Raw genomic sequence first — 55,732 nt, forward strand, 5'->3', positions numbered from 1 at the left:
TACCGCTTCCAGAAGGCCGGCAGCAGCATGACGTAGAAGGTGAGCAATTCCAGGCGGCCGAGGATCATGGCGGCCATGACGATCCATTTGGTGGCCGCGGGAACCGCCTCGAAATTGGTGCCGGGACCGACGAGGGGGCCGAGACCCGGGCCGGCGTTGGCCATGGCCTGGGCGATGGAGGAGGTGGCGGAGAGGAAGTCGAGGCCGGTCGCCATCAGCACCATGGAGAGCGCGAACAGGGTGATCATATAAAGGAAGAAGAAGTTGCGCACGTTGGTCGTGACTTCCTCGTCCAGGCTTTTGCCTTCGTAATGGACCGCGATCACCGCGTTCGGATAGAGCATCTGCGCAAGGCTGCGGCGGATGGAGAGGAACAGCACCTGCCAGCGGAAGATCTTGATCGCGCCCGCCGTCGAGCCGGCACAGCCGCCGATCAGGTAAAGCATGAAGAACAGGCCGACGGCAAAGCCGCCCCAGGCGGAAAAGTCCGCCGTGGCGAAGCCGGTGTCGGTGAGGATCGAGGTCACGTTGAAGGCGGACAGGCGCAGGGCTTCGCGCGGCAGCATGCCCTGGGAAATATTCCAGGCGGTGCACATGGCGATCGCCGCGGCCAGAACGACCAGGAAGCCCTTCACCTGCTGGTCGATCAGCACCTTGCGACCCCGGTTGACCAGGAAGACCGCGTAGGAGGCAAGCGGCAGCGCGCCAGCGATCATGAAGACCTCGGTCACGATCTCGATCGGCAGGGACTGGTAATAGGCGATGGAGGCGTCCTTCGTCGACAGGCCGCCGGTGGCGATGGTGGTCATCGCGTGGTTCAGGGCGTCGAAAGTGGGCATGCCGGCGAAGACCAGGCCAATGGCGCAGGCAAGCGTCAGGTTGACGTAGACCACCAGGATCGCCAGCAGCAGATGCCGCATCTTGGGGAAGGGCTTGCCGTAGATATCGGAGGATTCCATCTGGAACAGCTGCATGCCGCCGACGCGCAGGGCCGGCAGGAAGATCATCGCCATGACGATGATGCCGATGCCGCCGAACCACTGCAGCAGTGAGCGCCACAGGAGCAGGCCGCGCGGCATGACGTCGAGGCCGGACAGCACCGTCGCGCCCGTGGTGGTGAGCGCTGAGACGGATTCGAACAGGGAATCGGTGATGCCGATATGCTTGCTGCCGCCTAATAGCGGGAGCGCGCCGAACAAGCCGATGAAGACCCAGGCGCTGACCGTGATCATGAAGCCCGCACGCCGGTCCGAGGCGTCGAAATTGTCCCGCCGGAAGGCGATATAAAGCAGCAGCCCTGTGGTTCCGGTGACGGCGGCGGAGATCAGGAAATTGATCGTATCGGCGGTGTTGCCATCGGCGAGGTCGACCATGGCCGGAATGAGCATCAGGGCGGCCAGGGGGCAGAGGAAGATGCCGTTCAGGAACAGAACGAAGCGCAGGCGGTCGAATGTCATGATTGAATATCGGACTGCGGGCAGCGCCCCTTGCGCCGCCGGACAGGATGTCGTCAGACCTGAATAGAGGAAAAAAGAAGGTCCGGCAATCGGGCAAAACCATCCGGCTGCCGGTCGGCGGACGGTTCACGCCGTATCGGGTGACGTCCATCCGCCGATCAGACCGGGGACGGAAATGCTCATTTGGTGCCTTTTCATTGATTGATTGATCAATTAACCGAGAGCATGTTATTGATACCGTCAAGCAGGGAAGTTGAGCGTCCTCCGTTCAATCAGGTCGAGACAGATCCGTCACAAATACAAGAAACGGTTGATCTGAAGCGTTTGGAACCCCATTGGCGCTCCGCAATTTCTTCCCGGATTCGGATCACCCCCCCGGCGTCTGTTCCAGAGGGCGGCGGAACCAGAAACGGAGGATAAAAATGCGCGATTTTCGTCAACCAATCACTCAACTCGGGATTTCCCGGCGCCGCGTTCTGCAGGGCGCGACGGCTCTTGGCGCGGCTGCGCTGGTCGGGCCCCTGGGGGCCGGAAACGCCCTGGCCGCGCCGAAGAAGGGCGGGACCCTTAAAATCGGCATGGCGCACGGCAATACCAACGACACCTATAATCCCGGAACCTGGGACAACGGCTATGCCCAGGTGTTCGCGACGGCGCGCAACGGCTATCTGGTCGAGGTTGCCGCCGACGGTTCGCTGGTCGGCGAAGTGGCGGAAAGCTGGGATGCGACGCCCGATGCCAAGGTCTGGACATTCAAGATCCGCGACGGGGTCGAGTATCACGACGGCGGTACGGTTACGCCGGAAGACGTGATTGCCTCGATCGATTTCCATCGCGGCGAAAAGAGCACATCGGCCGCCAAGCCCTTCGTCAAGCAGATCACGGACATGAAGGCCGACGGCAAGAACGTCGTCATCACGCTGGAAGCCGGCAATGCGGACTTCCCGTTCGTTGCGAGCGACTACCATCTCGCGATCCTGCCGTCCAAGGACGGCAAGATCGATCCCACCAGTGCGATCGGCTGCGGGCCTTACAAGGTCACCAACTACAAGCCGGGCGTCATCGCGGAAATGGTCCGGCACCCCAACTACTGGAAGAGCGACCGGGCGCATTTCGACGCCGTCCAGATGCTGACCATTCTCGATCCGGCGGCGCGCCAGTCGGCCCTGATGACGGGCAATGTGGACGTCATCGACCAGGTGGATCTGAAGACCGCCGGCCTGATGGCCCGCGCGCCGAACGTCACCATTCTGCAGACGACGGGCACCCAGCACTACACCTTCGCGATGGATACCCGCGCGGCACCCTTCAACGACAACAATGTCCGACGGGCCCTGAAATACGGGGTCAACCGGCAGGAACTGGTCGACAAGATCCTGTTCGGTTACGGCGAGGTCGGCAACGATCATCCGATCGGCCGGTCGAACCGCTACTATGCGGCCGATCTGGAGCAGACCAGCTACGATCCGGACAAGGCGAAATACTATCTGAAGCAGGCCGGACTGGACTCGCTCGACGTGTCCCTGTCTGCCGCTGATGCGGCCTTCGCCGGTGCGGTCGATGCGGCCGTCCTTTATTCCAACAGCGCCAAGGACGCCGGCATCAACATCAAGCCCGTGCGCGAGCCGAATGACGGCTACTGGTCGGACGTGTGGATGAAGAAGCCGTTCTGCGCGGTCTACTGGGGCGGCCGGCCGACGGAGGACTGGATGTTCACCGTCGCCTATGCCAAGGGCGCGGCCTGGAACGACACCTTCTGGGACAACGACCGTTTCAACGAACTTCTCGTCGAAGCGCGTTCGGAACTGGACGATGACAAGCGCCGGGCCATGTATCGCGAGATGCAGGACCTGGTGCGCACCGATGGCGGCACGGTCATCCCGATGTTCGCAAGCTACGTGATGGCGCACACCAACAAGATCGCGCACCCGGAAACCGTCGGTGCGAACTGGACCCTGGACGGGTTCCGGGCGATCGAACGCTGGTGGTTCGCCTGATCGCCTGACCGCGATTGACGGGTAATTGCCGGCACAGACAGGCTGCGGGATCCGCCGATCCCGCGGCCTTCACGGTTTATGTCAGCGCGGTCCGGTTTTACCGGTCGTGCAGGCCCTTGCCGGCAAGGATGCGCGGCGCGTGCTTGTCGATCCGGGCGTGCCGGGTGGCGGATTGTTTGGCGCCGGAGATGTGAAGCGCGTAGCCGCGCCTGCGGCCTGGGGTGAGGGCCTCGAAGGCGGTCTGCAAGGCCGGATCGCTTTCCAGTCGTTCCAGAAGTTCTTCAGGATAGGAAAGATCGTCTTTCGGCAGGTCCACCTTCAGGCCGGCCTTCTCCGCCTCGACAGCCTCTTGGATATAGTCCTTCAGGATAGCTTCCTTTAACGTGATCTCGGCGAGACTGGTGAACCTGATCATCCGTACCGAGCGGGAGTTCTCTCCCGGGGCAGTGAGGATACCTTGCGGATCCTTCAGCAAGACGCCTTTGAAGAAGGAGAGGGCGCAGGCGTCCTTAAGACCCCAGATGGTGGCGACGTTCCTGCCCTCAAACGTGTAGCAGGGCGAGCGCCACTTGAAGTCTTCGGTCACCGGGCAGTCCCGCAGGATGTCCCTGAGCGCCTTCAGTTCGGCCTGCCACCTATTCGCTTCGGCAAAGAAGGCCTCCGCCTTCGCATTCACGTCGCTCATTCTTTACTCCCTCGATCTTGTTCGGAGCGAGTCTTGCGCAACTTCCGGTATCGGTCCACGGGTGGGGGCATCCGGGCGAAGCCGCCTTGCCTGAAATGCAGCGAAAGTGTTGATCCCCGCCTCAGCGGACGCCGAATGCGCCGCCTCTTGCACGTCTGCGCGCCCTTGCGGCGTCTTCTTCCTCCGGCTTCATGCGCTTGTTCGGGGATTTAGACTCAGGATTTTCGGAAAAGGGCCAGTTCAGGCTGACGCCGGCATGCTCGCCGGAGCGCCAGACGATGGTCCCGACAAGCGGCATGTCCAGTTTCGGGATCGAGATTTCGATTTCGTCGGGCAGCTTGTCGAACTGGTCGCTCTCCAGCCGGCAGCCGGATTTGCTGGCATCGACGATGTGGCACCGCAAGGTTTCCCGTCCGAGGCGGCTGCATACCACGGCGGTGATGAGGACCCGGCGCCGGGCTTCCCTGCGCTTTCGACCGGTTCGCCCTTTTCGCCCGTTTCGGAGGAGAACAACACCTGCGCCCGGTTTCCCGAATGGGATACGACCCTTCCACGCAGCATCGTCTTGACGTCCTTCAGACGAAGACCGATTTCCTCCTTGAGCAGGTGGGTCTCATCGCAAACGACCGTGCAGCCTTTTTCGGTCAGCCCGTAGACCTTTGCCTCGATGCACGACAGCCTGTCCAGATCGACGACCAGCGCCGGGGCGGCGTCCGTCCGCGACCCCGCATCCATCAATTCCTGCAACGCCTTACCCTCCACGACATCCCTGTAAAATATTACAGGAACAACCATGAAGTGCGGGTTAATTGCCGGCAACTCGCCTCGGGTCTCCAGGTCGTAAAGTCATGAACGAGACCGAAATCGCATGAGGTTACGACCTAACCGGCCTTCCGCGCATCCTGCCGCTTTTTCGCCCGCTCCAGCCTGGCAATCCGCCGCTTCAGTTTCCGGATCAGGAAAAGGTCGCGCAGCGCGGACACGACGAGTGCGAGACCGGAGCTGAATACAAGGCAGAAAACGATCAATCCGACCGGCAGGGCCTGGTCGTAGACCAGCGTGTCCACATGGCTGTCGATCGCTCCGTGGCCGACATAAAGCCGGTTGCGGAAGATATCGCTCAGGCTGCTGATGTGCGTATCGCCGTATTTCAGGAAGCGAAAGAGAATGAGCAGGGTGAAGATGATGCCGAAGGCCACGATCGTAACCGCGAAGGTTCGGACCGCAAAGCGGATTGCGCTTTCGCCGTGACGGCGCACCCGCCTCAGGACGCCCCTGCTTCGCGGGGTCAGCCCCAGGTACAGGACAAGGCGGCAGGTCCAGAGCGGGACCGAAAGGACAAGCAGCAGAACCCCGATGAATGAAAACGTCATGGCGACCTCATGGCGTTGCGGCGGGCCGGGTTCCAATCGATGCCAGCCCTGAAACGTTATAGCTTGGCTGGGCGGGAAAGAAAAATGCGAGCGTTTCGGCAGGGTGGACGGGTTTCGGTCCATCGTAAAGCGGGGCGGACAAAAGAAAATGTTTTGCCCGGCGATACCTCCGGTTTTGTCCGTTTCGCCTTCAGCCGTTTTCCCGAAGCGTGATGGAGCCGATCAGCCCGTCAAGCCGTCCCGTTTCCCATTCCGGAAAATTGTCCGGAGATATCCGGGACCCGTCTTTCAGGAAGTAGAAACACACCGTGATGCGGTCCTTATCGCCAAAATCCTCTTTGTATCTGGGGCGCATCGCGACCGTGTTTATTGTTTCGGCACCCGACAGGAAGCCGTTGCAATCGGCGAAGAGGGTCGGGCGTCCATCAACGTCGCCGGCGCCCGTGATGGTTCCGGTCAGAACATTCCCGCCGGCCTCGGCTTCAAAGTCCCAGGGCTCACCGATCAACGCTTCGAACCTTTTCCCGACTACCTGATACGTCTTCGCCATCCATCGCCTCCTGGCGCAGCCGTTATCTCTGCAGCATTTGTCATGTTCAGTCCGGTCTTTCGCCACGTCCCGGATTCACCGGAAAGGTGCCTCAAACCTTGATTTGAAGCAATGCGTTAGGGCAGGCTGGCGGATATCGCAGGGGATGGGGAAACATGGCGAAGTTGACGGTGTCCGGCAAGACGGAGATCGGGAGACGGCCATGATCGAGGGGCTTCGTCATGAAAACCGCCAATGCCAGAGGGCGTAACGGCAGCGTGCGCCGGTCTGTTCTGGAAGTTATCGGTATCTGGGTTGCCGGCTGGCTGGGCGGCGGTCTGGCCGGAAGTGTCCTATTCGCCGAAATCCTCCACCGCGGTGCGCTGATGCGCGGGCTCCATCTTCCGGGGATCGCGTTCAGCCCGTCGGCAGGTTCTTCGCCTGCTGCCTTCATCTACGGTGTCGACCCGTCGGGGGTGCTGTTCTGGGGCGAATGCGGGCTGGCGGGCGGTGTGCTTGTTGCGCTGGTCCACCTTGTCGTCCTGCAGCGGCGGCCGGTCGCCGGGTGGGCGGGCAGTCTTCTGTCCACGCTCGTCTGGGGGTGCGGTATCGGGCTGGTGATCAATCTGGGTGGGCCGGGCCTGCTGCCGCTTTTCGGCGGGCTCAGCGGTGCCGTCTACGGCTGGTTCGCGGGCAGGGTGTCCGGGTGCCGGCTGCGGGCCATGGCCGTGAGCGCGCTGCTCTGGTTCGCGGTCTCCCTGACGTCCCTGTTGCCGCTCTGGCTGTTTATTTCCGCGTGATCGGGATCTTTCCCAGTTTGCTATGCAAAGTGCCCCCGTCTCCATCGCAGATGGTGCGGCGGGAGACGGGGGCACGAACGCGGTTTCCGGATGTCCTAGCGGATGATCGGTTCCTTCAGGTCTTCCGGCTTCTTGTCCTTGATGATTTCCCAGTTGAGGGTGGCATCGTGGATGATTTCGTCCGTTTCCGCCTCGAAGCGCTTCTGCACGGCCTTGCTGTTGTTCAGGTAAAGCTTGCCGTCGACGATCTTCCAGGCTTCGGGAATGACCGGTATCTTGAAACCCTTGCTGGCGCCGAAGGCACAGAAACCGCCGTATTGGGGGGCGTATTTCGCCGGATCTGCGGCGAAGAGATCCCGGTTGTGCGCGGAGGCGAATTTCCAGGTGACGCCGTCATAGGTGGCGGTGAATTCGTCGGAGCCCTTGACCGGCTTGCCTTCGGTGAAATAGGCGACCGGATCGGTGCCGCCGATGGCAGCGCCATGATCGACATAGGTGGTGATTTCGTCTGCGCTGACTGCGGTGGCGAGCACCGTAAGCGACAGGGCCAAGGCGCCCAGGCCTGCCTTCAATGAATGGAACATGTTGCTGTCTCTCCCTGAACTGCCGGCGGAAACGGTGCCGCCGTCGGTTACACCCCAAGTGGTTGATTTGGGCCTGACTGGCAGGGCTAGGCCACATCCTCAGATGTCATCCCGGGCGAACGTCAGTGAGACCCGGGATCCAGTACTCCGAGAGGCCGGGTGCTTGAGCCGGGAGGACACAGATTACTGGATCCCTGCCTTCGCAGGGATGACAACGGTGGATGGGGCTGGCCCCGTCCTTCCATCGTCATCGCTCCCAACCAAACGGCCCGTAATCAACCGCGATTGCTTGTCCAGAGATGCAATCCGTGGAGGCAAATTGCCAATCAAGAGTGTTCACGGAACCGGCACAGGCGCGCGAGGCGGGGTGAGGCCGAGAACGAGCTGGATGGCGGTTTCGATGTCGGTGTCCGTTACCCTTTGCCCGCGGATGTGGAGCTTGAAATAGATCAGCCCGAGGAGGAGATCGATCCGGGTTTCCATATGGGCCTCGAAGGGGGTGGCGATGAAGATCTGGCGCAGGATCAGCCGCCGTGCGTCTTCCGCTTCTGTCAACACCGCGTCCAGTTCCGGATGCTTGCGCAGAGGCACGAGCGCGCGGATGGCGTCGCCGAGCGGCGTGTCCTGCAGGGCGGAGACGGTGTTGCCCAGGCAGACGCGCAGGTCCTGTGCGACGCTACCGCGCTGGGGCGGGGCGGGATTGGCCTCGGCGAGCGCGTGGCGGATGGCATCTGCGATCAGCGCCGGCTTGTCGGCCCAGCGCCGGTAGACCGCCTGCTTGCTGGTCTTCGCCCTGGCCGCCAAACGGGCAATCGTCGTGGCCTCGTAACCGCTTACGCTCAGTTCCTGCAAGGCTGATTCAAGCAGGGCGCGGGTGACCCGAACCTCCTGCGGCCGGCCCGCTTCGGTTGCGGTTTCAGGCGATGGATTCTTCATAGTCGACGAAGCCGTTTTCGATGCCGAGCGAGACGTCGGTGATCCGGGCGAAGGGCTTGCTGAAGATGACAGTGTCCCTCAGTTCCTCCCAAAGATGGTGATAGGTGCGCATGTCGGTGAAGCGGCAGACGGCGAAGTCGGAGTGTTTTCCGGACAGCGCATCGGCGTCGAACCACTCGAAGGAAACGTCAGCGTGCCTGTCGACAATGGCGCCGATTTCCGCGGCGTATTCGCGCCGTTCCGGGCGGGTGAGGGCGAGCCAGGCAGGTTCGATGGCGAGATAGACGATGGCCATCATGGGAAGCGGGTTTGACATCGGAAACCTCAATTACGGTTACTATTGGTACCGTAATATCGGATATTTTGCGCTGAAAGCAAGTCCAGCCCTTGCCGGTCGAGGATTTTTCGGGAAAACAGGGCTCAACTCCGGCGCGCCGCCGGAACTGGATTTCAGATATCCCAACAGGAACGGAGACGACATGTCCGTCGATACCCAAACGGTGAAAAAGGTCGCGCGGCTCGCCCGGATCAAGGTGAGCGATGCGGATGCGGAGCGCATGACCGGTGAACTGAACGCCATCCTCGGCTTCGTGGAGCAGCTCGACGAGGTGAACATCGACGGCGTGGAGCCGATGACCTCCGTGGTCGAGCAGACCATGAAGAAGCGCCAGGACGGGGTGACCGACGGCGGTTATGCAGCCGACATCACCGCCAACGCGCCGGCCTCGGAAGACAATTTCTTCATGGTGCCAAAAGTCGTCGAGTAAGGACGACCGCGCGCTCACTTCCGTTTTCTGTTCAAGGCCGCTTCAGGCCCAATCAAAGATATTCGCATGACCGACCTGACCAAACTGACCATCGCCGAGGCCCGTGAGGGGCTGAAGAACAAGGACTACACCTCGAGCGAACTGACCGAGGCGTTCCTCACCAACATCGAGGCGGCGAACCCGTCGCTCAACGCCTATGTGGCGGTGACTGCCGACAAGGCGCGCGAGATGGCGAAAGCCTCTGACGAGAAACTCGCCAAGGGCGAGGGTGGGGCGCTGGAAGGCATTCCGCTCGGCATCAAGGACCTGTTCGCCACCAAGGGCGTGCACACCCAGGCCTGCAGCCACATTCTTGACGGCTTCAAGCCGGTCTACGAATCCACCGTGACCTCGAACCTTTGGGCCGACGGCGCGGTGATGCTGGGCAAGCTCAACATGGACGAGTTCGCCATGGGCTCGTCCAACGAGACCTCCTATTACGGCAACGTGGTCAACCCCTGGCGCAAGGAAGGCTCCAACGCGGCCCTGGTGCCGGGCGGCTCTTCCGGCGGTTCGGCGGCGGCCGTTGCCGCACGCCTGTGCATGGGCGCAACGGCCACCGACACCGGCGGCTCGATCCGCCAGCCGGCCGCCTTGACCGGTACCGTCGGCATCAAGCCGACCTACGGCCGCTGCTCGCGCTGGGGCATCGTCGCCTTTGCATCGTCCCTCGACCAGGCCGGACCGATTGCCCACACCGTGCGCGACAGCGCCATCCTCCTGAAGTCCATGGCCTCGGTGGATGCCAAGGACACCACGTCGGTCGAAATCGACGTGCCGGACTATGAAGCTTCCATCGGCAAGTCGGTAAAGGCCCTGAAGATCGGCATTCCGAAGGAATACCGGGTCGACGGCATGCCGGCGGAGATCGAGGAGCTGTGGCAGAAAGGCATCCAGTGGCTGAAGGATGCGGGCGCGGAGATCGTCGACATCTCCCTGCCGCACACCAAATACGCCCTGCCGGCCTATTATATCGTCGCGCCTGCCGAAGCGTCCTCCAACCTCGCCCGCTACGACGGCGTGCGCTACGGCCTGCGCGTGCCGGGCAAGGACATTGTGGAGATGTATGAAAACACCCGCGCGGAAGGCTTCGGCGCAGAGGTGCAGCGGCGCATCCTGATCGGCACCTACGTGCTGTCGGCCGGCTATTACGACGCCTATTACCTGAAGGCGCAGAAGGTGCGCACCCTGATCAAGCGCGACTTCGACCTCGCCTGGGAAAACGGCGTCGACGCCATCCTGACGCCGACCACGCCGGACGCGGCTTTCGCGCCGGGCGAGATCACCGATCCGGTGACCATGTACCTGAACGACATCTTCACCGTGACGGTCAACATGGCCGGTCTGCCGGGCATCTCAATCCCCGCCGGCCTCAACAAGTCCGGCCTGCCGCTCGGCCTCCAGCTCATCGGCAAGCCCTTCGACGAGGCGACCCTGTTCCAGGTGGGCTCGGTCATCGAGGAGGCTGCCGGGTCGTTCGAAGCGGAGACCTGGTGGAAGTAGGGGGCTGTATCCGCGCAGTGTCATTTCCGTTTCAGACGGAATGCATGCGCCAGGAATATGGCACGATCTCAACAACCTCTCCCATCGGGAGAGGTCGGACCGAAGGTCCGGGTGAGGGGTTGCAAACTCTCCTTACCCTTCAAGCTTTGTAACCCCTCACCCTAGCCCTCTCCCAATGGGAGAGGGAACCTTGGAGTAGGTCGTACAGACTGTCAGAAAGGCATGGTAATGACCGACGTTGAAACCATCGTCATCGGGGCCGGCGCCGTCGGGCTGGCGATTGCGCGGGCGCTGGCGGTTTCGGGGCGTGAGGTCATGGTGCTGGAGCGGCACGGGCTGATCGGGTCGGAGACCAGTTCGCGCAATTCCGAGGTCATCCATGCAGGCATATATTACGCCAAGGACAGCCTGAAGGCGCGCTGCTGTGTGCACGGCAAGCACCTGCTTTATGCCTTTTGTTCCAGCCACGGCGTGGCGCACAAGCGCACAGGCAAGCTGATCGTCGCCACGGATGTGGAGCAGGCGGACAAGCTGGAAGAGATCCGCCAGCGGGCGGAGGCGAACGGGGTCGATGATCTCGTGCGGCTGACGGCGGACGAGGCGCGGGAGCTGGAGCCTGAACTTGCCTGCGAGGGCGCGCTGCTGTCGCCGTCGACCGGCATCATCGACAGTCACGGTTACATGCTGGCGCTGCAGGGCGAGCTGGAAGCCCACGGCGGCCAGGTGGTTCTGAACACGGCGGTCGGGTCTATCGGCCGAACGGCTGACGGCGCATTCTCCGTGACCATAGTGGGTAAAGGGGATGGCGAAGGCGAGGACGGCTACACCATCACCTCCAAGGAGCTGATCGTCTCCGCGGGCCGTGGCTCACCAGAGCTGATGACCGCCTTTCCGCAAGCCGATCCTCCGAAGGGGTATCTGGCCAAGGGCAGCTATTTCAAGCTCAACGGCAAGGCACCGTTCTCGCGTCTGATCTATCCGGTGCCGATGACGAAAACCGGCGCACTCGGGGTGCATGTGACCCTCGATCTGCAGGGCCGGGTGCGCTTCGGTCCGGACATGGAATGGGTCGAAGAGATCGATTACCGGGTCGATCCGGCGCGCGCGGATGTCTTCTACGACGCCATCCGCCAGTATTGGCCGGGCCTTGAGGACGGCGCGCTGGAGGCCGACTATTCCGGGATCCGGCCGAAGATCCACGGGCCCGGCGAACCCGCGCCGGATTTCCGCATCGACGGTCCGGAGGCGCATGGCATGGCCGGTCTCGTGGCGCTCTACGGCATCGAGTCGCCGGGGCTGACCTCGTCTCTGGCCATCGGCGAGCTTGTGGCGAAGCGGTTGGGCTGAGGCCAACAATTACCTCTCCCATTGGGAGAGGTCGGAGCGAAGCTCCGGGTGAGGGGGTTAATCTCTCCGTATCCCACCGGCTTTGTAACCCCTCACCCTAACCCTCTCCCAATGGGAGAGGGAACTATGGCGACCCAGTCCTTTCCCGCTCCCCGCCACAATTCCGCCGCGATGAGCGAGGCTCACTGAGGGGGCAGACAATAAAAACCGGCGGTTTCCGCGGCCTCCTCTGTCGCGGGATTGGCCAAGTGTTTTCTTAATGTTGCCGCATAGCTTGCTTTTTATTGCGGAAGTAGTATTGCACTGCACCGTCTCTGCAAGCGTGGGGTCTCTAAGTGATTGACAGGCGGACGTTTCTTCTCAATGCGTCTCTCGGATTGGGCTGCGCATGCGGCCTTCCTGTAGCCCTCGTTTCCGGCGCGAATGCCGCCGGTGAGGCAGAGGATTTTTCTTTCGACAGCCTGAAGGCGAAGATGCGGGAGAAGGCGAAGACGCCTTATGAGGAGCCCGCAGGCGACCTGCCGGAAAAACTCGCCAACCTGACCTACGATCAGCACCGGGCGATTCGCTTCCGGCCTGACCATGCCCTTTGGAAGGATGGCGGGTCGAATTTCGAGTTGCAGGCCTTTCACCCCGGCTGGCTGTTCAAGCATCCGGTGGACCTGCACGAGGTGATCGGCGACCGCTCCTGGCCGCTGCATTTTACCGGCGCCGATTTCGAATACCGCCCGCCGCTGAAGGCCGAAGAATTCACCGGGCTGGAGCTGCCGGGCATCGCCGGCTTCCGCCTGCATTATCCGCTGAACCGGCCGGACTACCGGGATGAACTGATCACCTTCCTGGGCGCCAGCTACTTCCGCGCGCTGGGCAAGGACAATCTCTACGGCCTGTCCGCCCGGGGGCTTGCGGTCGATACCGCGGCGGGGCGCGAGGAGGAGTTTCCGAATTTCACCCGCTTCTATCTGGAGCGCCCGATACCGGGGCAGAACCGGATGCGGATCTGGGCGGAGCTGGAAAGCCCGCGGGTGACCGGCGCCTATGCCTTCACCATCACGCCCGGCATCAATACGGAAGTGGATGTGGACGCCAACATCTACCTGCGCGGCGACGTGGAACGCCTCGGCGTCGCGCCGCTGACCTCCATGTATCTTTACGGCGAAAACGACCGCACGGGCTTCGACGACTACCGGCCCGAAGTGCACGACAGCGACGGCTTGCTCACCCTGCGCAAGGACGGCGAGCGCCTGTGGCGGCCTTTGCGCAATCCGGAGAACCTGGCGCTCTCCTTCTTCAGCGAGGACAGCCCCAAGGGCTTCGGCCTGATCCAGCGGGACAGGCATTTCGACAGCTACCAGGACACGGAAGCCCATTACGAGAAGCGGCCGTCGTTGTGGATCGAACCCATCGGAGACTGGGGCAAGGGCGCGATCATGCTGGCGGAGATCCCGTCCGACAAGGAAATCCACGACAACATCGTGGCCTTCTGGGTGCCTGAGAAAAAGGCCGAAGCCGGTTCCGAACACCGATTCCGCTACCGGATGCACTGGGGCAGCCAGCCGGAACCGGGCACCGGGCTCGCCCAGGTGCGCACCACGCGCACCGGCCAGGGCGGGACGGCGGCCTCGGAACCCGATCCGCGCAAGCGCAAGTTCGCCGTGGAGTTTGCCGGCGGGCCGCTCGTCAAGCTGGGCAGCGAGGCGAAGCTGGAGGCGGATCTCAGGGTGAACAATGCCACATTGATGGCACATCAGCTTGCAACTCTGGATAACGGCGTGTGGCGGCAGATCTTCGACGTCAAGCAGGACGACAGCGGCAATCCGGTGGAACTGGCGCTGACGTTGAAGCACGACGGCAAGGCTGTAACGGAAACCTGGCTGTACCAGTGGACCAAGACGGCTTGAGGCCGGCCTGAACGCCGCCGCGGATGCGCGCCGCCCCGGAACTTTCCGATCCGGCAGGCGTTCAAGCAGGGGAGCAATGGATATGACCGACGCCAGACTGCATCTTAATGACATTCGAAACCGGCTGGACCGGCCGGACCTGGACGACGCAGACCTGATCGCCTGCCTGGAGGCAGCGGCGGCGCAACTTGGCCTCGACACCAGTGTCGAAGGCCTGCTTGCCCGGCCGGGCGACGACGCGGATCTGCGTCTTGCCGTTTCCTGTCTGGCGCTGCCCCAGCCGCGCCACCCGATAGCCATGCCTGAACACGAGCTCGTCCCGGAAAAAGCCGGCCGCGCCGCGTTTGCCTTCTGGAAGAAGCGTCCGGCCCTGCTTCCGCTTCCCTTGAGAAAACGCTGACATGGCCCGGACATCGGTCCTGAATTTGCCGGAAAACAATCGGAATCGGTTCGGAGTTTCGGTCAGGCGGATCGGGGCGTTTCTGCTGGCGGCCGGTCTTACTGTCGGAGCGGCCTCCATGTTCGGCACCGTCGCCCAGGCGGACGGGTTCGACTGGGTCGACGTGGTCCGGATTTTCCTGATCGCCGTTTCCGGCTTCTGGCTCGCCTGGGGTGCCTGTACCGCCCTCCTGGGCGTGTTGTTCGACCCGCCGCCCATGCCCCGAAACGATGACGGGCCATGGTCGAAGACGGCGGTTCTGATCCCCGTCTATAACGAAAACACATCAGCCGTTTTCGCGCGTATCGAGGCCATGTTCCGCTCGCTGGAGCGCACCGGATACCTGTCCTTGTTCGATTTTCACGTGCTGTCGGACACGACCAATGCGGCAATCGCCGAGGCCGAACGGCTAGCCTGGCAGCGCAGTCTCCTCCGCCTGCAGGCGGGCGGGCGGCTCTACTATCGCCACCGGGAAAAGAACACGGGCCGCAAGGCGGGCAATATCGCCGATTTCATCCGCACCTCGGGCGGCGCCTACGACTTCATGCTGGTGCTCGACGCCGACAGCCTGATGGATGGCGAAACGATCGTGGAAATGGTCCGCCGGATGGAGGCCGCCCCGGGTCTGGGGCTGCTGCAGACCCTGCCGCAGATGATCGGTCTGACGAGCCTGTTCGGCCGCATGCTGCAGTTCTCCGCCGGCTTCTTTTCGCCCGTCTTTACCCGCGGCGTGGCCGCGCTCCAGGGGGCCGAAGGCCCGTTCTGGGGCCACAATGCGCTGATCCGCATGCGCGCCTTTGCCCAGTCCTGCGGTATGGCCGCGCTTGAGGGCAAACCGCCTTTCGGCGGGCATATCCTCAGCCACGACACCATCGAGGCGGCGCTTCTCGCCCGCGACGGCTGGCAGGTGCGGGTCGATCCGGACCTGCAGGGTTCGTTCGAGGAGGGACCGGCGAACCTGATCGACTATGCCAAGCGCGACCGGCGCTGGTGCCAGGGCAACCTGCAGCACACGCGGGTGCTCGGCGCGCCGCGGCTCAAGGCCTGGAGCCGGATCGCCATCGTCCAGGGGGTTTTTGCCTATCTGTCCTCGCCGGTGTGGCTCCTGTTCCTGGTGGCAAGTCTTGCGGCTCCCCTGTTTGCGCCCAAGCCGGTCTATTTCGACGGCCGGTCGCTGTTTCCCGTCTTTCCCCATCCCGAAACCACGGTGGCGCTGGCGCTTCTCTTCGGTGTCGGCGCACTGCTGATCCTGCCCAAGGCGATGCTGCTTGTCCGCGCGCTTCTCAAAGGCGAGGCCCGCCGCTACGGCGGCGCATTCCGCCTCGTTGCCAGCGTCGTGCTGGAGCTTTTGATGACCTCGGTGCTGGCGCCGGTGCACATGATGTTCCAGAGCCGGTCCGTGTTCCAGGTCCTGACCGGCGGCGACTCCGGCTGGCCCGCAGCCGACCGCGACGACGGCTCGCTGCCCTTCATCGCCTGCCTCAGGGCCACGTGGTGGATGGCGCTCGCCGGCGCCGCCGCCCTCATCTTCGCCTGGGAAATGACGCCGGACCTGTTCTGGTGGCTCGCCCCGGTCTCCGTGCCCCTCGTTCTGGCACCGGGTCTGCTTTACGTCACCGCGCTGCCGGCGATCGGCCGGCTGAGCCGCAAGGCCGGACTGCTGCTGACACCTTACGAGGTGGAGCGGGTGCGGCTGATCCGGGACATGCGGCTGGCGATGGAGAGCGGGGCCTAGAGCGGAAGCGGACGAGCGCTTTCTCCTGTTCGGAGTTCTCGCTTATATTAGCTTAATGAGTGAAGCGGTCAGTCTGACTTACTACCGGGCTCGATGGCCTGAAGAAGAAGTTCCGGAGGGACAACCGGAATGGTTCTTTTACGAGGTCGATAAAGCCGGAGACGCGGTGACCAGAATGGTAGAAGTGTTTCCAGGCGGGAAGATTACGCGCAACAGTGTCGAGATCGATCAGCCCCAAGATGGCCGTCATTTTGACTCGCTTTTAGACAGCTCGCTCGACGATGATTTCTACGGCGAGCATCTTCAGGCAATTAGCCGGGAAGAATTCGAGGCGCTGTACGCCAAAGGTGTCGACACACCGTTCTGGTTTCCGAGGTGAATATCGCCTTCGCCTTCCCCACAGAGCGTCATTCCAGACAAGCGCAGCAAAGCTGCGTGCTGATCTGGAAACCAGATATCAGCCGCGCCGCAGGCGCGTCCTGCTCCCGATTGAAAGCGGTGCTCGCTCACGCTCGCTCTGTCAGCTGGATTCCGGATCTCGAGATGGCGCTGGCGCGCCACACGGTCCGGAATGACGTTGGAAATGGCTGCGGCCCTCTTCGGGCCCATCCCGCCGCCGGGTCTCCCCAGCGGCGGTCGTTTTCCCGATCACCGGTTGTCGGGCTGCGCGCGGACGCGTTGGAGCCCTAAGCGGGTGATCAGGTAGGGGCCTCCGGCCCTGGAGGCGATGTAGCGGCGGCGTTTAAGTTTCTTGAACAGCACCAGCGGGCAGCCGGGCCAGGACCAGCCGTCGCGGGTGATGGTCCGGGTGTCGGTGATGCGGCCATGGTCGTCCTTTTCCACGACGATGCGGCCGCCTTGAGCGAGCAGGTGCAGGACCCGCTGCTCGGGCTTTGAAATAATCCATTGATTTTGGGTCTTCGTGTCATGCGCCAGTCGGCGCACCTCAGCGATCACGCGCCGCAGCCAGTCGCGTGCGGCGGTGTTGTTCACTGATGCCCGGTCGGGGAGACCGGGCCTTAACGGGCCTCTCGGCGTCCGTACATGAAGTCTCCATCAAAACGTTCGCCGCTGATCTAGGAAGCCGGTGAGGGCGGTGCAACCCCTGCGCCGCCGCAGTGCTGGTTTTGGGGGGCGTTGTTCTCTATAAAAATCAGGCGGATGACGTTTGGAAGGATGCAACCGGGTCCCGGACGCGGGTATGAGGGACCTGGTAAACCGGCAAGTGGGCGCGCGCGCTGCGGCTCGTCAATGCCCGCCTCCAATCCCGCTAACTCATGACCTTCGGGGAAAACGCCCATGTCCTATCGCGACCAACTGATCATCAAGCCGGGAAGCAAGGTAAAGCTCGCCGATATCGACCCGGACTATCACGACAAGGACCTGAACAAGGCGCGATCCAATCCGGAACTGCAGCTGATCCTCGACGATCTCTCGCGGATGCAGGAGGAGCTCTACGCGGAAAAAAAGCACGCGCTTCTTATCGTGCTGCAGGGGATCGATTCCGCCGGCAAGGACGGCATCTGCTGGCACGTGATCACCGGCATGAACCCGCAAGGGTGCACGGTCTCCAGCTTCAAGCAGCCGTCTGCGGAGGAGCTTGCCCACGATTTCCTGTGGCGGGTGCACGCCAAAGCGCCGGGGCGGGGGCATGTGGCCGTTTTCAACCGCTCCCACTATGAAGACGTGCTGATCGTCCGGGTTCACGACCTGGTGCCGAAGAAGGTATGGTCGCGCCGCTACGAGGCGATCAACATGTTCGAGGAGCTTTTGGCCAACAACGGCGTCCATATCATCAAGTTCTTCCTCTATATCTCCAAGGAGGAACAGCTGGAACGCTTCGCCAAGCGGCTGGAGGACAAGGACCGGCAGTGGAAGATCAGCATGTCGGACTATGCGGAGCGCGAGCACTGGGACGCCTATACCGAGGCCTACGAGGACATGCTCTCCAAATGCTCCACCAGCCACGCGCCCTGGTACGTGATCCCGTCCAACCGCAAATGGTTCCGCAACCTGGCGGCGGCCTCCATCATCCGCGACACCCTGCGCGACATGCACATCAAGGCCCCGCCGCCCACCGTCGACATCGAAACCATCCGAAAGCGGTATCACGCGGCGGTGGCGGAGCAGAAGGGGTAGGTCGGGGGAGGAGGTGCAGGGCCTTACCCCCTGCACAGCCGTCACCCCGGCCTTGAGCCGGGGCCTACTCGTTTCCAGAGCCATTCCGCAGCAATGTCGGGCCCGTGACAGCGACGGAATTTTTTCAAATATGCATTGCCGCGAGGAGAAGAGAGTAGGTCCCGGATCTTCGCTTCGCTGCGTCCGGGATGACAGCCAGGGGAATGTACGGCCACAATAAATGCCGAAAGTCAGAAGGAGCCTTTGCCAGTCCCTGTTTCCCGGAGGAGGGCTATCGAACGGGACGTCACAAATGTCTTCTTATCCATTCCAGGATCAGCAATGCGATCGGTATCCACATGAGGGCGAACGCAAACCAAAATCCGATCATCGATAGCGGATAGAGAAGTTCACCGAAGTCCGCACCTCCAAAATAACACGGGTGCGAATCTGCTGCGTTTATCTCGCATCCGTTCGCAGCTGCGAGCAATATTATGCAGTAGCCGATGCCACAAAGGTACAAGGGCAGGAATACAAACAAGGTACGCAGCAATTTCGAAGCATCGCGTTTGTTTTGCTGCATGGAGTTCCCTCGGTCACGGACTTAACGAATAACGGCACCGTGGTGCTCCGGTCGGCGTGTGGAAAGTCTGTTTGTGGTCCTAGCTGCGCTCCGCCGGCCAGTAGCCGGTCTTTGGGTCCCGTGAAACGGCAACGGCCTCGACGTCGGTGGAGCGGCAGCGGTTGCAGGTGAGTTTTTTGGCTATGTCGCCCAAGGTTTCCGTGTCGGCGAAGCGGCTGTCGTTGAGGTAGCGGAAGCGGTGGCAGTGGCCGCAGACGAGGCCGAGGCGCATGCCTTCGGCTCTCAGTTTCTCGATGGTCAGCGTTTCGTCGCCACTGGAAGAAATCACCCGCGCAGCCGCTTCTCTCAAATTCATAAAAAACAGGCGTCGGCATCCTAGGGGGAATTCAGCCGGGGAGAAAGCAGGCTGCGGTTGCATGGCGGGTGCGGCATTTTTCAAACGGGGCTCGCATTTCGCGTCGCTTGCGGCTAAAGACATGCCCATGTTGACGCTTTCCGACACATGGATGGATCTGTTCGGGCTTTCCGGACTTCTTAACCCGACGGCCCTCATCATCGGCGGGGCGCTGGGCTGGTATGCGGACGGGGCAAAGAAACTCTGGATTGCCGCCTTTGCCGCAGCCGCCCTTTCCCTGATGGTAGAGGCGACGCTCGGCCTGACCGGCATGCCGGTCTGGTCCCAGCACAGCGCGGGACCGCTTGCCCTGTTCCCCTTTCGCTTCGTTGGCGGAGGGATCGCATCGGCGGTCGTTTATCTGATTGCCAAGCGGGCAAAGAAGGCCTGAACGTCGTTCGTTCAGGTGTAAAAGACTGGCCTTTCCAAAAGACGCTCCCGAAAAAGAAAGGCCCCGCACGAATGCAGGGCCTCTCCAGGTGTTAGCGCCTTTGTTATTTCCGGCCTAGGATTCGGCCTCCTGAGGCGTGTTGTCGAGCCATTTGGTGAACAGTTCGGCGTTCGGGCACATTTCCGGCGGGCGGACGATGCCCTTGCCGGATTGCTCCTCCAGCCATTGTTCGCAGCTTTCCGCCTTCTCGCAGCAGATGCAGCGGTCGACCGCAACACGGATATCCTGACCGACGCACATGCCTTCCGGCATCTGGTCCATGGCCCCGATCGTTTCCAGCATGCGGCGCATCAGGCCCGCACGCCCGTTCATTTCTTCCACCCAACGCATTCGATCTCTCCTTGCACGTAACCGTGCCCCTCTGGAACGTACTATGGGCAAGACACGAAGTTTTCACCTTGATCAGTGTCAATAGCACAGGCAGATGCCATCAAGTGCTTTTCTGGTTAAGTTTCAAAAGGCCGGCCTGAGCTCATGCGGAGACGTTTTGAATGGTGAGCGCGATCACGGCGCTACAGGCGTCGCTCTCTTCGGGGACTTCTTCGAACTCGGTTCGCCTCGAACCGGGGACGGAGGCGCGTGCGAAGGTGGAGGCGAGCCTGCCGGGCAACGTGCTGCGGCTTTCCGTCGGTAAATCCACCATCGAGGTGCGCGCCAACGCGGCGCTGCCTGCGGGTACGGAGCTGACGCTCAAGGTCAGCGGCGATCCGGGCAAGCCGCAGATCCAGCTGGTCCCCGATGGAAAGGGGGGCTCCCAAGCGGCTGCGGGGCAAGGTCCTTCTACCGATCCTGCAACGGCGCAGAAGCTTGTGCAGGTCGCGGCGAAACCGAGCCTTCCGTCTACGCCGCCGACATCGACCACGCCGCCGACATCGTCCGCCCCGTCCGCGACCTCCGCCCTGGCCGATGCGGTGACCGCAGCCGCCACAGGCAAGGCCCAAACGGTCCAGGCCCAGACGAGCCAGCCGCAGGCGCAGGCACCCCAGACGCAGGCACCCCAGACACAGGCATCCCAGACACAGGCACCCCAGACACAGGCGGGGCAGACACAGGCGCAGGGATCGACGCAAACGACTGCACCTCAGGCGGGCACAGGGCAGGCAGGCGGTGCGCCGGCCTCCTCCGTTTCCACGGCGCAGACGGCAAGCGGGACGGCGGCGCAGACGGTGAGACAAACCGTCAGCCAGACGATTAGCCAGACGGTTAGCCAGACCGGGACCCAGGCCGGAACCCAGACGGCCCAGTCTCCCCAGCAGGCCCAGGCGGCGAGCCAGGCACCGGCACAGATCTTAAGCCCGGCTTCGGCGCAGACAGCGGGCGCTCCGGCGGGGCAGGCGGCGAACGCGGCGGCGCTGCCATCGGCCGGCTCCGGGGCGCAGACCGCAGTTCAGGTTTCAGTGCCGGGGGGCAGTCCGCCCGGCCCCCCACTCAGCGCACAGACGCCAACTCTTCCGGGCAACCTGCAGCTTCAGACCCTTTCAGAGCCGCAGGCGCGACCGGCGGCTCAGCCTCAGGTTCCGGCCACCGGTTTAGGGCAGGCGGCGACAAGTCAGGCTGCCGGGCAGGTGTCCCAGCAACAGGCATCGCAACCGGCCCTGCAACCGGCAAGTCCGTCGGGACAGGCGCCCGCAACGGCGCCGTCCGGCGTGCAAGGGGCAACGGCCAACGTGTCTTCGGGCGCGGCGCAGGCGGTGCCGCCGCAGGCCCCGGCAGGCGGGCAGGGTCCGCTTGCACAGGGGAGCGTCCAGCCGGGGACGGCAAACCCTGCGGCCGCCAACACAGCGGCTGCAAGTGCAACGCCGGCCAATCCGGCACCGGCAGGAACACCGCAGACTTCCGGGCCGCCTGCCGGTGGTCCGGCACCCGCAGTGGCCTCCGCGCCCCCCACGCCTGTTTCCGCCCCCGGCGCGAGCGCGCATTTCGTCACCACCCTGTCTGAAAACACGGGCAGCGCCCATGCGACGTTGCCCGGCAATGCCTATGCCGGGTCCGGACGGCCGGCAGCGGCCCAGGGCGCCCAGCCGGGTCAGCACCAGGGCCGGCCGGTCACGCCGGAACTGAAACAGGCGTCTGAAGCCGTCCTGCCGAAACTTGCCGAGCAGCAGGCGAGCCTATCGGGCCTCTACGCCCAGATCAGCGCGGTCGCGGAAGGCCAGACGGCGGCGAATGTGCCTCAGCCGGTGAAGCAGGTGATGGAACAGATCCTGGGTCTCCGGCTGCAGCCGGAGGCGGCTGGCTTTTCCGGCAAGTCTGTCGAGGCGGCGGTGAAGAATTCCGGACTGTTCCGGGAGGCGGCGCTTGGCGGAGGGGCAGGCCAGGCTGGTGCGCAAGGTGCCGGCCAGGGAGCAGTTCAGGGTGCGCAATTGGGCGGCGATCTGAAATCGCTTTTGATCAACCTGCGCTCGCTGCTGCAGGGGCTGGGCGCGCAGGCGGTACCGGCAAGGCCCTTTACCCAGCCGGCAGCGCCGTCGCTGCGCCGCTCGCCCCAGGGTGACAAGCCGTCGGGCATTTCCTCATCCGTTTCCGACGGGGACGAGAAATCCGTGCTCAACCGGCTGATGCGGGATACGGATTCCGCGCTGTCGCGGATCCGGATGTCCCAGATGGTCAGCCGGGGGCTCGGGGGCGACGAACATGCCCATCACGGACGGGCGATGGACATGACCGTGGATCTGCCCATTGCGGTCAATGGTCAGACGGCCATCGTGCAGATGCAGGTGGGCCGGGATCCGGAAGAGGCGCAGGGGGAAGACGGCGAGGGGCCGGGCTGGCGCCTGCGCTTCGCCCTCGATCTCACCGAGACGGGGCCCATGGAAGCGGCCGTCAGTCTGCGTGGCGGCAGCACCTATGTCAGTCTGTGGGTCGACCGGGGCGAGACGCTGGAGAGGCTGAGAGCGGACCAGGATGCGCTGGAGGCGAGCTTCGCTCACGCAGGGATCGACCTGAAGGAACTGCGCTTCCTGCGCGGCCTGCCACAACGGACGGAAGCACGGTTCGGAGCCGTGGTGGATCGGCAATCATGAAGAATGGGCATGAGGAACGGGCATGAGGAACGGGCGGGCATGAGAAGGCCGATATGAAGAAACCCAAGCCGCAAAGGCCGGTCCGGCCGGGCGAGAAGGTTGCCGTCGCGCTCACCTACGAGGACGGTTCCGCACCGGTCGTCGCCGCCAAGGGCACCGGCAACGTTGCCGAACGGATCGAGGAAATCGCCCGGGAAAGCGGTGTGCCCATCGAGCACAATCCGATGATGGCCGAGGCCCTGTCCCAGATCGAACTCGACAAGGAAATCCCCACCGAACTCTACCAGGCGGTCGCCGTTCTCATCGGCTACATCATCCGCACGGGCAAGGCGGAGCATCCGCCGGAATAGGGAACACGCGGCACTTGCAGTTGCCATCCCGTGTTGAATGGGGCGCCGAACCGCTTGGCGGCAGCACGGAGCCGGTGTATGGCGATTGGACCTGAGCAGCGCGATGCACGCCTGCCGGCGGCGGAAGGCACTTGCCGTTTCCGCTTTTTCCTTCCCGGGGAATTCCATGCCGACGACGATAAGCTTTCTCCTGCCGCCAATAATGCTGGTCGCTTCCAACATTTTCATGACTTTCGCCTGGTATGGGCATCTCAAGCACAAGGGCACGGCAATCGCCTTGGCCGTCACGCTGAGCTGGGGCATCGCCTTCTTCGAATATTGTCTTGCGGTGCCCGCCAACCGGCTGGGCAGCGCGGTCTACTCCACCGCGCAGTTGAAGACCATTCAGGAAGTGATCACGCTCCTGGTGTTTGCGGGCTTTTCCGTCTTCTGGCTGAAGGAAAGCCTGACGTTGAACCACGCGATCGGGTTTTTGCTGATTGCGCTCGGTGCGGCTTTCGTATTTCGCGGTTAGGGATGGCAATACTGTTCCCGTTTTCAAACGTCGCACGCCTTCATTTTCCTGCCGGGAATTGCCGCATGTGGGCAGGAAGGTCTTGCGGGCAGGGCAATTCGCGATTAGGCATCGGTTCCGACGATTGCAGCGCGACCGCCGGCGCATCGCCCGGCCGAGTTCCGCGCAGGATAAACACAGGAATTGACACGCAATGACGATTGTCGAGGCACGCACACCCGATCCCAAGAAATTCCTCAAGGGCGCCACCGGCGACTGGGAGATCGTGATCGGGATGGAAGTCCATGCCCAGGTGACCTCCGAGGCGAAGCTGTTTTCCGGCGCTTCCACCGAATTCGGCAAGGACCCGAACGACAATGTGAGCCTCGTGGATGCGGCCATGCCGGGCATGCTGCCGGTGATCAACGAGGAATGCGTGCGCCAGGCGATCCGCACCGGGCTCGGCCTCAAGGCGGCGATCAATCTCAAGTCCGTGTTCGACCGCAAGAACTATTTCTACCCGGACCTGCCGCAGGGCTACCAGATTTCCCAGTTCAAGCAGCCGATCGTGGGCGAGGGCAAGATCCTGCTCGACATGCCCGACGAGCAGGTGGAAATCGGGGTGGAGCGTCTGCACCTGGAACAGGACGCGGGCAAGTCGCTGCACGACCAGCATCCGACCATGTCGTTCGTGGACCTGAACCGCTCCGGCGTGGCGCTGATGGAAATCGTGTCCAAGCCGGACCTGCGGTCGTCGGACGAGGCCAAGGCCTATCTGACCAAGCTGCGCACCATCCTGCGCTATCTCGGCACCTGCGACGGCAACATGGACCAGGGCTCCATGCGCGCCGACGTCAACGTCTCCGTGCGCCGTCCGGGCGAAGGCTTCGGCACGCGTTGCGAGATCAAGAACGTCAACTCCATCCGCTTCGTCGGCCAGGCCATCGAATATGAGGCCCGCCGGCAGATGGCGATCCTGGAGGACGGCGGTTCCATCGATCAGGAGACCCGTCTGTTCGACGCGGTCAAGGGCGAGACCCGCTCCATGCGCTCCAAGGAAGAAGCGCACGACTACCGTTATTTCCCGGATCCGGACCTGCTGCCGCTTGAGTTCACGCAAGCCTACGTGGACGATCTCGCCAAGGACCTGCCGGAGCTGCCGGACGAGAAGAAGGACCGGTTCGTCAACGACTACGGCCTGTCCGCCTATGACGCCGACATCCTCGTCGTCGAAAAGGCGTCGGCCGATTTCTTCGAGGAAGTCGCAAAGGGCCGCGATGCCAAGCTTGCTGCCAACTGGGTGATCAACGAGCTGTTCGGCCGCCTCAACAAGGAAGGCCACGATCTCGATGACAGCCCGGTTTCGGCTGCCCAGCTCGGCGCGATCATCGACCTGATCAAGGCCGGTACGATTTCCGGCAAGATCGCCAAGGACCTGTTCGAGATCGTCTGGAGCGAGGGCGGAAACCCGGCGGAGATCGTCGAGGCACGCGGCATGAAGCAGGTCACGGATCTCGGCGCGATCGAAGCCATCGTCGACGAAATCATCGCCGCCAATCCGGACAAGGTGGAACAGGCGAAAGAAAAGCCGGGCCTGCTCGGCTGGTTCGTCGGCCAGGTCATGAAAGCCTCCAAGGGCAAGGCCAATCCGCAGGCGGTCAACGATCTGCTGAAATCGAAGATCGGACTGGAATAGCGGCCGCCTCCAGGCGCCGACACCGTCTGCTGTGATCATACCGGCTGCTGCGATCATCCTGGACCGAGCGTAAGCGAAGATCCGGGAGCCGCTCGCCTGCCCTTTCTGGACAGCAGGTAGCTGCGTTTATGTCGTGCGCCTTCGCATGCCGGCAGAACATCTCTGGAAACGAGCAGGCCCCGGATCAGGTCCGGGGTGACGACCTGTAAGCTTGGTGCAATCTGCCTTTGCACGGCCCCCCTTGTGCCCGCCGGATCTGGTAATCGCGGTCGTTTTCGCGCTTCCGGCGCCGATGATGCGCGATGCGCGTATGGGCTAGAAATTCTGTTTTCAAAAGAAGAGATAAGCTTCACTTAAGGAATAAAATCCGGTTTTTCGTATAAAATGATATTTGGAATCTATTATCGTCTCCAATTCTGCAAAATCGTCTTCTAATTTTCTACAGGCGTACTTTTGATTTTTCGGATCTTATGTCTTTAATTCGTTCTGTCAGGAAAATTTCAAGAAAAATATTTATCCATTTATTTCAGTGTTTTATCGCAATTCATGCGGGTGTTTTCACGGTTCGCGCTCCTCCGGCTGTTGAAATCGAGACTCAGGCTGCTAGGCTCCCGCCGTTCCTGGCATGAGGGCGCATCAGACGCGTTCGTCTCTTTCGGGGGCTTCCTGCGATGTCGTCCGACGCATGGTTCGGGCCGCGAAGTCCCGGAGATTGCGCCCGCCGCCAACAGGTCCGGCAGTCCGGGCCGGTGTCCTGCCGGTCCAGCCTTACACCCTGCAGCGCATCGCGCGATTTTGCCGGACCGATGACAGAAGACAGTTCACTTCGCGCTGCCGCACCGCCTGGCAGCACGAAGGCGCGCGCCGCTGTCCACGCGGGCGCCCCGACAGTTCAAGAGGAGAGATTTCATGCGCGCAGCCCGTGTACCGCAAAACACAGAGTTCGAACTCGACGAACAGGCCTACGGGCAGGATCCCACCGCGGATCGGGAAACCGATCTCTACCGGGGCGAATACATCATGACCTTCGTGGAAAAATGGGATGAACTGATCGACTGGGACGCCCGGGCCGACAGCGAGGGGCAGTTCTTCATGGACGTGTTGCGTGCCCGCGGCAAGGAAACCGTGCTCGACGTGGCGACCGGTACCGGCTTCCATTCCGTGCGCCTGACCCAATCCGGTTTCAACGTCACCTCGGCGGACGGCTCCGCGGCCATGCTCGCCAAGGCGTTCGAGAACGGCCAGAAGCGGGGTATGATTCTCAAGACCGTCCAGGCTGACTGGCGCTGGCTCAACCGGGATATCCAGGGCAAGTACGACGCCATCATCTGCCTCGGAAACTCCTTCACCCACCTGCACGAGGAGAAGGACCGCCGCCGGGCGCTTGCCGAATTCTATGCCGCACTCAAGCATGACGGCATCCTGATCATCGACCAGCGCAACTACGACGCCATGCTCGATCATGGCTTCTCATCCAAGCACAAGTACTACTATGCCGGCGACAAGGTGAAGGCGGAGCCGGAACATATCGACGAGGGGCTGGCGCGGTTCAAATACAGCTTTCCGGACGGGGCGGAATACACATTGAACCTGTGCCCGATCCGCAAGAACTACATGCGCCGGCTCTTGTCCGAAGCCGGGTTCGAACGGGTGCGCACCTACGGCGACTTCCAGGAAACCTACGCCGAGGAGGACCCGGACTTCTTCATCCACATTGCCGAGAAATCGAGCCTGCACCTGGTGCGCTGGGGCGGCGCGACCCTGGAAGAAGGCCAGACCGACATCCGCGAAGTTGCCGAAAGCTACTACGACAGCGACGACGCGGACACGTTCTACAGCACGGTCTGGGGCGGACAGGACCTGCATATCGGGCTCTACGATACGACGAAGGACATTCGTGCCGCATCGGACCTCACCATCGAGGAGATGCTGAAAACCCTGCCGAAACTTGAGGACGGCGCAGCCTTCCTGGACATCGGTTCGGGTTATGGCGGCGCAATGCGCAAGGTCTTGAGCCGGCGGGGCGAAGACAAGGGCGATACCGCGGTCTGCCTGAACATCTCCGAAGTTCAGAACGACACCAACCGGCACCGCAACCGCCAGAAGGGCTTCGCCGACCGAATCCGGGTCGTGCACGGGGTGTTCGAGGATATCCCGGAAAAGCCCGCCAGCTTCGACGTGGTCTGGAGCCAGGATGCGATTCTTCATTCCGACCAGCGTCAGCAGGTGCTGTCCGAAGTCTATCGTGTGCTGAAGCCCGGGGGCTATTTCATCTTCACCGACCCGATGCAGGCGGACGACGCCGATCCTGCCGCGCTGCAGCCGGTCTACGACCGTCTTCAGCTCAACAGTCTCGGCTCCATGCGCTTCTATCGGGAAGCGGCGGAAGCGCTCGGCTTCGAAGTGCTCGAACAGCGGGACATGACCCGGCAATTGCGTACCCATTACTCCCGCGTCCGCGAAGAGCTGCTCGACAACTACAAGCGGCTGCGTGAAGACGGGGCATCGGCCGAGTATCTCGACAAGATGGCCGAGGGTCTCCAGAACTGGGTGAATGCCGCGGATGCGGGGCAGCTCTCCTGGGGCATCCAGCTGTTCCGCAAGCCCGTGTAACCGGGTTTCCGATTTTCCGGCCAATCGAAAGGACGGCGGCCGGGGCCGCCGTCCTCCAGCCAATCAACAAACGATAGGGAGAACGCTTCATGGCGCAGAAGTCCTGGCTTTTTACCAGTGAATCCGTTTCCGAAGGCCACCCCGACAAGGTGTGTGACCGTATATCCGATACCATCCTCGACGCCTTTCTGGCGCAGGACCCGGAGGCGCGGGTCGCCTGCGAGACCCTGACCACCACCAACCATGTTTCCATCGCCGGCGAGGTGCGCGGTCCCGACAGTGTCCTCAAGGACGTGGAGGGGCTGGTGCGCGATGCGGTGCGTGACATCGGCTACGAACAGGACGGGTTTCACTGGAAGACGCTGGAAGTGATCAACCGGCTCCACAAGCAGTCCTCCGACATCGCCATGGGCGTGGACGAGGGCGAAAAGGGCGAGGAGGGCGCCGGCGACCAGGGCATCATGTTCGGATACGCCTGCGACGAAACCGAGGAACTGATGCCGGCGCCGATCCAGATTTCGCACAAGATCCTGCGGCTGATGGCCGAGGCGCGGAAATCCGGCGCGGAACCGCGCCTGGGGCCGGATTCCAAGAGCCAGGTGACCCTGAAATACGAAAACGGCCGCCCGGTCGGCGTCGATGCGGTGGTGGTCTCCACCCAGCACGGTGAGGACGTGGACCAGGAGACGGTGCGCGAGATCGTGTTGCCCTATGTCCAGAACGCGTTTCCCGAAGGCTGGCGTGCGGCGGAGGACCGGCTTTACATCAACCCGACCGGCCGGTTCGTGATCGGCGGCCCGGACGGGGATGCGGGTCTCACCGGCCGCAAGATCATCGTCGACACCTACGGCGGGGCCGCACCGCATGGCGGCGGGGCCTTTTCGGGCAAGGACCCGACCAAGGTCGACCGCTCCGCTGCCTATGCCGCGCGCTATCTTGCCAAGAACGTGGTGGCTTCGGGACTGGCAAGCCGCTGCCTGATCCAGCTTGCCTATGCCATCGGCGTGCCCGACCCGGTCGCCGTCTATGTGGACACGCAAGGGACAGGCAAGGTCGACGAAGCGGAACTCGGCCGGGTGCTGCGCGAGATGGTGCGCCTGACCCCGCGCGGTATCCGCGAGCAACTCGGCCTGCTGAAGCCGATCTATGCCCGCACCGCGGCTTATGGCCATTTCGGCCGGGCCCCGGATGCCGACGGCGGTTTCGGCTGGGAACGGACCGACCTGGCTGACGATCTCGCCCGCCACTTCGGCGCTTCGCGGGACGCGGCCGAATAGGGACAGGCGTCCGCGCCGTGCGTGCCCCTTGGGGAAGGAAACGGCGCGCACGGTCCTGCCTCCGGCTTCCGTTTCCGAAGGGAAACCTGAAGCTGGAGGCGCGGGCGTCTCCCACGAAGCAATCCATCTTGTCTTCCCATTCGCGCCTGTGCTCTATGGGGCTCCCGCCTTCATGAGTATTCAGGACCTTCCATGACCGCCGACATCCGCATCGAAAAGGCCCGGCCCGAGCATTTGGCCGATATCCTGGCGCTTCTGATCGCCGGTGCCGCCGGCGCCCGTGTGGGGCAGGAGACGGGCAAGGTGGAAGATTACCGGGAGGCCTTCGACGCCATGCTGGCCGCGCCTGAGATGGACATCTATGTGGCGCTCGACGGGGACGAGGTGGTCGGCACCTACCAGATCCATTTCATGAAGGGGCTGGCCTTCCGGGGCCGTTCGCGGGTGGAGCTTGAAAGCGTCCATACCCGCGAGGACCGGCGCGGGCAGGGGATCGGGGCCCGGATGATGGCCCATGCGGAAGAGCTTGCCCGGGCGGCGAATGCGGGGCTGATGCAGCTGACATCCAACCGGGTGCGTACCGATGCGCACCGGTTCTATGTGCGGCTTGGCTTCGACCAGAGCCATCTCGGTTTCAAGAAGATGTTATGAGCGATCCGGAATTTTACGGAAGTTTTTTCGCTTCACCGCTTGTGCTGTCCGCCGCAGCGTCCTAAATCCATCGGTATTCTACGATCAATCGCGGCCCGACGGGCCGGCGAAGACAAGGGGACGACCATGGCAACGACGCAGACGAAGCCGATTGAACTCTACTACTGGCCGACGCCGAACGGCTGGAAGATCTCCATCATGCTGGAGGAACTGGGTGTCCCTTATGATCTGAAGCTGATCAACATCGGCAAGGGCGACCAGTTCGAACCCGATTTCCTGAAGATTGCCCCGAACAACCGCATGCCGGCGATCATCGATCCGGAAGGTCCGGGCGGCGAGCCGATCTCGGTGTTCGAATCCGGCGCGATCCTGCAGTACCTCGGCCGCAAGTTCGGCAAGTTCTATCCGGCCGACGAGCGCAAGCGGGTGGAAACGGAAGAATGGCTGATGTGGCAGATGGGCGGCTTCGGTCCGATGCTCGGCCAGAACCACCATTTCCGCGTCTATGCGCCGGAAAAGCTGCCCTATGCCATGGACCGGTACCTGAACGAAACTCACCGGCTCTACCGGGTGTTGAACACGCGCCTGGAAGGCCGGGACTATGTGGCGGCGGGCGAATACACCATCGCCGACATGGCCATCATCGGCTGGGCGCAGGGCTGGGAACGGCAGGGGATGGACCTTGAGGAATTCCCCAACGTGAAGGCCTGGAAGGCGCTTCTGGAAGCCCGCCCGGCGGTGCAGACCGGTCTCGCCGTCGGCAAGGAGGAACGCGAAAAGCTGCAGCTTGCCGACGACAAGCAGGCGCAAAGCGTTCTGTTCGGGCAGCGGTAAGCGCTCGCCTAACATAGTTGTTATCCCGGACGACGCATTCGCGAAGATCCGGGACCCGGTTCTCCGTGGAGCTTGTGCACAGGCACCTGGCCTCACGGATTACCGGGTCCTCGCTTTCGCGGGGATGACATGGGAGCTGCCGGCTCAGCTGTTCGATCGAGTATGAACGGCCTTGCGCCTTACCGTGCCCGGCGCCAGGTTTCCTTTTCGCACATCTGGAAGATGACCCGGACGCAGCCCTTGATGGTCAGGCGGTCGCCGCCGGCCGGTGTCACCGTGGCATCGGCGCTGAAGCCACGGCGGGGGTCGTAGACGCGGCCCTTGAGGTCTCGCCCGGATTCGCGCAGCTCGTAGAGAACGGCAAGCCCAAGGATCTTTCGATTGCGTTTGGAACTGTCCTGGTTGTTGAGATCGCGGGTGGATTCCACCGAGTGGCCGGGCGGGGGGACGAAATCGACGATCCGGCCGCAGGCTGTTTCGCCACAAGGGCCGATACGCACGGTCGCGCCTGCCGGCGTGACCCAGTCGCCGGCGATGCCGCCGGTCTCCGCGCGGGCCGGGGCGGACATCGCGAGCATTGATATAAAAACTGCCGCGCACACCGGATAAACCGCCCTTGCGGGCTTCCAACAGGTCTTCATGCCGCATCTCCCGTCAGACCCTATCGCGGATCTACTATAGCGGATGACGCACTGGCCATGAAACGCAATCCCGTTACGGAACCGCGAGGTCGGCGCTATTTCGCCCGGTGCCAGGTCTCGCCCTTGCAGATCAGTCCGCCGAGCACGCAGCCCTGGAGTTTCAGACTGTCCGGAGCGGTGAGCTTGAGGTAGCCGGTGTAGGTCTTGCCGTCCTCCGCATTATAGACCTCGCCCTTCCACTGGCCCGCCGTGCCGGTGGGCTTCATGGCATTGACGATCTGCACCCCGAGGAGGGGCCGGCTGCGTCTGGCCGGGTCCGGGTTCTGCGTGTCGTTGCGGGGCTCACGCAGCCAGATGAGCTTGCCGCACAGCGCATCGCCGCAGGGACTGATGCGGATTTTCGACGAGCCGCTGGGGCGGATCCATTCTCCTGTCGCATCTGCGGCATGGGATGCGGCAACCGTGGCTGTCAGCAGGGCGCCGCCAAGCAGCAGCCGGATCAGGTGCGATCTTGCGGTTCTTGTTGTCATGCATTCCTCCCCAAGGTTTCCGTTTACGGAAAGGGAATGTATCGGGGCGGTTCCGCGCTGCCTAGCCGTACCGTAGCGGCAGGGTGTCTGTTTTCTTTTGGCAGGAAGAAAGGTGCGTGCCAATTCCGCCCTTGTCCGCGCGAGCGGGGCGATGACCGGCTGCCCGATCTTACTCCTGTATCCCCGGGATGACGCCCGGAGAATTGAGGTTCGGGCCTGCCTTGTCTGCAGGTCCTTTGCGGCAAGGCCGGATGCCATGGAAACCTGCAAACGTGATCTATGGTAATCAGAGTCTTTCCAGCGACTTACGGCTTTTAGATAAAGGCGATTGAAAAGACGGTGGTTTTTGCGCAGACAACCTTAGCGCAAAGTAAACTTCAGCTTCTTTTAAGCCTTTGTTCGCATTGCGTTAATTTAGAAATTTAACGGCCCCTTCAGCGACTTTTCCCAAGATAAGCCCATGAAACGCGGGAGATTTTTGCGCCCGCAGTTTCGGGGAAGCCTTCGGGGGAAGGCGGTCTTTAACAAGGGGAGAGCGTAATGGCTCGATTTGAAGTGTACTCCGCCGATATGGCGGTGATGGGCGAACAGCCCGCCAGTGCCGACATCCTGTTCCAGATGGGTCTGGACAGCGCCTGCGGCCGTCATCACGGCGTGGCCGATCTGGTCAGCGCCCACAAGTGGTTCAACATTGCGGCCCTGAAGGGCAGCACGGAAGCAGCCCGCTACCGCAAGGAAATTTCCTTTGAAATGACCCGCGAGGAAATCGCGGAAGCCCAGCGCTCGGCGCGCGAATGGCTGGCGATGCATTGAGCGAGGCTAGCCGGACACCCGGCTCCTCCGGATAAGGCGATGGCGCTCCTCCTCCCGCGCCGTCGCCTTTTTTTGTTTTTGATGTTTGTTTTTTGAATTTTGCCGCGCTTTCTGCATGACAACTGTGGGGAGGTGTTGGCGCGAAAGAAACCTCGCTCTTCTTCATGGCGCGTAAAAAATATGGCCGCCCAATTCCTTGAGCGGCCTTTATCCGTTTTCGTGTACCGGAAAGCCTCTTACCGGTAGGGGCTGCGGCAATAGTGGTAGTAGCCGTCGTAGCCCAGATACTGGTCGGTCCTGGGATTGTAGGACCGGTACCGGTTCAAACACCAGCGCACGTGCGAATTGGACCGCCTGTAGCGGGGCGGCGGGACGTAACGCGGATCGTGATAGCGCCGGTCGTAATATCGCCGGTCGTAATAGCGGCGGTCATAGTAGCGCGGCGGGTATTGCCATCCGGGAGGCGGCGGACCCCACTGGGCGAGCTGGATATTGGTTCCGGTTGCTGCCTGCGGTGCGGGAGCTGCAACAGAAGGCCCGGTCGCAGAAGACGCTTCCGCATTGGTCTGAGGTGCCAGGACAAGCACTGATATTCCCAAAATCGCGGAACCTGCAAACTTGAGAAACTTGGATTTCCAGGTCGTATTCATTATCGGGACCTCCAAACTCCGCCCGGCATGTTTCCATCCGGGGATGATTGAACCCATTCTGAAAAGAAACGAGGTGCCTGATCTTGATACGGATCAAATATGTCAAAAAATATAGATGACGTTAGGGAAGTGAATGACGTACGTCCGCATAATTCGCGACCGCATTGCGTCGGGCGAAGCAACGGCATGGATCTTCGGGTCAAGCCCGAGAAGGATGGCAGAAGGGGTAGAACGGGTGGCGCGGTAGGTCGCGCCACCGGTCTTGTCGTTATTCCGTGATCTTAAACACCCGCCGGGCATTGTCCTCGTAGAACTGCTTTTTGCCCGCATCGTCCAGGGGAAGGTCGTCCATCCAGGCGACTTCTTCCGGAACGAACTGCCAGGGGTAGTCCATGGCGTACATCTTTCGATCCGGGCCGATAACGTCGCGGACGAACATCACCGGCGGGGCCCAGCCGACGCCGCTGTTGGTGTAGATGAAATTCTCGCGCAGATACTCTTCGGCCTTCCGTTTCAGCGGACCGACATTGGGATAGCGGCCGGTGACGGAGATGTGGCTGTGCATGTAGTTGATGCGGTAGAGCCAGAAGGGCAGGGCCTCGCCACAGTGGCCGAGGATGATCTGCAGCTTCGGGAAACGGTCGAACAGGCCGGCGACCATCAGGCGCAAGGCGTGCAGGCCGGTCTCGCAGGCAAAGCCGTAGACGGCGGCATCCAGTCCGCGCTTCAGGAACGGCTCGATCATTTGCGCCGGTGGCGTGTTCGGGTGCAGGTAGATCGGCACGTCCAGGGCCTCGGCCGCCTCGAAGACCTCCCAGTATTTCTCGTCGTCCATATAGGTGCCGAGCGTGTGGGAATTGAGGATCCCGCCGCGCATGTCGAGCTTCTTCACGCCGCGCTCAAGCTCCTTGGCCGCATTGGCCGGATCGAGCGGGCTGAAGGCGGCCAGGCCGACGAAACGGTCCGGATGGCGGGCGATGCCTTCAGCGAGTTCGTCGTTGAACCGGGTGGCAAGCGACGAGGCGGTCGCCGGATCGAAGATCTGCACGCCCGGCGAGGTGAGTGAGAGCACCTGAATGTCGATGCCGCTGTCGTCCATGTCCTTCAGGCGGAGATCGCCGAGATCCTGGATGCGCGCGTGATGGGCCTTGGCCTTGGGGCTGTCGCCGGAAAAGAAGCCCCAGAGCGACTGGAATCCGGGATCGTTGATCGCCTTTTCCTCAATCTCCTTGCGGTAGAGCTTGATCATCTCGGCGGGTGCCCAGGCCTCTTCGGTGGCGATGCGCTTGTAGGGCGGGTTGGGATTCCTCTCGGTCATGGTCGCTCCGTTTGATGAGTCCGGTCAGGTGGTTCGGCCGGTTTGGTCAGACTTGGGATGAGGGCTGGGGGCTTGCCGTTGCCGGTGCTGTCTTCACGTGGCCGGCGGAAAAGCGGCGCAGGATCCAGATCAGGGGCAGGGCGGCCAGCGCGACGGCGAGCGTCGCGAAAGCGGCGGCACCGAAGAGGGCGCTGCTGCCGCCAATGAAGAGGGCGACGACCGCCATGGCGAGCCGCTTCCAGCCGCCGCCATAGGCGCCCTTCCAGGCCAATACCTCGGCGAGGATGATGCCGCCGGCGCCGACGCTGAGGCAGGAGACGGCGATCTCCTCCCAGGTGCCGTCGAAAAGCAGCGCCGGATTGAAGGCGAAGACGAAGGGGATGAGATAGGCGACGATGGCAAGCTGAACGCCGGTAACGCCGGTGCGCCACATGTCACTCTGGGCCAGGGACGCGGCCGCGTAAGACGCGATGGCGACCGGCGGGGTCAGCATGGACAGCAGGCCGAAATAGAAGATGAAGAGATGGGCGGACATGAGCCCGATGCCGGCCTTCACCAGCGCCGGGGCAAGAAGTACGGAGACCACCACATAGACCCCGGTGGTCGGCATGCCGACGCCGAGGATGACGGCGATCAGGGCGGTGACTGCGAGCAGCGGCAAGACCCCGCCGACCTGGGCGATCTTGCCCAGCGCCAGGGTCAGCGCAAAGCCGAGACCGGTGACGTTGATAGTGCCGATGATGATGCCCGCAACGGCACACACCAGCAGCACGGGCACCATGGTCTTACCGGCGGTGCGGGCGATGTCGAACAGGATGGAGAAGCGCGGCGCGCCGCGCGGGGCCATGACCAGATGGAAGCCGTAGGCGACGAAGGCGGCGTAGAGGGCGGCCTTGCCCGGCGCGTAGCCGAGGCCGAACAGGAAATACATGAGCACGCCAAGCGGCAGCAGGAGGGGCCACGAACGGATCAGGCTCTTGCCGAGCGGCGGCAGTTCGGCCCGCGGCGTGCCCTCCAGGCCGTGAACGGCGGCATAGCGGTCCACCTGGAGATAGAGCATGACGTAATAGGCGACGGCCGGCAGCAGGGCGGCGAGCACCACGTCGGCGTAGGACACCTGCAGGAACTCTGCGATGACGAAGGCGGTGGCGCCCATGACCGGCGGAGCGATCTGGCCGCCGTTGGATGCGACCGCTTCGATCGCCGCGGCATAGCGGGCGGGAAAGCCGGAGCGCTTCATCATCGGAATGGTGACGATGCCGGTGCTCATGACATTGGCGACGGTGGAGCCCGACAGCGTGCCGAACAGGCTCGAAGCCAGGATCGCCACCTTGGCAGGGCCGCCGCGCCGGTGGCCCATGGAGGCCATGGCGAGGTCGGTGAGCAATTGGCTGCCGCCGACGGCGTTCAGGACCGCGCCGAAGACGATGAAGCCGAGGATCTGGGTGGCGCCAACGCGCAGCACCAGGCCGAGGACACCGTTGGTGTCGTTATAGAGATAAAGGGTGAAGCGGGCCGGCGCCATTTCGGCGGCTGCAAAGATGCCCGGCGCCAGATGGCCGAACAGGCCATAGGCGATGAAGGCGACGCCAAGCAGCGCCAGCACCGCTCCACAGTGCCGCCGTGTGGCCTCCAGAATGCCGAAGAGGGCAATGACGGCGGGGATCCATTTTTCCGGACCGCGGTTGACCGGATCGAGCAGCCAGGCCTCGTAGTTCCAGGCAAGCCACAGCCAGGAGGCGAGGCATGCGAGGCCGAGCACCCAGTCGGCGAGCCGCACCAGGGCGTTGTCCTTCAGCGGGGCCGTCACCAGCCCGGCGAGCGTCGCCAGGCCGATCATCAGCGCGAGGTACTGCTCGGTCAGGACGACGAACCCCAGGTGCCGGGGCACGTCGAGCAGCCACAGGATGCCAAGGGCGGTCAGAGAGGCCACGAGGGTGGCCACCGCCGGAAATCGCACGGTCATGGTCTTGGCCCGGGTGTTCGGATCAGGTCTTCGTCATTTTTTCATCAGGGCCGCATTTTCGTCGCTCCACAGGCCTTTCGACTTGTAGAAGGCGATCGCGGCCGGGTGATAGGGCACGGTGTTGGACGGCGCCGACAGCTTTTCCTGGGACGCGGCGCCGAGCGGCGGATAGTCCTTCTTCAGCTGGGGCAGCGCGTCATAGAAAGCCTCGATGATGGCCGTGGCATCCGCGTCCGGCATGTCGGCGCTGACCGTCAGGAACACGTCGAAGCCGCCGACCGTGACCGGCTCGGTGACTTCCGGCAGACGCTTGGTCGGCTTCACTTCCACCAGATACATGCCCGGATAGAGTTCGTCGGCCTTCGCGCTGGTGGCGTCCTTGCCGTCGATCGACAGATAGCGGATGCCGCCGGGAATGGAGGCCTGGGCCTGCTGGGTGAGCGGAATGCCGACGGCGACCGATGTGGCGTCCAGACTGTCTTCGGTGAGCTGGGCCATGCCCGGGCCGAGGCCGGCGGTGGTAACCGGGGTGACGTCATCGACCTTCAGACCGGAAAGCTTCAGCATGATCTTGTTGAACTTGCTCATGGCGGCAAGGGCACTGAAGTCGGTGACCACCCGTTTTCCCTTGAGGTCCGACACCTTGGTAAGACCTTCGTTCGCGCGGGTGACAAAAGCGACCTTCAGCGGCCAGATGCGGGCGAGCACGCGCAGGTTTTCAAGCGGTTTGCCGTTCTCGCCCCGGCGCGCGCCGCCGAGGTCGAGGCTGGAATTGAGCCCCATGTTGACTTCGCCCGCGCTGATCAGCGGCAGATAGACGGAAGAGCCGGTAAAGGGCTGGACGGTGACCTGACGGCTGAGCTTGTCCTGGAGCGCAGCGGCTATGCCGCCGCCGATGGTGTAATAGATCGAGCCCTGCGGGTTGGTTCCCAGTGTCAGCCGGCCTGCGGCGGACGCGGTCATGGCCGAGGCCGTATAAAAACTCAATGCGCCGGCAAGAGCCAGCGCTGCGGTGCGGCGCAGATTCATTGTTCTTCCTCCCAATGCGTGCGCCTGTGCGGGGCCGGGTTCCCTCCCGGAAACCGTGTCCGAAGAGCCCGCATTGGCGCTGTCACAAGAATGATTGAACGCCAGAATTATTCTCAATAAAATCGAAAAATTCAGAACGATTATGAAGAAAATATGCAATGCATATTGAGACCCGTCTCACTCTTAAACAGCTTCGTGCCTTCGTTGCCGTCTACCGCCTCGGCAAGCTCGCCGATGCGGCGGACGAACTGGGGGTATCGCTGTCGGCCGTCAGTGCCCTGATCCGCCAGATCGAGGAGACGCTGAACACGCGCCTGTTCGACCGCAGCACACGTACACTGGCCCCGACACGCGCCGCGGACGAGGCTTTCGGCATCGCGGAGCGCATTCTTCAGGACGTGGTGACGCTGGGCAGCAATTTCCGCGACCTGTCGGAAGGCAGCCGGGGCCGGGTGCATCTGGCCGCCACGCCGGCGACCGCCGCGACGCTGCTGCCCGGCACCGCCCGCCGGTTCGCCCGACGCTACGGCAATATCCAGCTGGTGCTGGACGACTGCGCGCCGAGCCAGTTCCTGCCTCATATCGTGTCGGAACGGGTGGAGATGGGCATCGGCACGCCGGCCCCGGCAGGGGCAGGCTGCGACAACCGCCTGATCCTGTCGGATGCGCTGCAGGTGGTTTGCGCCGAGGATCATCCGTTCGCCGTGCGCGACGAGGTTCCCTGGAGGGATCTGGCGGATGTGCAGCTCATCACCTTTCGCGGCGGTCCATACGGCGTGCGCGATCTGGTCGACCGCACCCTGATGCATGTGGGCGCCCAGCCGGATGTCGCCCACGAGGTCGGCTTCCTGGAGACCGCCGCCTGGATGGCCGCCAGCGGTTTGGGGGTCGCGATCCTGCCGGCCGCCCTTGCCGCCACGCACCGCCACCAGGGACTTGCGACCCGCCCGCTGGTCGCGCCCGAAGTCAGCCGCAGCATTGCGCTGGTGACCAAGAAGGGCCGCTCCCTGTCGCCGGCCTGCAAGCTGTTCGTCGACATGGTGGTGGAGGATATCGGGAATGTGGGGTGACGGTCTGCGAGTTGGACGCGCGTTATTCTCTCGGTTGTCATCCGGACGGAGCGAAGGCGGAGATCCGGGATCCAATAGGCGGTGTCCTCAGGGTTTAGACAATGGGCCTCAAGGAATACTAGATCCCGGGTCTCACTGACGTTCGCCCGAGATGACAGCCGGGGAAAATGGCGAACGGCTGTGCCTCTTGCATCAAGTACCTCTCCCCGTGGGAGAGGGGATTTCCGCTTCGGCTACACGGCTAGCCCTCCGTATCGAACAGCCGTTTCGAACCTTACTTGCAGCCGTCCCTTGCCCAGATGGCGAGGGCCTGCTTGAAGGCGCCGCCGAGGGGGTGTTTCTTGCCGAGGGCGTCCTTTCTGTCGGCCAGGTATGTCTTCGCCTGGGTGCACAGGTTTTCCTGGTTCCAGTGATGACAGTTCGTGCAGTGCTTGTCCTTCCAGTAGATGTCCGGAAGGTTTTCGACCGGCGGAAACCTCGGCGATCCCTTGATGACTTCGGCGATGCTGCGGGTGGCGAGCTCCGGATCGCCGATCCCGAGCGGTGCGTTGAAAGCGACGGTGTCGGGCATGTCGGTCGAGGCGGTCGCGGCTGGAGCTTTCTGTTCGTGCGGGATCGGTTCGGGCGGTTTTGAGATCGGATCGGTCCGCGGTCCCTTTTCCCGGATCGTCTTGAGCTCCAGGCGCGCGAGTTCGGCAAAGGCGCCTTCAGGATAGGCGTCGAGATAGGCCTGATAGGCGTCTGCCGTTCCGGCCTGGCGCGCCTGTTCGATCAGGTCGCGCTCGGATTGGACGGGATTGACCGGCGCCGGTTTCCCCGGCTCTGCCTCAGGTTCGGGTGGTGCCTGGGCCTGAGCCCCTTCCGGCTCCCGCGTCCCGGTCTCTGCATCGGGCGAAGACTTTTCCGGTTGCAGCGCCTGCGCCATCAGGTTCCTGAGCAGGGCGCGGGCATCGTCGGCGTAGATGTTGCCGGGATTGGCGCGCAGAAACAGGAGCACCTGGACGGGATCGTGGCTCATGTGCACGGATTCCCAGAGCTGGCGCATCTGGATTTCTTCCGGTGTCGGCGTCTTGGCCGGTACGAACTGGAAATCGACGGTGAGCGAGGACGTGTCCCACGGGGTCTGTTTTCCGCCGGTCAGCTTGACGACCTCGACGCGGACATCCTTGAACAGCGCCTCGATCGGCACGCCGGGGGCCGACAGATGGGTCGCGAGCGCTTCGGTGAAGGGGCTGTTCTTGCCGGTCCCGTCGACGGCGACATCGCCCGGCGCGGTCGAATAGGCCAGGAACGTGCCGCGCGGCGCCTTGATTTCGGCAAGGCCGTTGTCGCTCAGGTCCGGGATCGTGACAAAGGGATTGTTCCGGCAGGCGTCGAGGATGACGATATTCGTCTTGTTGCGCGCGGAAAACATCTGCCGGAGCACGGCCTGCGCCGGAACGCCAACGAGGCTCAGGTCGGCCGCGTCCTGAAGCGCGATGTCGACGGGCAGCAGGAAATTGGAGCCGAAGGACTGAACCCCGTGGCCGGCATAGTAGAACAGCCCCGTGGCATCGTCTCCGGCCCCGCGCAGCTTGCGGCCGAAATCAGAAATGGCGCGGATCAGTTCGTCCTGCCTGGCCTCGGTGATAAGCTTGACGTCGAAGCCCACCTTTCGCAAGGAGTCTGCCATCAGGATCGCGTCATTGACCGGATTGCGCAACGCGGCGACATTGACATAGGCGCCGTTGCCTATGACCAGCGCCAGGCGCGCCTCGGCCATTGCCCTGACCGGCATGAGCGCGCTCAGCAGCAGCAGGGCCGAGACAAGGATGAGCCGATACCGGCGTGGGCAGGGTCTATTCGACAACGACAAACTCGATACGACGGTTGCGATGCTTGCCGTCAGCGGTGTCATTGGGAGCGACGGGGCGCGTTTCTCCATAGCCAACGCTGACGATCCGGTTTTCCGGAATTCCTTTGGAAATCAGATATTGGGTCACGGCCGAAGCGCGATGCTCGGACAGGCGCAGGTTCGCCGCCGCACTGCCGTCGCTGTCGGTGTGGCCGCCGACCTCGATGACGAGGCCCGGACAGCGCGAAATGATATCGACCAGACTGTCGAGCAGGGGCCCGCTGCGCGCATCAAGCCGCGCGCTGCCGCTCGGGAAATAGATGTGGCCCGTCCGCGACAGGATCTCGAACCGGCCCTTGCAGGCCTTGGGGTCGAGATTGCCCTCGGGTTCCAGGGCTTTCGATGCCGGCCCCTTCGCCGCGGTCGGCTGCGCTGCAGCGGTCACCGTCTTTTCACCGCCGGTCTTGCGGGCGAACACGAAATCGAAGGAGACGGTTGCCGACGGCACGATTACCACATTGGCGGCTTCTTCCAGCTTCTTGATGCCTTCTTCCAGGCTGAAGTCGGCGGCGGCGACCGAGATCGGCGCCGTGGTGGAGACGGCGACCAGGTCATCGCTCAGATAGGTGACGGCGACCTCGGTGTCGAAACTCTTCTTCACGCCGTGAAGCTGGAGTTCGTAGGTGAGCGGGATAATCTTACGCTTGAGGGTCTTGAGATCGGTCAGCTGCGCCGGATCGATCCTGGCCGTGATGACGGCTTCGGGAAACTGGAAGGTCTCGAAGAACAGGAACCGCATACGCACATTGCGGAGATCGACCTTGGTATCGACAGAGTCCAGAAAGACATGGATGGCAGCAGCGCCGGTCTCGTCAATCGAGCCCTCCAGTTCGACGAAGCGGCTGGACTCCACCTTGGTGAGGTTCTTGACCGACTGGAAGCGGAGCGACGAGCCGTCCGGCTGCAGCGTCCATCCGCCTTTGAAGAAACTGTCCTGCGCGTGCGCCGGAAGAGGCAGCAGCGTAAGAGCGACAAGCATCACGGCCGTAAAAACGATCCGGAATTCCGTAACGTACTGCGCCTTTCGCCGCCGTTCTGACATGCTCGACTTCCCCCAATTCCGGCACCTTCCCTAAATGTCGCAAAGTTATAGACGCATTGCAACTTTTCGAGCGGCGGGAAAAGCTTGGAAACATCCATGGGGAGGTGCCGTTGCCTTTTCAGAGAGGGGTGGGAAGTTAAGGTCAGGACCCCAAGTCATACGGAGGGCTATCTGGCGCCGTCCGTGTCGGTCATCTTGCCCATATCCGCCAGGTTCTGCCGAATTTCAGCGGCTACGCAGTTCTTGTAATCTTCCTTGCCTCTACAGGTATCGCTCGCGGGTCCATAAAGGAGAATGGTCGGTACTATCAGGTGTTCGGGGAAGTTGTCAGGCAGAGGAACGCCCAGGCCGAACCCGATGGCCAGTTCGACACAAAGCCGCTTCTTTTCGGGTGGCAGGGCAGCGTCGATGGCGGATATGGAGCGGTCGAGCTTGTTCTCGGAATTGGTGAAACCGTAAGTGCCGCAACCCTGTCTCCAGATATCGGCGCGGGCCATCTGTTCGACGGCATCTTTCGGAAAATGGAATTGGGACATTTTTTCCACGTTCAACTTGCCATCGGCGACCAGCCCACCTTTTTCGATGATGATGAGGTTCGAATATCGGGTTGGCTCCTCCTCATGCTCCACGAAAGGGGCAAGCAGGGTGAAAACTGACTTTGCATAGTTGGCCAGTTTTTCGTCCTAGATAATGAGGTATGGCCGGGCCGGTTCCTGTCTGTCCTTTATCTCCGGCTTTGGCCAGGCCGGCGTGGATCCAAGGAAGATCAGGATCGAAAGCACAAACGTGTGGAAGTGTTTCATGGAGTATTCCCGTGCCCACATTGACAGCCACAATTTTTAATCGATGTGCAGAGCGCGGTCCACCGGAGGCTGTCCTGAGAATTGCCGAACCGGTTCACTCGGGAGGCTTTCTCAAGGCGTTGATCTGGGGCAGGGTAATCTTCACCGTTTCGGGCTCCTCGGTCGGCCGGCCGCGCACGGTGCCCTTCTGGCGCAGGTAATGGTGGTTGGTTTGCTCGACCACCTCGGTGCGGATGACGATCGGCTTCAGATGCAGGTATCCGGGACACAGGATGATATCGCTCATGCGGCGCCAGCCTTGCTGGATATCCGGTTTTCCGCCCTATTGTTCATGTTTTGTTCCTTCTTGATCTTGGTGAATTGACAAAAAGCCCGTCGGGCGGGAGCCGCGGCACGAATGCCGCGGAGGGAAGGCTCGGGAGGTCAGGAGTGTTGCGACCGGTTCACCCGGTCCGTGCGGCGCATGTCATGGCGTATCTACGCGCTTTGCGTATGTTGTGGCCTATCATGCCGCCCACCGGCCGCAACCGGCCTCAAAGGCGCCGATGCGTTCACCGGTGTATTCGGACAGGAGGCTTCCCCCGCCCGAGGGACCGCCGGAGCCCGTATCGTCATCCTCGGGAAAGGCGGCGGCCAGTACGTCTTCGGTCACGTCATTGGCCCAGCCCTCGGCCGGGTTGAACGCGAAGACGGCAAGGATCTCTTCGATCTGACCGTCGGCTATATCCTTGACAATTTGACTAAAGTCCATGTCGACAAGGTCCGTTTCACGGGCATAGGCCTCGCCCTTCAGGTGGCAGACCACGCTGTAGAACGTCCGGTCCGGGTTGAGTTCACGACCCCGCCCGCCGGCGTTCCTGCCGGTTTTACCGTGTGTGTTTCGTCCGGTATATGAAAGAGAATGACTGAGGTTGCGCGACATGGGAACGATCCTCCGTAGGTTGATCGCAACCTTAGTACGCAATATGCGTATAGTCAAGAAAAATACGCAAATTGCGTATTAATCGGAAGCTGCAGCTGGAGGCGGTGTTGCCGTGCCTTGAAGCGAGGATCAGCTCTTCTCCTTCCCGTCCTCCTTCGCCAGTGCCGCGATCGCCTTCACGACGTCCTCTGCGCCGCGCAGGTGCAAATCCCTTTGCGGGAAGGGGATTTCGATTTCGGCCTCGTTGAGGGCGGCGTAAATGGTGAACAGGAGGTCGGAGCGGGCGATGAGGATGTTGTTGACGTCGTAGAGGTAGCCGCGCAACTCGAAGTCGAGCGAGCTGTCGCCGAGGCCCATGAACAGGACGTACGGGGCGGGATACGCCATGACCATCGGATTGTCCTCCGCCGCCTTCATCAGGATCTGGCGGGTCTTTTCCAGGTCACTGCCGTAGGCGACGCCGACGGGCACGATAACACGCCCGGTCTTGGAGCTCAGGGTCATGTTTGTGACCGCGCCGGTGACGATATCGGAATTGGGGACGATCACCTCGTGCCGGTCGAAGGTTTCCACCCGCGTGGCGCGCACGGCGATCTTGCGCACGATGCCGGAATGGCCGCCGACCTCGATCCAGTCGCCTACCTTGATCGGCCGTTCCACCAGAAGGATGATGCCGGAGACGAAATTGGACACGATCGCCTGCAGCCCGAAACCGATGCCGACCGACAGGGCGCCGGCCACGAAGGCGAGAGAGGACAGGTCGAGCCCTGCGACGGAGAAGGCAATCAGCGCCGACAGCACGACGCCGATATACCCCGTGCCGGTGACAATCGCGTTCTTGCCGCCGGTGTCCAGCCGAGTCTTGGGCAGGACGGAGCTTCTGATCACCCGCTGCAGCCACTGGGTGATGAACAGGCCGACGGCGAAGACGATGAGCAGCACGAAGAGCACGCCGACGGAAATCCGCGTGTTTCCGATCTCCACCCCTTGCGAGAGCAGCGTCCAGACTTCGGAAATATCGGAGGGCCGCGCGCCCCAGATGAGCGCCAGCAACGGCGCCATGGCCAGCATCAGCGTCAGACCGGTGGTGAGCGGCAGGAAGGACTGCAGGACAGCGCCCAGCTGGGGGCTGCGACTGAGTACGGGGGCCAAAACGATCATGACTACCCTGTGGGCGGTGATCGCGAAACCGAATACGCCCAGGGAAAGGATGGAGGGCACCAGCGCCTGGCGGGCGAACTCCACATAGCCGACGGCGACGGCCAGGACGGCGGCGACGGCAGCCACCTCGATAAAGCGGCCGATATAGCGCGGAAAGTCGAGGCCCGTGTCTTCCTCCTCTTCGCCGTTCTCCGCGCTGCCGTTCTGGCCGGAGCCGATCAGGATTGTCGCCAGCCGCCACAGGAAGATGCTGCCGGCAAGCACGACAACGGCGGTGGCGACCGCCTGGGTTTCGGGCGAGAAGACATACCCCTTTCCGGCCGCCTCGACGAACCCCTCCGCAACGAGGACGAAGCCCAGCGCCACGCACAGGCGCACGGCGCGCGCAGCCTGCCTGTCGTCAATCTCCAGCACCCGCCTTTGAGGTGCCGAGGGAGCGAAGATTACATGGCCCAGCCAGTAGAAGGTGACGATCAGGATCGGCCAGAGGACAGTGATCGCAATGATGAAACGGGCGGAAAAGGACGCGGGCTGGAGGGTGCGGAAAGCGAAAACGATCAGGAACGCGGCGACCGCCGGAACGAAGAAGCGCAGGGTCACCGCCAGCGCGCCGTAGGCCTGGGCATGCAGCGTCAGGCCGTGGGTGCGCGACAGGGTCTCGAACCGGCGGAAGATCCGTCGCTGAAGCGCGAGAATGGCAAGGCCGGCAAGCGTCAGGGCCGCGGCGAGCCCGAGTGCGAAGGGAGAGGTGTCGATCTTTATCTCTTCACGGACCTTTTCGGCAAAGGCGCCAAGTTCCGAGGCCGCCTTGAGCCAGTGGGCCGGATTGAGCGGCGAAGGGTCGCGCTGGAACAGCCGGTCGGCAAAGCGCTGGCGGATCAGACTGTCGATGGCGGCGATCAGCACGTCGGCCCGGGAATAGGCCTGCCGGGCGGCGACCACAGGTTCACGCGCGGCTGACAGCGCTTTTTCAAGTGTCGCGCGCTTCTCGGCAAGGAAGGCGGGCTCCGTCTCGCCCTCCTTGGGTGCGGGGCCGAGCGCATCAAGCTGCGCCTTGAGAGACTGGGCCGTGATGCTGCCCGCTTCGGCGACGGCGAAGGCCTGTGCCCGCTGGTCGGCAAGTTCGGAGCGCAGCTGTTCCAGAATGCCGTTGGAGGCGGCCGCCTTGGCCAGGATCTGCTCCGCCCGATCCGCTGTCCGGTTCCAGGCGACCGCCGGATTCTGGTCTTCGGCCGGGGGAACGGTGTCGGAGGAAGGGATTTCGGGAGCTGCCGATTCCGGTGTTGATGTTGCCGGAGTGGCGGTTTCGGAGGGGGCGGCCTGCGGGGCGCCCGTCTCCTCTGTCGCGGCGGTCTGTGCAACGGCCCGGCCGACCGGCGCCACGGCGAGGCCGATAAACAGACTGACCAGAAGGAGACCCGCCCATTGCCGACTCATGCTGTTTGTCCTTCGACTTTTTCCGCCCTCGCATGATCTTGCCTGTCCCGGGCCGGATCGGGCAAGGCGGACGGTTTCGAATTGTGGGGAGGCCTGCATAGGTTCCGGCCGGATACTCGCCCAGGTGCGGATGGCTTGGGGGATTGTCAGAATGTCGGGGGCCGAAGTTCTATTCGTCGTGGCCGGCCTTGCGCAGGCCCAGCATGAGGTGTTCGAAATCGGCGTCCGGAATGTTCCATTTCCGGATTTCGCTCGCGGCCGAGATGCCGGTTTTCACCGCTTTCATCTGTTCAAGCGAGGCGGCGGCTTCCTTGCGGCCCAGTTGCCCGAGGGCGGCGGCGTTCAGGAGATGGGTCCAGTAGAAGCTCGGCATGCTGATGCGTTCGACATCGATAAGCACGTCTTCGAAGCGGCGCTGCTGGTAGTGCAGCAGTGCGAAGCTGAAATGATACCAGCCGGGATGCAGCGGATTGAGCTGGCGGGCGCGGTTGGACAATTCGGTTCCATGGTCGAATTTTCCCATGAAGGACAGATAGTGGCCGGCCTCGGCAAGGATTTCCGGATCGTTCGGGTTCAGGTCGAGTGCGCGCTGCATCTCCGCCTCGAACTTGGCGTTGTCCTTGCTGAAGAAATGCACGATCGCCAGCCAGCAGTGGGCATAGGCGCTTTGCGGGTCGAGCTGGACGGCTTTGAGCGCCATGGCCATGGCCCGGTCGATGGGGTCGGGGCGCGGGTTCGCGTTGAAGCGGTGTTCGGCCAGATAGACGTTGGCCAGAAGGGCGAAGGCCTCCGCATAGTTCGGATCGAGCGCGATCGCCTTTTCCAGCAGGTCGCGGGCCTCGGCGTGCATGTCTTCGTTCAAGGTCACCGTATAACGCCGGGCCTGCAGGAGGCAGTCATAGGCGTCCAGTTCCGACGGGCTCTTTCGCAGCGCGCGTGACAGGGCCGTGGTCTGCATCCGGACGCCGAGGGAGGCTGCGATCATGTGGGTCATCGCGTCCTGGAGCGCGAAAATGTCCTCGAGCTCCCGGTCATAGCGATCCGCCCACAGCGTCAGACCCGTTGCAGCCTCGACCAGATGCACGGCCACACGCAGGTGGTCGCCCTCGCGGCGTACGCTGCCGTCGACGATGTAGTCCGCACCCAGAACCTCCGCGATCTCCGGCAGGGGCCGGTCGCGTTCCCTGAAATGAAACGACGAGCCGCTGGCGATCACCCGCAGCTCGCGGAACTGGGTAAGGTTGGAGATGATGTCCTCGGTCAGTCCGTCGCAGAAATACCGGTCCAGGCCTTCGCTGGCGACCTTGAACGGCAACACGGCGAGGATAGGCATTGCGGTCGCCTGATGCGGATCGGACGGCGCGGCGGGAACCGCCGATGTATGATCGCTACTGACTTCGCCGTTGATCGCGTTTCCGCCATCAGGTGCAGGATCGGGGGCCAGGTCGGCTACAAACCGGAAGCCGCGCCGGGGGATCGTGCGAATGACCTCCTGCGTATCGCCGGTGTCTCCGACGGCGCGGCGTAATGCGAAAATCCGGCTGCTGAGGGTGGTGTCGGAAACCGCGCGGCCTCCCCAGACGGCCGCGATCAGATCGTCGCGCGATACGATCCTGTCGCGGTTTTCCACCAGATGCGCCAGCACATTGAAGACCTGGGGCTCGATGGCGACAGGCGCGCCGCCGCAGCGCAGTTCGAACATCGTGGTATCAAGCTCATAAGCGCCGAACCGGTAGATCATTCAGCGCAATCCTCCCTTGACCGAAAAACGATGAAATCTCAGCGTAATCTCAATGGCAGCTTCAAGCAACGATACCGGAAGTTGCGTAGCGTCAGGTCAGTCGAAGATGTTGATAAGGAGATGCGCCATGACCTGGACGCTCAAGGGAACCTATTTCGAAAGCTGCAACTGCGAGGTGGCCTGTCCGTGCCTGTTTCTCAGCCCCCCGACCGAGGGGGAATGCACCGCCCTGGTCGGTTGGCATATCGAGGACGGTGACGACGACGGTGTCTCCTTGTCGGGATTGAACATCGCTTTGGCAGTCCATTCGCCGGGACATATGGCAAAGACCCAGTGGACGGTGGCCGTTTATGTGGACAGCCGTGCGGACGCGGAACAGAACGCCAGCCTGATGAAGATCTTCAGCGGTCAGGGCGGCGGCCATCCGGCACGGCTGGCCACCCATATCGGCGCAATTGCCGGTGTGCGGTCCGTTCCGATCGAGTTCACGGTGGCAGACGGCAAACATGCGCTGAAGATCCCTGAAATCGCCGATGTCGAAATCGAGACCATGACCGGCCAGGGTGACGGACCGATCACGATTTCCGGCCACCCGCTGTGTATCGCGCCGGGCTTTCCCGCCACCGCCGCAAAATCCAGCAAGCTGGTTTACAACGATCACGGCATGGCGTGGAACCTGTCGGAAAAGACCGGCGTGTTTTCTCCCTTCGCCTATCAGGGTGACCAGTGATGCCGGGCGATGTCCTGACAGGCAGCGCAAGGCCGCGCTCCGACCCGGCACGTCTTGCGCTGTTGCTGGCGGGGCCGGGCCTGGTCGCCCTGGCGTCCTGGGCCTACCTCGCGCTCATGATCGACGACATGTCGGCGATACCGGGCATGGCGGCCATGATGATGTCGCCGCAGATGTTCAGTCCGGTCCAGTTTACCGGCCTGTTCCTGATGTGGGCGATCATGATGGCCGCGATGATGCTGCCGACGGCGGTTTCCATGATCCTTGCCTATGCGCGCATGCAGGCGGCCGACCGTGCCCGGGGGGCGGGCTGGCTTCCGGTTGCGGCGTTCTCCAGTGGTTATGTGATGGCCTGGACCGGGTTCAGCCTGGCCGCCACCGTGCTGCAGGCGGGTTTCACGACCCTGGCCGTGATGTCGCCCATGATGATGAAGGTCACGGCTCCGCTGGGCGGCGGCATCCTAGTGGCGGCCGGGCTTTACCAGTTCAGCCCGCTGAAGCAGGCCTGCCTGCACCAGTGCCGCACGCCGGTGAGCTTCCTGATGACCCGGTGGCGCGATGGTGCCTGGGGCGGTCTGCGGATGGGCTGGCAGCACGGGCTCCTGTGCATCGGTTGCTGCTGGGCGCTCATGGGGCTGCTGTTCGTGGGCGGTGTAATGAACGCGGCCTGGATCGTCGCGATCACCCTTTACGTCCTGGTTGAGAAAATCCTGCCGAAAAGTGAGATCTTCTCGAAGCTGAGCGGTGCGGCGATGATCGGCCTTGGGCTCTGGGTCTGGTCGTGACGTGGATGGGGCCCGGCAAATTCAGGCGCCGGGCTTCATCGCCTTGGGCAATTGCATTCCCGGCGCCGTTCGCGGTTAACATGCTGCCTGTCTGAATGTTCAGGGAGACGCAGCATGGACCGGTTCACGGGCGGATGCCTGTGCGGCGATGTCAGGATCGTGGCGAGGGGACGGCCCTACCGGGTCGGCCTGTGTCATTGCCTCGACTGCCGCAAGCACCACGGCGCGCTTTTTCACGCTTCCGCAATTTTTCCCGAGGAGGCGGTGACGATCGAGGGCGAAACGAAGAGTTACGCCGGGCGGAGCTTTTGTCCCCGCTGCGGTTCAACCGTTTTCGGGCGTTCCGAGGACGAAATCGAAGTGAACCTGGGCTCGCTCGATGCCCCGGACCAGCTGACGCCGACCTATGAAAGCTGGATCATACGCCGGGAATCCTGGCTGCCGCCGTTCCCGCTTACGAGGCGCTACGAACGCGATCGCGACCACACGACCCGGTTCGAGGAGTGAGCCTGCTCTTCTCCGGTTGATCGCGATGTCTGGTCCCGGGTAACCTCTTCCGCGAAAACGGGAATCGACACAGGACGGACGGTTGAGCGACAGGTCCATAGACATACGCGAGGCGGTGACGGGCGATGCGAAGGCGCTGGCAGAGTATGCCGGGGCGCTGTTCGCCGAGCGGCTGACGACGATGTTTTTGCACGACAGTCCGCCCACGCAAGAAGACCAGCTTCGCTTCATTGAAGGCTTCGAGGCGGAAAACGCCCATTTGCTCGTCGCCGCCAGGGGGGATGAGATCGTCGGCATGGCCGGGTTCAAGGGGCACGGGCGGCCGCAGCTTCGTCATGCCGGCATCATCGGCTTTGGTGTGGCGCAGCCCTGCCGCCGGCAGGGTATCGGGCTTCGTCTCTTGAACGGGCTGATTGCCTGGGCGGAGGCGGATCCGCTGCTGTCGCGCATCGAATGCGATGTCTTCGCCATCAATACGCCGGCGCTTTCACTTCTGGAAAAGACCGGATTTGAGCGGGAAGGCACCATGCGCCGGGCGATCGAGGTGGGCGGCGAGAAGATCGACAATTACCTGCTGGCGCGGATCTGGTAATTGCCGCTTTCCAACGTTCTTCCTTCAAAAATTGGATTTTTCGAGATGTCCAACACTGTCCCTGATCCCGAGACGCAGCTTGCCATGATCGGCGAAATCTCGGCCGCCTTCAGCGCGGAGGGAATCGAGCACTGGCTGTTCGGCGGCTGGGGGCTGGATTTCCTGGCCGGAAAGATCACGCGGCCTCACGACGACATCGACTTCTTCATCTGGGACGGGGATTTCGACAAGGCGCTGACCGTGCTTTCGCCGCTCGGCTATGAGTTCCGTCCGGAAGCCTCGGCGGAGTTCATCAATGAATCCGGCTTCGTCCGCAAGGACGGTTATTACGTGGAACTGGCCCGCCTGGTACGCACGCCGGACGGCAGCATCGCCACGCCCGGGCGCTATCTGGACTGGCCCTGGCCGACGCGCTCGTTCGAAGGCCCGCCGCTCAGCTTCCGCGGCATCACCGTGCCGGGCTGGGATGCCTACGGGCACTGGCACATCAAGATGGGCTTTTCCCGGCACGGTTCGAAAGATCCGCTCAGGGAGCAGGACATTTCGGATATCGAAATTCTGAAGAGCCTGACCGGCGACCTCTCCGGCCTGCCTGAATTCAATTAGGCGACGGGCGCGACCGCATGCCAGGTCCAGAGCTGACCGGCGATATAGTCCGCCGCGTCTTCTGAGAAATCCGTGGCCAGGAGCTCGGTCATTTCAGCCAGGGTCATTTCCTCATCAGTATTGAGCCGGTCGGTAAGCGTGGCTAGTGCTGCAGACGGTGGCAGTTCGAGGGAATGGCCGCGCCCGGCAAGAACCGCCTCGTCTCCGCGTTCCCGGTAGACGATGGGAAAGCGGCCGAGACGGGCAAGCTTCGCGTTTTCCGGCGGCAGCGCCTCGCGCGGGGGCGGGGGCGGCACCAGGGACAGGTTGGAGGCCGCGCGCGCGTCCTCGATCCACAAGGCGCGGGAGATGTCGACCGTCACCTGAAGGCTGTTGCCGTTATGGCCCGATGTCGGCGGCTCTGCGCCCGTTTCCATCTCTTCCAAGGCATGGGCGAGGGCCTGGTCGGCGGCCTGGCGTAACGTGTCGCCGTCGTCGGCGTCCATCAGGCACAGGGCGAAGCCGATGGAAAAGTCGGGCGTGTAGCCGACGTGAAAGCCTTCCGTCGGCAGTACCATGATGTCGCCGGGGCCAATGTCGTAGCGGGTCGCCTTGTCCAGGATCGCACCGGGATCGAAACAGGCCATGGTGCCGCCGGTGGCGGCGACATAGTCCTCCTCGTCCCAGATGTACATCTGCTTGATGCCGGGGCCTACGTGGAAGTGCAGGATGCGGCCGACCTCCTGGTCGTGGTGGGCGCCGAAGGGGCTGTAGCCGTAGTCGCCGATGAAGATATGCGGTTCGGCGGCGCCGAAGGCGGTGCCGGCCGTGTCGTAGATCCCGGTCAGGACCTCGCTCAGGCGGGCTTCGAAGGCGTCGTTTTCAAGGGGCGGCCGGTCGAGCACGATGCCGAAACGGGTGCCGCCGAAGCGGCTACGGCCCCAGGTTTCCAGGTCTTCCGTTTCCGGCGGCTCGCGGAACAGCTTCTGCTGCAGATCCGGGCGCTGGGCAGTTTCGGTATAGGCGCGCAGGCAGCTCAGCCGGGTTTCGTCCGCCGAGACGGCACGGAAGATTTTCGTGATGTCCGCGGCACTCAGGAAGCCGTCGGAAAAGGCGCCTTTGAGAACGCAGGCCTTGCGGAAGCCGTCGCTGATGGCGGCCAGTTCGCGGATGCTGCCGGCACTAATCATCGGCGCGCTCCTCCTGCGCGATTTCCTCGATCGCACGGGTATCGAGCAGGAAGCGGCAGATGAAGGCCGCGGCATCCGGCTCGAATTCGGTTTCCAGCCGCGAGAGCATGTCGCTCCAGGTCAGGGTTTCAAGGGTGTTGAGGTCGTCGGCCAGGTCCTGGAGCGACTGGCTTTCGGGCAGGGTGAGCCGGTGGCCGCGCGCATAGAGCGAGCGCTCTCCACTCTCGCCGGAGACGGCATCTTCATGGACCACGAGCGGGAAGGCCGTCCGCCGCCGGAAACGGGTCTCGGCGGCCGGGGCCGGCGTGTCGCCGATCTCAAGCGGGCAGGGGGTGAAACCGGCATTGCTGACGCGCTCGGCCTCGCGGATGCGTTCGCCGGTACCGATCATTTCGCCCAGGGTACGGGAGAGATCGTCTTCGCCGGGTTCGCCACCGGGGCCTTCCGGTTCCAGGCAATCGAGAAATCGGGAAACCGCCATGTCCCGCAGGCGTCTTTCAGGCAGGCGCACGTTGGTGACCACGATGCCCGCGGAAAAGTCCTCCGTCTCGCCGATATGAAAATAGCCCGCCGGCAGCAGGAAGGCGGAGCCGGCCGGGATCTCGAAGACTTCTGCGGTGTGCGCGATCGCGGGCAGGTCATAGAAGGTGGAGGTGCCGCCGGTGGCCGCCTCAAAGGCTTCGCGCGTCCACATGTACATGCGCTTGACGCCCGGGCCGATGTGGAAATGCACCGCTGCGCCCTGTTCCTTGTCCTCGTGGACGCCGAAGGGAGTCTTGCCGTAATTGCCGGCGAAGACGAAGATTTCCTGGCTGCAGTTTTCTTCCGTGGTGCCGGCCTTCAGGGTCTTCCAGGGGCCGGCGACCCGTTCGGCAAGCAGCGGATTGAGCTGTTCCGCCCGGTAAATGGTGCAGCCCCAGCGTTCCGGGCCGAACATCCTCGTGCCCCAGGCTTCAAGGTCGCCGTCGCCTTCGGGCGGGGTGTCGAAGACCTGCCGTTCCGACTGGAAACACTGGCGGGAGCCGATGAAGACCCTGAGCAGCAGTTCGCGCTGCGGATGGTCGGGAAGGGCGCGCAGCATGTCGCAGATGTCGCCTTCGCCCAGCAGCCCGGCGAACGGGAAATTCTTGATCACGATCGGCCGGGTCAGCCCCGCCGAACCCTCGCGCAGTTGCAGGATGGCCGATCCCAACGGATCCACATGTTCGTTCATGAAAAACAACCTAGCCGAATCGCAGCCGTGCGCAATCGCAGCGCAAGACGGTCCGCGGTTTGCCGGAAAAATGCAGCGCCTGAAATGAAAACGTCCCAACGGAGGACCCGTCGGGACGCAATTTCACGAAGCCGGTCCATAGGAGGTCCGGACCCGGCAAACGTCCGTCCGGAGACGGGGCCGGGTCATCTCATCCAATCAGCCGCGAACGCCGCCGAGCAGGTTGAGGGCCTTGGTCGACTTCTTGGAAGAAGCGGAGGTGGTCTTGATGGACTTCAGTTCAATCTTCTTGCTCATTTTATATCCTCAAAAATTGCTGTCAGTTTGTGATGAGCCACGACACACGGGAGCCCGTGAAGGCTACCTGAAAAGATTACCCTGCGGTAATGGGATTTCAAGACAAAAAAGACATTTATTTCAGCGCGATGAAAAGGATTCAGGCTTTTTGGGTCTGCGGATTTGAGGTGCGTTGATCCCTATGACAACCGGTGGGTGGCGGAGTGTTTGCTCCATATCAGATTGTCGTCCCGGCCGGAGCGATAGCGCAGAGCCGGGATCCTGTGTGTTCGAGTTGTGGTTAGAATGGTTGCGGGCGGGAGGCCGTCGGGATCCTGGTCCTGGAAGACCGTTTACTGGCGGGGCCCCCGCTTCAATCGCCTTCCAGCACGGAAATGCCGATGTCGGTCAGGGCCAAGGTTTCCCAGGCGTTGATTGTTTCCGGGTCGCCCGCCCGGTCCCGGGCCATGGCCAGCACCTCCCGCTTCCAGCTCCGGTTGGGAAAGACGGCGAGCGCGTTGGTAAGGTCGAGTTTCAGGGTGTCGGCCTTCACACGCCATTCGCGGATCCAGGAGAAATCGTATTCCGCATGCGGGTCGTAGAGCATGTGCAGGTGCTTCATGTCGTCGTGCAGCAGGTCGAATTCGTTTTCCGGCTGATAGATGACCGGCCGGCCGCCCTGGGTGAAGAACCAGTGCTTGTCGAAGATGACGCCGATGGCCCGGTAGTCCTGATCGAGCGCGTTCGGGTCGGCCAGGTACTGGGAGATCTGGGACATCGGCAGTTCGCCGGCGCAGACGCAGGTGTAGCCGCCGCGGATGAAGCCGTTGCCGCCGCGCAAGGTGTGGGAGACGAGGATGTCGGCCATGATCGACTTGGCTTCGTCCTCGGTGCCTTTCAGCAGGTGAAACAGCTTGTTGTCGCGGTGGATCGAATGAAGAAGGTCATGCACGTGGTGGTATTCGAATTCCCAGCTCATCCGGTGATCCCAGGCAAAAAATGTTTTTCGGCAGACATATAGATCGTAACGGGCTTGCCGAGGCAACTGCGTTCGGCAAAGATTGACGGCCATGCCGGATTATGCGGCAATCCGGCACCAAAAAGCTGTCACCGCAGCGACACCGATTCGAAATTTGCAGATGCTCAACGACGCCCAGACCCGTTTCCTCAAAGCCTCCTATATCGGCTATGTGGCCGCCCACCGGGCGGCGTTCGACAGGGGGGTGCTGGCGATCTTCCTGGTGGCGCAGGGGCTTTCCAGCGGCCAGGTGGGCATGCTGCAGACGATCATGTTCCTGACCGCCATGGCAACGGAATTTCCGACCGGCCTCATCGGCGACCGCTTCGGCCGGCGCGTCTCCGTCGCGCTCGGGCTTGTGTGCCGGGCGGTCTATTGCGCCGGCATGACGGTCGCCACGTCCTTCGTCCATTTCATCGCCCTGTTCGTGGTGGTGGGCATCGGCCGCAGCTTCGTTTCCGGCTCCGACCACGCGCTGCTCTACGATGCGCTGAAGGCGGGCAAGGAGAACGCCGACTTCCTGAAGGTTGAGGCAAAGGCGCGCTCGGTCGGCGGCATCTCGCTGAGCCTTGCCATGGCGGCCGGCGGCATCCTGGCGGACCTGAGCTGGAACCTCCTGTTCCTGGTCTACCTGGCGACCACCTTCGTCAGCATGGCGATCTGGGCGGCGGTGTCGCTGTCGGCGGCCGGCAAGGCGGGCGAGGACCTGGTGCGCGACGACAAGAAGGATGCGCCCAAGCCGACCAAACAGCTTCTCGATTTCGCCCTGCGCAGCCGCAAGGGACACGCATTTTCCCTGGCGGTACTCGGCATGGCGCTGATCGGCGCGGTCGTGGCGCCATTTTATTTCTTCGCCCAGGCGGCGATGGCCGATTACGGCCTCGACTTCAAGATCATCGGCATTCTCTACGGCGGCATCGAGTTCATCGCCAGCCTGGCGGTGCTGGCGTCGGCCCCCATCGAGCGGCGCTACACCTTCCCGACCATCGGCGCGGTCTTTTGCGCGGTGATTGCCGCCGCCTTCTTCGCCGCCTCCTTCGGCACGCTGCCGTGGCTGCTGGTCGGCTTCTTCCTGGTGGTGTTCACCTCGCCGGTGTTTGATATCGTCGCGCTGCATTACCTGCACCGCAAGCTGCCGTCGTCGATTAGGGCCTCTGCGCTGTCGGCCGGGTCGCTGGTGCTGACGCTGATGATCGCCGCCGGCTACTGGGGCTACGGTCTCTCGGTGGATCTGCTCGGCAATG

The 55,732-nt window shown here is 62.8% G+C and carries 54 protein-coding genes (2 of these 54 running past the window's edge); 27 read left to right on the top strand and 27 right to left on the bottom strand.

The features are described from left to right. Nucleotides 1–1,457, bottom strand: partial view of a TrkH family potassium uptake protein gene (locus HK439_RS06830; RefSeq protein ID WP_190290641.1) — the 5' portion only. It extends 1 nt beyond the left edge of the window; 1,457 of the gene's 1,458 nt are visible here — the first part of the coding sequence; its start codon is at nt 1,455–1,457; the stop codon is cut by the window's left edge — 2 of its three bases fall inside, at nt 1–2. Nucleotides 1,458–1,879: 422 nt separating this feature from the next. On the opposite strand from HK439_RS06830, the gene HK439_RS06835 reads away from it, so the two are divergent. Continuing rightward, nucleotides 1,880–3,454 (top strand): ABC transporter substrate-binding protein, encoded by a 1,575-nt coding sequence (locus HK439_RS06835; protein WP_190290642.1) that lies wholly within the window; start codon nt 1,880–1,882, stop codon nt 3,452–3,454. 97 nt (nt 3,455–3,551) lie between these two features. Here HK439_RS06835 and HK439_RS06840 read toward each other — a convergent pair whose 3' ends face one another. The 4 genes from HK439_RS06840 to HK439_RS06855 form a co-directional block, all read right to left on the bottom strand. After that, nucleotides 3,552–4,139 (bottom strand): YdeI/OmpD-associated family protein, encoded by a 588-nt coding sequence (locus tag HK439_RS06840; RefSeq protein WP_190290643.1) that lies wholly within the window; start codon nt 4,137–4,139, stop codon nt 3,552–3,554. 121 nt (nt 4,140–4,260) lie between these two features. After that, the gene (locus tag HK439_RS06845; RefSeq protein ID WP_328804118.1) at nt 4,261–4,680 is read right to left on the bottom strand and encodes a PilZ domain-containing protein; all 420 of its coding nucleotides are present in this window, start codon (nt 4,678–4,680) and stop codon (nt 4,261–4,263) included. Between the two features lie 340 nt (nt 4,681–5,020). Next, nucleotides 5,021–5,512, bottom strand: coding sequence for a hypothetical protein (locus tag HK439_RS26825; protein ID WP_235987649.1), 492 nt, complete (start codon nt 5,510–5,512; stop codon nt 5,021–5,023). A gap of 190 nt (nt 5,513–5,702) precedes the next feature. Continuing rightward, the gene (locus HK439_RS06855; RefSeq protein WP_190290645.1) at nt 5,703–6,062 is read right to left on the bottom strand and encodes a hypothetical protein; all 360 of its coding nucleotides are present in this window, start codon (nt 6,060–6,062) and stop codon (nt 5,703–5,705) included. 221 nt (nt 6,063–6,283) lie between these two features. Here HK439_RS06855 and HK439_RS06860 point away from each other — a divergent pair, with 221 nt between their 5' ends. Beyond that, entirely contained in the window at nt 6,284–6,841 is a 558-nt protein-coding gene (locus tag HK439_RS06860) for a hypothetical protein (protein ID WP_190290646.1), read from the top strand. 95 nt (nt 6,842–6,936) lie between these two features. Here the strand turns inward: HK439_RS06860 and HK439_RS06865 are convergent, their stop codons facing one another. The 3 genes from HK439_RS06865 to HK439_RS06875 form a co-directional block, all read right to left on the bottom strand. Beyond that, on the bottom strand, nt 6,937–7,425 hold the full coding sequence (locus HK439_RS06865) for a YHS domain-containing (seleno)protein (RefSeq protein WP_190290647.1): 489 nt from the start codon (nt 7,423–7,425) through the stop codon (nt 6,937–6,939). Between the two features lie 336 nt (nt 7,426–7,761). Then, complete coding sequence (locus tag HK439_RS06870; RefSeq protein ID WP_190290648.1) at nt 7,762–8,361, bottom strand: TetR/AcrR family transcriptional regulator; 600 nt, start codon at nt 8,359–8,361, stop codon at nt 7,762–7,764. Then, nucleotides 8,342–8,677, bottom strand: coding sequence for a darcynin family protein (locus HK439_RS06875; protein WP_190290649.1), 336 nt, complete (start codon nt 8,675–8,677; stop codon nt 8,342–8,344). The genes HK439_RS06870 and HK439_RS06875 overlap by 20 nt, the downstream gene beginning before the upstream one ends. A gap of 163 nt (nt 8,678–8,840) precedes the next feature. On the opposite strand from HK439_RS06875, the gene gatC reads away from it, so the two are divergent. The 7 genes from gatC (at nt 8,841) to HK439_RS06910 (ending at nt 16,471) form a co-directional block, all read left to right on the top strand. After that, nucleotides 8,841–9,128, top strand: coding sequence for an Asp-tRNA(Asn)/Glu-tRNA(Gln) amidotransferase subunit GatC (gene gatC, locus HK439_RS06880; protein WP_190290650.1), 288 nt, complete (start codon nt 8,841–8,843; stop codon nt 9,126–9,128). Between the two features lie 66 nt (nt 9,129–9,194). After that, nucleotides 9,195–10,670, top strand: coding sequence for an Asp-tRNA(Asn)/Glu-tRNA(Gln) amidotransferase subunit GatA (gatA, locus tag HK439_RS06885; RefSeq protein ID WP_190290651.1), 1,476 nt, complete (start codon nt 9,195–9,197; stop codon nt 10,668–10,670). Between the two features lie 228 nt (nt 10,671–10,898). Then, nucleotides 10,899–12,017, top strand: coding sequence for an NAD(P)/FAD-dependent oxidoreductase (locus tag HK439_RS06890; RefSeq protein WP_190290652.1), 1,119 nt, complete (start codon nt 10,899–10,901; stop codon nt 12,015–12,017). Between the two features lie 335 nt (nt 12,018–12,352). Then, nucleotides 12,353–13,918: a glucan biosynthesis protein gene (locus HK439_RS06895; protein ID WP_190290653.1), complete on the top strand. Its 1,566-nt coding sequence runs from the start codon at nt 12,353–12,355 to the stop codon at nt 13,916–13,918. Nucleotides 13,919–14,000: 82 nt separating this feature from the next. Beyond that, a complete protein-coding gene (locus tag HK439_RS06900; RefSeq protein WP_190290654.1) occupies nt 14,001–14,318 on the top strand; it encodes a hypothetical protein in 318 nt (105 codons plus the stop codon). Nucleotide 14,319: 1 nt separating this feature from the next. Continuing rightward, nucleotides 14,320–16,092 carry a glucans biosynthesis glucosyltransferase MdoH gene (gene mdoH, locus HK439_RS06905; protein WP_190290655.1) on the top strand — a complete coding sequence of 591 codons (1,773 nt, stop codon included), beginning with the start codon at nt 14,320–14,322 and terminating at the stop codon, nt 16,090–16,092. Between the two features lie 55 nt (nt 16,093–16,147). Beyond that, on the top strand, nt 16,148–16,471 hold the full coding sequence (locus tag HK439_RS06910; RefSeq protein ID WP_190290656.1) for a hypothetical protein: 324 nt from the start codon (nt 16,148–16,150) through the stop codon (nt 16,469–16,471). Between the two features lie 269 nt (nt 16,472–16,740). On the opposite strand, the gene HK439_RS06915 is transcribed toward HK439_RS06910, so the two are convergent. Beyond that, a complete protein-coding gene (locus HK439_RS06915) occupies nt 16,741–16,995 on the bottom strand; it encodes a YjhX family toxin (RefSeq protein WP_190290708.1) in 255 nt (84 codons plus the stop codon). A 396-nt stretch (nt 16,996–17,391) separates the two neighbouring features. Between HK439_RS06915 and HK439_RS06920 the strand changes: the two genes are divergently transcribed. Next, nucleotides 17,392–18,231: a polyphosphate kinase 2 family protein gene (locus HK439_RS06920; protein ID WP_190290657.1), complete on the top strand. Its 840-nt coding sequence runs from the start codon at nt 17,392–17,394 to the stop codon at nt 18,229–18,231. A 641-nt stretch (nt 18,232–18,872) separates the two neighbouring features. Here the strand turns inward: HK439_RS06920 and HK439_RS06925 are convergent. After that, nucleotides 18,873–19,121 carry a hypothetical protein gene (locus HK439_RS06925; RefSeq protein WP_190290658.1) on the bottom strand — a complete coding sequence of 83 codons (249 nt, stop codon included), beginning with the start codon at nt 19,119–19,121 and terminating at the stop codon, nt 18,873–18,875. Between the two features lie 154 nt (nt 19,122–19,275). On the opposite strand from HK439_RS06925, the gene HK439_RS06930 reads away from it, so the two are divergent. Further along, entirely contained in the window at nt 19,276–19,578 is a 303-nt protein-coding gene (locus HK439_RS06930; RefSeq protein WP_190290659.1) for a phosphatidylglycerophosphatase, read from the top strand. A gap of 114 nt (nt 19,579–19,692) precedes the next feature. Here the strand turns inward: HK439_RS06930 and HK439_RS06935 are convergent, their stop codons facing one another. Further along, nucleotides 19,693–19,968 carry a DUF6455 family protein gene (locus HK439_RS06935; protein WP_190290660.1) on the bottom strand — a complete coding sequence of 92 codons (276 nt, stop codon included), beginning with the start codon at nt 19,966–19,968 and terminating at the stop codon, nt 19,693–19,695. 161 nt (nt 19,969–20,129) lie between these two features. On the opposite strand from HK439_RS06935, the gene HK439_RS06940 reads away from it, so the two are divergent. The 8 genes from HK439_RS06940 (at nt 20,130) to HK439_RS06975 (ending at nt 30,575) form a co-directional block, all read left to right on the top strand. Next, nucleotides 20,130–22,661 carry a flagellar hook-length control protein FliK gene (locus HK439_RS06940; RefSeq protein WP_190290661.1) on the top strand — a complete coding sequence of 844 codons (2,532 nt, stop codon included), beginning with the start codon at nt 20,130–20,132 and terminating at the stop codon, nt 22,659–22,661. 53 nt (nt 22,662–22,714) lie between these two features. Continuing rightward, nucleotides 22,715–23,011, top strand: coding sequence for an EscU/YscU/HrcU family type III secretion system export apparatus switch protein (locus tag HK439_RS06945; protein WP_190290662.1), 297 nt, complete (start codon nt 22,715–22,717; stop codon nt 23,009–23,011). 166 nt (nt 23,012–23,177) lie between these two features. Further along, a complete protein-coding gene (locus tag HK439_RS06950) occupies nt 23,178–23,525 on the top strand; it encodes a DMT family protein (RefSeq protein ID WP_190290663.1) in 348 nt (115 codons plus the stop codon). 193 nt (nt 23,526–23,718) lie between these two features. After that, the gene (gatB, locus tag HK439_RS06955; RefSeq protein ID WP_190290664.1) at nt 23,719–25,200 is read left to right on the top strand and encodes an Asp-tRNA(Asn)/Glu-tRNA(Gln) amidotransferase subunit GatB; all 1,482 of its coding nucleotides are present in this window, start codon (nt 23,719–23,721) and stop codon (nt 25,198–25,200) included. Nucleotides 25,201–26,109: 909 nt separating this feature from the next. Continuing rightward, on the top strand, nt 26,110–27,813 hold the full coding sequence (locus HK439_RS06960; RefSeq protein ID WP_190290665.1) for a methyltransferase domain-containing protein: 1,704 nt from the start codon (nt 26,110–26,112) through the stop codon (nt 27,811–27,813). A gap of 89 nt (nt 27,814–27,902) precedes the next feature. After that, nucleotides 27,903–29,090, top strand: a complete 1,188-nt coding sequence (gene metK, locus HK439_RS06965) for a methionine adenosyltransferase (RefSeq protein ID WP_190290666.1) — start codon at nt 27,903–27,905, stop codon at nt 29,088–29,090. 192 nt (nt 29,091–29,282) lie between these two features. Next, nucleotides 29,283–29,741 carry a GNAT family N-acetyltransferase gene (locus HK439_RS06970; protein WP_190290667.1) on the top strand — a complete coding sequence of 153 codons (459 nt, stop codon included), beginning with the start codon at nt 29,283–29,285 and terminating at the stop codon, nt 29,739–29,741. Nucleotides 29,742–29,867: 126 nt separating this feature from the next. Beyond that, nucleotides 29,868–30,575 carry a glutathione S-transferase N-terminal domain-containing protein gene (locus tag HK439_RS06975; protein ID WP_190290668.1) on the top strand — a complete coding sequence of 236 codons (708 nt, stop codon included), beginning with the start codon at nt 29,868–29,870 and terminating at the stop codon, nt 30,573–30,575. Between the two features lie 179 nt (nt 30,576–30,754). On the opposite strand, the gene HK439_RS06980 is transcribed toward HK439_RS06975, so the two are convergent. Together HK439_RS06980 and HK439_RS06985 are read right to left on the bottom strand one after the other, a co-directional pair. After that, the gene (locus HK439_RS06980; RefSeq protein WP_209011607.1) at nt 30,755–31,153 is read right to left on the bottom strand and encodes a DUF2147 domain-containing protein; all 399 of its coding nucleotides are present in this window, start codon (nt 31,151–31,153) and stop codon (nt 30,755–30,757) included. 158 nt (nt 31,154–31,311) lie between these two features. After that, nucleotides 31,312–31,746 carry a DUF2147 domain-containing protein gene (locus HK439_RS06985; protein WP_190290670.1) on the bottom strand — a complete coding sequence of 145 codons (435 nt, stop codon included), beginning with the start codon at nt 31,744–31,746 and terminating at the stop codon, nt 31,312–31,314. Between the two features lie 540 nt (nt 31,747–32,286). On the opposite strand from HK439_RS06985, the gene HK439_RS06990 reads away from it, so the two are divergent. Continuing rightward, a complete protein-coding gene (locus HK439_RS06990; RefSeq protein WP_190290671.1) occupies nt 32,287–32,559 on the top strand; it encodes a hypothetical protein in 273 nt (90 codons plus the stop codon). Between the two features lie 236 nt (nt 32,560–32,795). Here the strand turns inward: HK439_RS06990 and HK439_RS06995 are convergent, their stop codons facing one another. The 4 genes from HK439_RS06995 to HK439_RS07010 form a co-directional block, all read right to left on the bottom strand. Then, nucleotides 32,796–33,146: a BA14K family protein gene (locus tag HK439_RS06995; RefSeq protein ID WP_328804115.1), complete on the bottom strand. Its 351-nt coding sequence runs from the start codon at nt 33,144–33,146 to the stop codon at nt 32,796–32,798. Between the two features lie 331 nt (nt 33,147–33,477). After that, a complete protein-coding gene (locus tag HK439_RS07000) occupies nt 33,478–34,527 on the bottom strand; it encodes an amidohydrolase family protein (RefSeq protein ID WP_190290673.1) in 1,050 nt (349 codons plus the stop codon). A gap of 46 nt (nt 34,528–34,573) precedes the next feature. After that, nucleotides 34,574–36,493, bottom strand: coding sequence for a TRAP transporter permease (locus HK439_RS07005; protein WP_190290674.1), 1,920 nt, complete (start codon nt 36,491–36,493; stop codon nt 34,574–34,576). Nucleotides 36,494–36,526: 33 nt separating this feature from the next. Next, entirely contained in the window at nt 36,527–37,522 is a 996-nt protein-coding gene (locus HK439_RS07010; protein ID WP_190290675.1) for a TAXI family TRAP transporter solute-binding subunit, read from the bottom strand. 158 nt (nt 37,523–37,680) lie between these two features. On the opposite strand from HK439_RS07010, the gene HK439_RS07015 reads away from it, so the two are divergent. Then, the gene (locus HK439_RS07015) at nt 37,681–38,592 is read left to right on the top strand and encodes a LysR family transcriptional regulator (protein WP_190290676.1); all 912 of its coding nucleotides are present in this window, start codon (nt 37,681–37,683) and stop codon (nt 38,590–38,592) included. A gap of 274 nt (nt 38,593–38,866) precedes the next feature. Here HK439_RS07015 and HK439_RS07020 read toward each other — a convergent pair whose 3' ends face one another. The 7 genes from HK439_RS07020 to HK439_RS07050 all read right to left on the bottom strand — a co-directional run bounded on the left by HK439_RS07020 (nt 38,867) and on the right by HK439_RS07050 (nt 47,592). After that, entirely contained in the window at nt 38,867–40,369 is a 1,503-nt protein-coding gene (locus HK439_RS07020) for a caspase family protein (protein WP_190290677.1), read from the bottom strand. Between the two features lie 61 nt (nt 40,370–40,430). Beyond that, complete coding sequence (locus HK439_RS07025; protein ID WP_190290678.1) at nt 40,431–41,528, bottom strand: OmpA family protein; 1,098 nt, start codon at nt 41,526–41,528, stop codon at nt 40,431–40,433. A 167-nt stretch (nt 41,529–41,695) separates the two neighbouring features. Continuing rightward, nucleotides 41,696–42,064: a hypothetical protein gene (locus tag HK439_RS07030; protein WP_190290679.1), complete on the bottom strand. Its 369-nt coding sequence runs from the start codon at nt 42,062–42,064 to the stop codon at nt 41,696–41,698. Nucleotides 42,065–42,425: 361 nt separating this feature from the next. Further along, nucleotides 42,426–42,617, bottom strand: coding sequence for a hypothetical protein (locus tag HK439_RS07035; protein WP_190290680.1), 192 nt, complete (start codon nt 42,615–42,617; stop codon nt 42,426–42,428). A gap of 219 nt (nt 42,618–42,836) precedes the next feature. Beyond that, nucleotides 42,837–43,253: a hypothetical protein gene (locus tag HK439_RS07040; protein ID WP_190290681.1), complete on the bottom strand. Its 417-nt coding sequence runs from the start codon at nt 43,251–43,253 to the stop codon at nt 42,837–42,839. Between the two features lie 129 nt (nt 43,254–43,382). Then, a complete protein-coding gene (locus HK439_RS07045) occupies nt 43,383–45,851 on the bottom strand; it encodes a DUF3772 domain-containing protein (protein ID WP_190290682.1) in 2,469 nt (822 codons plus the stop codon). Between the two features lie 169 nt (nt 45,852–46,020). Then, nucleotides 46,021–47,592 carry a winged helix-turn-helix domain-containing tetratricopeptide repeat protein gene (locus HK439_RS07050; RefSeq protein ID WP_190290683.1) on the bottom strand — a complete coding sequence of 524 codons (1,572 nt, stop codon included), beginning with the start codon at nt 47,590–47,592 and terminating at the stop codon, nt 46,021–46,023. 127 nt (nt 47,593–47,719) lie between these two features. Here HK439_RS07050 and HK439_RS07055 point away from each other — a divergent pair, with 127 nt between their 5' ends. The 5 genes from HK439_RS07055 (at nt 47,720) to HK439_RS07075 (ending at nt 50,812) form a co-directional block, all read left to right on the top strand. Continuing rightward, complete coding sequence (locus HK439_RS07055) at nt 47,720–48,322, top strand: DUF1326 domain-containing protein (protein ID WP_190290684.1); 603 nt, start codon at nt 47,720–47,722, stop codon at nt 48,320–48,322. Further along, nucleotides 48,322–49,107, top strand: coding sequence for a DUF2182 domain-containing protein (locus tag HK439_RS07060; protein ID WP_190290685.1), 786 nt, complete (start codon nt 48,322–48,324; stop codon nt 49,105–49,107). The genes HK439_RS07055 and HK439_RS07060 overlap by 1 nt, the downstream gene beginning before the upstream one ends. A 114-nt stretch (nt 49,108–49,221) precedes the next feature. Continuing rightward, on the top strand, nt 49,222–49,614 hold the full coding sequence (locus HK439_RS07065) for a GFA family protein (protein ID WP_190290686.1): 393 nt from the start codon (nt 49,222–49,224) through the stop codon (nt 49,612–49,614). Between the two features lie 82 nt (nt 49,615–49,696). Further along, nucleotides 49,697–50,206: a GNAT family N-acetyltransferase gene (locus HK439_RS07070; protein WP_190290687.1), complete on the top strand. Its 510-nt coding sequence runs from the start codon at nt 49,697–49,699 to the stop codon at nt 50,204–50,206. 45 nt (nt 50,207–50,251) lie between these two features. Next, nucleotides 50,252–50,812 (top strand): nucleotidyltransferase domain-containing protein, encoded by a 561-nt coding sequence (locus HK439_RS07075; protein ID WP_190290688.1) that lies wholly within the window; start codon nt 50,252–50,254, stop codon nt 50,810–50,812. Here the strand turns inward: HK439_RS07075 and HK439_RS07080 are convergent. The 3 genes from HK439_RS07080 to HK439_RS07090 all read right to left on the bottom strand — a co-directional run bounded on the left by HK439_RS07080 (nt 50,809) and on the right by HK439_RS07090 (nt 54,449). Continuing rightward, entirely contained in the window at nt 50,809–51,981 is a 1,173-nt protein-coding gene (locus HK439_RS07080; RefSeq protein WP_190290689.1) for a hypothetical protein, read from the bottom strand. The genes HK439_RS07075 and HK439_RS07080 overlap by 4 nt on opposite strands. Then, nucleotides 51,974–53,194 (bottom strand): hypothetical protein, encoded by a 1,221-nt coding sequence (locus tag HK439_RS07085; RefSeq protein ID WP_190290690.1) that lies wholly within the window; start codon nt 53,192–53,194, stop codon nt 51,974–51,976. The genes HK439_RS07080 and HK439_RS07085 overlap by 8 nt, the downstream gene beginning before the upstream one ends. Before the next feature lie 649 nt (nt 53,195–53,843). Then, nucleotides 53,844–54,449 carry a hypothetical protein gene (locus tag HK439_RS07090; RefSeq protein WP_190290691.1) on the bottom strand — a complete coding sequence of 202 codons (606 nt, stop codon included), beginning with the start codon at nt 54,447–54,449 and terminating at the stop codon, nt 53,844–53,846. A gap of 160 nt (nt 54,450–54,609) precedes the next feature. On the opposite strand from HK439_RS07090, the gene HK439_RS07095 reads away from it, so the two are divergent. Further along, nucleotides 54,610–55,732: the 5' portion of an MFS transporter gene (locus HK439_RS07095; protein WP_190290692.1), read on the top strand. 119 nt of this gene lie beyond the right edge of the window; 1,123 of the gene's 1,242 nt are visible here — the first part of the coding sequence; its start codon is at nt 54,610–54,612; its stop codon lies beyond the right edge, outside the window.

The organism is Roseibium aggregatum (genome assembly GCF_014692675.1).
In the GTDB taxonomy this organism is placed as follows: Bacteria; Pseudomonadota; Alphaproteobacteria; order Rhizobiales; family Stappiaceae; genus Roseibium; species Roseibium aggregatum_C.

What these genes read in the sequence shown, in the direction of transcription:
- HK439_RS06865 (WP_190290647.1), bottom strand. Translation starts at nt 7,425, where the DNA reads ATGTTCCATTCATTGAAGGCAGGCCTGGGCGCCTTGGCCCTGTCGCTT.
- HK439_RS06990 (WP_190290671.1), top strand. Translation starts at nt 32,287, where the DNA reads ATGGCTCGATTTGAAGTGTACTCCGCCGATATGGCGGTGATGGGCGAA.
- HK439_RS06835 (WP_190290642.1), top strand. Translation starts at nt 1,880, where the DNA reads ATGCGCGATTTTCGTCAACCAATCACTCAACTCGGGATTTCCCGGCGC.
- mdoH (WP_190290655.1), top strand. Translation starts at nt 14,320, where the DNA reads ATGGCCCGGACATCGGTCCTGAATTTGCCGGAAAACAATCGGAATCGG.
- HK439_RS06970 (WP_190290667.1), top strand. Translation starts at nt 29,283, where the DNA reads ATGACCGCCGACATCCGCATCGAAAAGGCCCGGCCCGAGCATTTGGCC.
- HK439_RS07030 (WP_190290679.1), bottom strand. Translation starts at nt 42,064, where the DNA reads ATGTCCCAATTCCATTTTCCGAAAGATGCCGTCGAACAGATGGCCCGC.
- gatB (WP_190290664.1), top strand. Translation starts at nt 23,719, where the DNA reads ATGACGATTGTCGAGGCACGCACACCCGATCCCAAGAAATTCCTCAAG.
- HK439_RS06855 (WP_190290645.1), bottom strand. Translation starts at nt 6,062, where the DNA reads ATGGCGAAGACGTATCAGGTAGTCGGGAAAAGGTTCGAAGCGTTGATC.
- HK439_RS06890 (WP_190290652.1), top strand. Translation starts at nt 10,899, where the DNA reads ATGACCGACGTTGAAACCATCGTCATCGGGGCCGGCGCCGTCGGGCTG.
- HK439_RS07015 (WP_190290676.1), top strand. Translation starts at nt 37,681, where the DNA reads ATGCATATTGAGACCCGTCTCACTCTTAAACAGCTTCGTGCCTTCGTT.
- gatA (WP_190290651.1), top strand. Translation starts at nt 9,195, where the DNA reads ATGACCGACCTGACCAAACTGACCATCGCCGAGGCCCGTGAGGGGCTG.
- HK439_RS06985 (WP_190290670.1), bottom strand. Translation starts at nt 31,746, where the DNA reads ATGACAACAAGAACCGCAAGATCGCACCTGATCCGGCTGCTGCTTGGC.
- HK439_RS07050 (WP_190290683.1), bottom strand. Translation starts at nt 47,592, where the DNA reads ATGATCTACCGGTTCGGCGCTTATGAGCTTGATACCACGATGTTCGAA.
- HK439_RS07035 (WP_190290680.1), bottom strand. Translation starts at nt 42,617, where the DNA reads ATGAGCGATATCATCCTGTGTCCCGGATACCTGCATCTGAAGCCGATC.
- gatC (WP_190290650.1), top strand. Translation starts at nt 8,841, where the DNA reads ATGTCCGTCGATACCCAAACGGTGAAAAAGGTCGCGCGGCTCGCCCGG.
- HK439_RS06860 (WP_190290646.1), top strand. Translation starts at nt 6,284, where the DNA reads ATGAAAACCGCCAATGCCAGAGGGCGTAACGGCAGCGTGCGCCGGTCT.
- HK439_RS06930 (WP_190290659.1), top strand. Translation starts at nt 19,276, where the DNA reads ATGTTGACGCTTTCCGACACATGGATGGATCTGTTCGGGCTTTCCGGA.
- HK439_RS07020 (WP_190290677.1), bottom strand. Translation starts at nt 40,369, where the DNA reads ATGCCGGTCAGGGCAATGGCCGAGGCGCGCCTGGCGCTGGTCATAGGC.
- HK439_RS07055 (WP_190290684.1), top strand. Translation starts at nt 47,720, where the DNA reads ATGACCTGGACGCTCAAGGGAACCTATTTCGAAAGCTGCAACTGCGAG.
- HK439_RS07000 (WP_190290673.1), bottom strand. Translation starts at nt 34,527, where the DNA reads ATGACCGAGAGGAATCCCAACCCGCCCTACAAGCGCATCGCCACCGAA.
- HK439_RS07065 (WP_190290686.1), top strand. Translation starts at nt 49,222, where the DNA reads ATGGACCGGTTCACGGGCGGATGCCTGTGCGGCGATGTCAGGATCGTG.
- HK439_RS06875 (WP_190290649.1), bottom strand. Translation starts at nt 8,677, where the DNA reads ATGTCAAACCCGCTTCCCATGATGGCCATCGTCTATCTCGCCATCGAA.
- HK439_RS07090 (WP_190290691.1), bottom strand. Translation starts at nt 54,449, where the DNA reads ATGAGCTGGGAATTCGAATACCACCACGTGCATGACCTTCTTCATTCG.
- HK439_RS06935 (WP_190290660.1), bottom strand. Translation starts at nt 19,968, where the DNA reads ATGCGTTGGGTGGAAGAAATGAACGGGCGTGCGGGCCTGATGCGCCGC.
- HK439_RS07010 (WP_190290675.1), bottom strand. Translation starts at nt 37,522, where the DNA reads ATGAATCTGCGCCGCACCGCAGCGCTGGCTCTTGCCGGCGCATTGAGT.
- HK439_RS06870 (WP_190290648.1), bottom strand. Translation starts at nt 8,361, where the DNA reads ATGAAGAATCCATCGCCTGAAACCGCAACCGAAGCGGGCCGGCCGCAG.
- HK439_RS06840 (WP_190290643.1), bottom strand. Translation starts at nt 4,139, where the DNA reads ATGAGCGACGTGAATGCGAAGGCGGAGGCCTTCTTTGCCGAAGCGAAT.
- HK439_RS06945 (WP_190290662.1), top strand. Translation starts at nt 22,715, where the DNA reads ATGAAGAAACCCAAGCCGCAAAGGCCGGTCCGGCCGGGCGAGAAGGTT.
- HK439_RS26825 (WP_235987649.1), bottom strand. Translation starts at nt 5,512, where the DNA reads ATGACGTTTTCATTCATCGGGGTTCTGCTGCTTGTCCTTTCGGTCCCG.
- HK439_RS06950 (WP_190290663.1), top strand. Translation starts at nt 23,178, where the DNA reads ATGCCGACGACGATAAGCTTTCTCCTGCCGCCAATAATGCTGGTCGCT.
- HK439_RS07045 (WP_190290682.1), bottom strand. Translation starts at nt 45,851, where the DNA reads ATGAGTCGGCAATGGGCGGGTCTCCTTCTGGTCAGTCTGTTTATCGGC.
- HK439_RS07060 (WP_190290685.1), top strand. Translation starts at nt 48,322, where the DNA reads ATGCCGGGCGATGTCCTGACAGGCAGCGCAAGGCCGCGCTCCGACCCG.
- HK439_RS06960 (WP_190290665.1), top strand. Translation starts at nt 26,110, where the DNA reads ATGCGCGCAGCCCGTGTACCGCAAAACACAGAGTTCGAACTCGACGAA.
- HK439_RS06910 (WP_190290656.1), top strand. Translation starts at nt 16,148, where the DNA reads ATGAGTGAAGCGGTCAGTCTGACTTACTACCGGGCTCGATGGCCTGAA.
- HK439_RS07075 (WP_190290688.1), top strand. Translation starts at nt 50,252, where the DNA reads ATGTCCAACACTGTCCCTGATCCCGAGACGCAGCTTGCCATGATCGGC.
- HK439_RS06980 (WP_209011607.1), bottom strand. Translation starts at nt 31,153, where the DNA reads ATGCTCGCGATGTCCGCCCCGGCCCGCGCGGAGACCGGCGGCATCGCC.
- HK439_RS07080 (WP_190290689.1), bottom strand. Translation starts at nt 51,981, where the DNA reads ATGATTAGTGCCGGCAGCATCCGCGAACTGGCCGCCATCAGCGACGGC.
- HK439_RS07025 (WP_190290678.1), bottom strand. Translation starts at nt 41,528, where the DNA reads ATGTCAGAACGGCGGCGAAAGGCGCAGTACGTTACGGAATTCCGGATC.
- HK439_RS07085 (WP_190290690.1), bottom strand. Translation starts at nt 53,194, where the DNA reads ATGAACGAACATGTGGATCCGTTGGGATCGGCCATCCTGCAACTGCGC.
- HK439_RS07005 (WP_190290674.1), bottom strand. Translation starts at nt 36,493, where the DNA reads ATGACCGTGCGATTTCCGGCGGTGGCCACCCTCGTGGCCTCTCTGACC.
- HK439_RS06900 (WP_190290654.1), top strand. Translation starts at nt 14,001, where the DNA reads ATGACCGACGCCAGACTGCATCTTAATGACATTCGAAACCGGCTGGAC.
- HK439_RS06920 (WP_190290657.1), top strand. Translation starts at nt 17,392, where the DNA reads ATGTCCTATCGCGACCAACTGATCATCAAGCCGGGAAGCAAGGTAAAG.
- HK439_RS06975 (WP_190290668.1), top strand. Translation starts at nt 29,868, where the DNA reads ATGGCAACGACGCAGACGAAGCCGATTGAACTCTACTACTGGCCGACG.
- metK (WP_190290666.1), top strand. Translation starts at nt 27,903, where the DNA reads ATGGCGCAGAAGTCCTGGCTTTTTACCAGTGAATCCGTTTCCGAAGGC.
- HK439_RS07040 (WP_190290681.1), bottom strand. Translation starts at nt 43,253, where the DNA reads ATGTCGCGCAACCTCAGTCATTCTCTTTCATATACCGGACGAAACACA.
- HK439_RS06940 (WP_190290661.1), top strand. Translation starts at nt 20,130, where the DNA reads ATGGTGAGCGCGATCACGGCGCTACAGGCGTCGCTCTCTTCGGGGACT.